Genomic DNA, 57671 nt, shown 5'->3' on the forward strand with positions numbered 1-57671 from the left:
CCCGGCCCAGATCTCCTCCTCGAACGGGCTCAGCACCGGCGGAGCCGGCGCCTGCTCGCCCCGGACCACCGGGGCGTCCAGTCGGTGCGCCACCACCTCGGCGCCCCAGCGCCGCGCCAGCTCGGCGGCCGAGCCGGTGTGGTCCTCGTGGTGGTGGGTCAGCACGATCCTCCGCAGCGCCGCCGGGTCGGACCCGGCCCGGCGGACGGCCGCCTCGACGTCGTCGGCCGACCCGGCGATGCCGGTGTCGACCAGGGTCAGGGCCTCCCCGCCCCCGTCCCCTTCCTCGTCCCGCCAGAGGTAGGCGGTGCCGAAGTCCAGTGTGATCATGTACAACTCGGGCCGTACCCGTATCAGCTCCATGTCGGCGATCCTGTGCGGCCGCGCCGCCGTCCGCGCGCGTGTTCACCGTGAGCGTGGGGCCGTTCGCCCACGGCGGAGCCGCCCGGGGCCCGCCGCCACCGGCCGGGGCGGCTGTCAACCGTACGGGCACCCGATTCCGGGCCGTCCCGGCTTGTGCGAATTGATAGGAACTCGCCCACCGAGACCGTCTGGTTCCCAGGTGGGAGCCGTTGATATACCTCGCATGCAAGAGTCCGGGAGCGGTGTGCGGCCGCCCCGGCCAGCTGCGAAGGAACTGGTGGTGACGCTCATATGAAGCTCCTCCGTGTCGGACCTCCGGGCGCCGAGCGTCCGGTCGTGCTGGGCCAGGACGGCACCGCGTACGACCTCTCCGGGCGCGCCCGGGACATCGACGGCGCCTTCCTCGCCGGGCTCGACCCGGCCGCCCTGGCCCGCGACGTGGCCGCCGGCCTGCTGCCGGAGGCCGACCTCGCCGGGCAGCGCGTGGGCGCGCCGGTCGCCCGGCCGGGCAAGGTGGTCGGCATCGGGCTCAACTACCGCGACCACGCCGCCGAGGCCGGGGCGCCGATCCCGGACGAGCCGGTGATCTTCCTCAAGCCCAGCTACACGGTGGTCGGCCCGTACGACGAGGTGCTGGTGCCGCGCGGCGGCGAGAAGACCGACTACGAGGCCGAGCTGGCGATCGTGATCGGCCGCACCGGCCGCTACCTGGCGGACCACGCGGCGGCGGCCGGGGTCATCGCCGGGTACACCATCGCCAACGACGTCACCGAGCGCGCCTTCCAGTTCGAGCGCGGCGGCCAGTGGGACAAGGGCAAGTCGGCGGAGACCTTCACCCCGCTCGGGCCGTGGCTGGTCACCGCCGACGAGGTGGCGGACCCGCAGGCGCTGCCGCTGCGCCTCTGGGTCAACGGGGGGCTGCGGCAGGACGGCTCCACCTCGCAGATGGTCTTCCCGGTGCTGGAGATCGTCCGGTACGCCAGCCAGTTCATGGTGCTGGAGCCGGGCGACGTGATCGTCACCGGTACCCCGGCCGGCGTCACCCTGGGACACCCGGGGACGCCGTTCCTGATCCCGGGCGACATCGTCGAGATCGAGATCGACGGGCTCGGCCGGCAGCGGCAGGTGTTCGGCAAGGCGTAGCGCCCGCCGTCGGTGACCCTTGCCCCGGGCACGGGGGTCGGGGTTGCCGTGAGGCCGGTGCCGGTGCGCCCTCACGGCCGGCGCGTGAGCAGCTCCCGCAGCCGTGCGACGCGGGTGTCGTCCGGACCCTCCAGCGCCAGCAGCCCGGCCAGCACGTCCGCCGTCTGCCGGTCGCCCAGCGCCGTTGCCGCCGCCATCGCCACGAACTGGTCCACCAGCCAGTCCCGCAGCTCGGCCACCGGCACCGTCCGGCCCTCGTCCAGCCAGGTCAGCGAGGCGCCCTCGACCACGGCGATCCACGAGCGGACCAGCAGCGTCAGCCGCGGCCCGGCGTCCCGGACGCCCAGGTGGCGCAGCGTCCGCTTCAGCGCCGCCCGCCGGACCTCGTCCACGATCGCCGAGGTGCCCGCCGTCTCCACCACGGAACCGCCGCGCAGCAGCGCCGAGTAGCCCGCGTCGTGCTCGGCCACGAAGGCGAAGTAGCTGTCCAGCACGGCCGCCAGCTGCGCGGTCGGGGTGCCGGTCAGCTGCACCGTGAACCGGCTGGTCAGCTCCTCGGCCGCGGTGCGCAGCGCGGCCTCGTACAGCTGCTGCTTGCCGCCCGCGAAGTAGCGGTACACCAGCGGCCGTGACGCCCCGGCGGCCTCCGCCACGTCGTCCAGGCCCACCTCTTCGGGCGGCCGGGAGGCGAACAGCTCCAGTGCCACCGCGATCAGCTGTTCCCGGCGCTGCTGCACCGGCAGCCGCCGGTACCCGCTGCGCCGCGTGCGTGCCTCGGGGGTGGACGGGACTGGGGCTGAGCTGGCTTCCATGGCGGTCAGCGTAATGGGCGTCAGGTCGTTCTGCTCCTGGCCTGCACGGCACTTCTCGAACGGCCGTGCGTGCCCGTGCCCGCCCGGTCCGCAGGTGCGGCCCCGCCGCGCCGGTGCGGGCGCGCGGAACGGGGGTGCCTCGCCCAGGATGGAGGGGTTGCCACCGCCACCGAGGAAGGGCCGCCGGATGACGCGGACACCGGAGCCGACGGGCCTGGCGCACCGACTGCCACGGGCGGCGTCGGCGTGGGTCCGCTCGGCCCCCGGGACGTACGTGTGGCTGCTCGTGCTGGCGGTCACCAGCTTCGTGGTGGCGCGGATGGACCCGGCCAACCTGGACTGGTTCCTGGCCGCCCGCTCGACCAACGTCGACAACCTGCGCTCGGACCCGGTGCACGTGCTGCTGGCCAGCGCGCTCTGGACGGAGTCGGCGAGCTTTCCCCTCTACTTCGTGCTGTTCAACCTCTTCCACGCCAACGCCGAACGCTGGCTCGGCACCCTGCGCTGGCTCACCGTCGCCGTCACCGCCCACGTGGTGGTCACCTTCGTCAGCGAGGGCGTGGTCGCCTGGGGCATCGCGGAGGGCCGGCTGCACGACGACCTCGCCGGCACCGTGGACGTCGGCGTCTCGTACGCGCTGGCGGGCGTCGTCGCCGTGCTCACCTACCACTTCGCCGGCCGCTGGAGCCTGCTGTACGGCGGCGGGGTGCTGGTCTTCTACCTGCTGCCGCTGATCACCTCGCACACGTTTACGGACCTCGGACACTTCTGCGCAGTGCTGGTCGGCCTCTGCTTCTTCCGCTTCGCGCGCGGACGGCCCACCTGGGACCCGGGTCTGCTGTTCCGGGGGTGGCGGGAGCGGCGGGCCGGCGGCTGAACTGGCAGGCGCATGCCAGGGGATAGGGGCTTGCAATCGGCCCCTGCCACGCAATGATGTCCAGATGGTTGAAGAACTGATCAACTCCGACGGCACCACCCCGCGCCGTATCGCCGACGCCTACGTGCAGGCCCTCGCCCAGCTGGACCCGCTGACCGCGGTGTACCTGGGGCTCAACCCCGAGGACGACCGCCTCCCCGACCTGTCCCCGGCCGGAGCCGACGCGCTCGCCGCACTGGCCCGGCACACCCTCGCCGTGCTCGCCGAGGCGGAGGCGGCCGGCGCCGCCGAGGACGAGGCCGAGCGCCGGTGCGCCCGCCTGCTGCGCGAGCGGCTCACCGCCGAACTCGCCGTCCACGACGCGGGCGAGGGCTTCCGGGCGGTGCGCAACCTCGGTTCGCCGGTGCACAACCTGCGTGACGTCTTCACCCTGATGCCCACCGAGACCGAGCAGCAGTGGGAGGTTCTCGGCCGCCGCCTGGCCCGGGTGCCCGCGGCACTCGCGCAGTACCGCGAGACGCTCGGCGAGGGCGTCGAGCGGGGCCTGCTCTCCGGCCCCCGCCAGGTCGCCACCGTGGTCGGACAGCTGGGGGAGTGGCTGGAGGGCGAGGAGCCCGGCGGCTGGTTCGGCGGGCTCGCCCGGAAGGCCCCCGAGTCGCTGCGCCCGGGCCTGACCGAGCACGCCCTCGCCGCCAACGACGCGCTCGGCCGGCTGCGCGAGTGGCTGTCCGACGTCTACGGGCCGGCCGCCGCCGACGCGCCCGACACCGCCGGGCGCGAGCGGTACGGCCGCTGGGTCAGCTACTGGACCGGCGCCGACCTGGACCTGGACGAGGCGTACGCCTGGGCCTGGCAGGAGTTCCACGACCTGCTCGCCCAGATGCAGGCGGAGGCCGAGAAGGTGCTGCCCGGCGCCACCCCGATGGAGGCGATGAAGTGGCTGGAGACCGACGGTCCCGCCATCCGGGGCGCCGAGGCCACCCGTGAGTACCTCCAGGGCCTGATGGACCAGGCGATCAACGACCTCCAGGGCACCCACTTCGACCTGGCCGAGCCGGTCACCCGGGTCGAGTCGATGATCGCCCCGCCCGGCAGCGCGGCCGCGCCGTACTACACCGCGCCCTCGCTGGACTTCACCCGCCCCGGGCGGACCTGGCTGCCGACCCTCGGCCGGGAGGGCTTCCCGGTGTGGGACCTCGTCTCCACCTGGTACCACGAGGGCGTCCCCGGCCACCACCTCCAGCTCGCGCAGTGGAACTACGTCGCCGACCGGCTCTCCACCTACCAGGTCAGCATCGGCGGGGTCAGCGCCAACCTGGAGGGCTGGGCGCTGTACGCCGAGCGCCTGATGGACGAGCTGGGCTACCTCACCGACCCCGGCCACCGGCTCGGCTACCTCAACGCCCAGATGATGCGCGCGCTGCGGGTGATCGTCGACATCGGCATGCACGTCGGCCTGGACTTCCCCGCGGACTCCCCGTACCGGCCGGGCGAGCCGGTGCTGCCGGACGCCGCCCGGGAGTTCTTCGGCCTGTACTGCGGGCTCTCGGCGGAGTTCCTGGACAGCGAGCTGGTCCGCTACCTGGGCATGCCCGGCCAGGCAATCGGCTACAAGCTGGGCGAGCGCGCCTGGCTGCGCGGCCGGGCGGCGGCGCGGGCGGCGCACGAGGCGCGCGGCGAGGAGTTCGACCTCAAGGCGTGGCACATGGCGGCGCTGTCGCAGGGCTCGCTCGGCCTGGACGACCTGGTCGCGGAGCTGGCCGCGCTGTAGCGCCCGGCGTCGTGCGGCTGCGGGCCCCGGGGTGTCGTGGACACCCGGGGCCCGCGCGCGTGTCCCGGGCCTCGTCCCCCGGTCCCGGGACCCTGGTTCTTTGGTCCCGAATTGCCATATTCAGCGAGGTTTTTCCTTGCCAATCGGCGCCCCGGGAGTTTGGCTTGAAGGCGACTGCGTGACCTCTCCGACCCTCTGCGGAAGGCTCAACAGTGTCTGCTCAAACTGCCACCGGGCATGCGGCTCACGGGGCGGCGGACAGCCGCCGCTGGTGGGCCCTGGCGGTCATCGCCGTCGCCCAGCTGATGATCGTCCTCGACATCACCATCGTGAACATCGCACTGCCGTCGGCCCAGAAGGACCTCGGCATCTCCGACGCCAACCGCCAGTGGGTGATCACCGCCTACACGCTGGCCTTCGGCGGCCTGCTGCTCCTGGGCGGCCGGCTGGGCGACCTCTTCGGCCGCAAGCGCGTCTTCACCGTCGGCCTGCTCGGCTTCGCCCTCGCCTCCGCGATCGGCGGCGGCGCGTCCGGGCCGACCATGCTGTTCGCGGCCCGTGCCCTCCAGGGCGCCTTCGGCGCACTGCTCGCCCCGTCCGCGCTCGGCCTGCTCTCCACCACCTTCAGCGATCCACGGGAACGCAGCACGGCGTTCGGTATCTTCGGCGCCATCGCCGGCGGCGGCGCCGCGATCGGGCTGCTCCTCGGCGGTCTGCTGACCGAGTACCTGAACTGGCGCTGGTGCCTCTTCGTCAACACCCCGATCGCGATCGCCACGGCCTTCGCCGCCTACTACGTCCTCACCCGTGACCACATCGCCAAGGGCCGCCGGGTCAGACTCGACCTGCCAGGCGCGCTGCTCGGCTGCGGCGGCCTGCTCGCCATCGTGTTCGGCATGTCCGAGGCGGTCAGCCGCGGCTGGGTCGACTGGCTGGTGCTCGGCTCGCTGGCGCTCGGCGCGGCCCTGCTGGCGGTGTTCGTGCTGGTCGAGAAGCGGACCGAGCACGCCCTGCTGCCGCTGCACATCGTCGGCGAACGGAACCGCGGCGGCGCCGCGCTCTCGGTCGGCCTGGCGATGGTCGGCATGTTCGGCCTCTTCCTGTTCCTGACCTACTACCTGCAGGAGATCAAACACTTCTCGCCCGTGATGTCCGGCGTCTCCTTCCTGCCGATGACCGCCGCGATCGTCATCAGCTCGACCGGCTTCGCGGCCCGGCTGATGACCAGGATCCCCTCGCGCAACCTGATCGGCCCCGGCCTGCTGCTGGCCGCGGCCGGCATGGCCTGGCTCACCCAGATGAAGGTGGACAGCCCGTGGGCCGGCATGGTGCTGCCGGCCGAGCTGCTGCTCGGCTTCGGCATGGGCCTGGTCTTCATGCCGTCGATGAGCCTGGCCACCCTCGGCGTCGCCCCCAACGAGGCCGGCGCGGCCTCGGCCACCATCAACTCGGCCCAGCAGGTCGGCGGTTCGTTCGGTACGGCGCTGCTGAACACCATCGCGGCCAGCGCCACCGCGAGCTTCCTGGTCGCCCGGGCCGGCTCCGGTCCCGAGGTCCAGGCCCAGGGCGCGGTGCACGGGTACGTGGTCGCCACCTGGGTGGCGATGGGCATCCTGCTGCTGGCGGCGCTGATCGCGTTCCTGATGATCAACCACCGGCCTGCGCCCGGTGAGGCCACCGGTGCGAGCGGCGGCTCCGCCGCCGGGGCCGGGGCGGCCGACGAGGAGGCGGGGGCGCGCGTGAAGGCGGCGGGGGCGCCGACGCCGGGCGAGCGGCAACGAGCCTCCTGATCTTTGCTGCAAGCCCTTGCAGCAGACCTCCGGCGCCTGCTTGACTCCTGGAACCCCCAGGGATCAAGGAGGCGCCGCCGTGTCGCAGTCCGCAGCAGCAGGGCCCGGGTTCGACCTGCTCGTCGTCGGCGGGGCCGGCGTCGACACGATCGTCCGCGTCGACCGGCTGGAGGTGCCCGACGGCGACTCGCAGCATGTCGGCCCGGTCCTCGACTACGTCGCCCACACCGGCAACGGCGTCGCCCTCGGTGCCCACCACCTGGGCCTGCGCACCGCCTTCATCGACTACCTCGGCGAGGACCCGCAGGCCGAGCTGATCCTCGCCGAGTACGCCCGCCAGCGCCTTCCGTTCGCGCACCTGGTCTCGCCGCACGGCACCGCGCGCTCGGTCAACCTGGTCGACGCCGCCGGCCGCCGCTTCTCCTTCCACGACAGCCGCCACCCGGCCGACCTGCGGCTGCCGCCGGCGTTCTACCTGCCCTACCTGGAGAACAGCCGGCACGTCCATCTCTCCATCACCGGCCACAACCGCGACATGTACGCGGACGTCCACCGGCTCGGCCGCACCAGCTCCACCGACCTGCACGACTGGGACGGCGTCAACCCGCACCACCGCGACTACGCCCTCAATTCCGACCTGGTCTTCCTCTCGGTGGCCGGCTGTCGGGGCCGGCACACCGAGGTGATGCGCGCCGTCCTCGCCGAGGGACGGGCGGTCGCGGTGGCCGCCACCGCCGGTGCCGACGGCTGCTACCTGCTCACCCGGGACGAGCCGCTGCTGCACCTGCCGGCCGTCGACCCCGGCCGCCCGGTCGTCGACACCAACGGTGCGGGGGACGCGTTCGTGACCGGCTTCCTGCACGCCTGGCTCCGCGGCCGCCCGCTGCCGGAGTGCGCCCGGGCCGGGTCGGTGGCCGGGGCGTTCGCCTGCACCACCGTCGGGACGCACACCGCGTTCATCACCGAGGACGGGCTCGCCGAGGGCCTGGCGCGCGCCCTGGCCGGCTGACTGACCGCCGGTTCCCGCCGGCGGTTTTTCTCATCGGCCTCCCAGGCGGGCGTAACGACCCTCCCAGCTCCCTCCGCCATAGTCGGACCGTACGTGCCACCGACACCCAGGGCAGGAGCAGACCAGGTATGGGACAGCACCGCCGCCGCACGCCCCGACGCCGCCTTCTGGCCCCCACCCTCCTCGCCGCGCTCTCGGCGCTCACCATCGCCACGGTGGTGGCGGGAACGCACGGCTGGACCTCGGAGGCGACGGCGGCGGGTGGCCCCTCGGCGGTGGTGGTCTCCCCGGCGAGCCCGAGTCCGAGCCCGCCCCTGAGTCCTGGCCCGACCCTGAGTCCGACCCCGGCGGCCATCGACCCGGCCACCCCCACGGCCACGGACCCGGCCACCGACCCGGCCGCCGGGCCGGAGACCCCGTCGCCGACCGGGACGCCCTCGCCCCGGGAGGCCCGGGCGGCGACCTCCTCCGCCACCCCGACGGTCACCCTCGGCACCACCGCCGAGGCCCCGGCCACCCCCGAATCCGCCACCGTGGGCGCCCTGTTCAGCGGCGACGTCGCGGCGGGCGACCACTTCTGCACCGCCAGCGTCCTGCACAGCCCGACCGGCAACCTGCTGCTCACCGCCGCCCACTGCCTGGAGAGCACCGACGGCGTCGTCTTCGCCCCCGGCTACCGCGACGGCACCGCCCCGTACGGGACCTGGCGGGTCACCGCCATCCACACCACCACCGGCTGGTCCCGCAGCGGCGACCAGGACGAGGACTTCGCCATCCTGGAGACCGCGGCCGCCGACGGCCGCCGGATCGAGGACGTGGTCGGCGCCAACACGCTCGGTACGGACGAGCCCTTCGGCGCCACCGTCCGCCTCTACGGCTACCCCAGCGGTGGCGACGCCCCGCTGCTCTGCACCAACGCCACCGGCCGCCAGAGCACCTACCAGCGCGTCGTCGACTGCCCCGACTACCCGGGCGGCACCAGCGGCGGCCCCTGGATCAGCACCGCCACCGGCCACGTCATAGGTGCCATCGGCGGCTACCAGCAGGGCGGCGACACCAACGACACGTCCTACAGCGAGTACTTCGACCACACCATCGCGGCCCTCTACGCCGCCGCGGTCGCCGCGGCCTCCTGAGCCGCACCGGCTCCGGCCGGCGGCCCGGCCGCCGGCCTTCCCCGGCAGGGTCCTCGGGACCGGACCGGTCGGCTGATCCGGCCGACCACGGCCGACCCGCGGCGGGCGATCCTGCGGGCGACGTGGCGAGCAGCCCAACTGTGCGGCCCTGGAAGGGTCCTGAGCCGTCCCGGAACATGACGAAGGCCCAGGTTGGCGGCAACTCGCCGCTGACCTGGGCCTCTTCAGCACTTCTTGCGAAGTGCCCCCGGCAGGATTCGAACCTGCGCACCCGCCTCCGGAGGGCGGTGCTCTATCCCCTGAGCTACGGGGGCCTGCTTGGTGTTGTCGTCGCGTTCGCTTCGACGTGGAGAACATTACCAGGCCCGGGGCGTGGTCCGTGCACGGGTTTTGGGAGCGGTGTCCGGAGCGGGGGAGCGGAAGTGCGCAAAGGCCGGACGGGGCGGCGGGGCCGCCGATACCCTCGGTGAGGTGTCGGGAGTGTCCGGGCGGGTCCTCGTGGTGGACGACAGCGAGGTGATCCGCCAGCTGATCAGGGTCAACCTTGAGCTGGAGGGCTTCGAGGTGGTGACCGCAGCCGACGGCGCCGAGTGCCTGGAGGTGGTCCGCCGGGTGAAGCCGGACGTGGTGACGCTGGACGTGGTGATGCCGCGGCTGGACGGTCTGCGGACGGCGGCCCGGCTGCGGGCGGCCCCGGGGACGAGCGGGCTGCCGATCGCGATCGTGAGCGCCTGCACACCGGCCGACCTGGACCTCGGCGAGGCGGTCGGGGTGGACGGGTACCTCGGCAAGCCCTTCGACCCGGCCGACCTGGTCGCACTGGTGTGGCGGCTGATGGCGCAGGGCGGCGGCGCGGAGAGCGGCGGTGCGGAGAGCGGCGGTGCGGAGAGCGGCGGTGCGGAGAGCGGCAGCGCGGGCGGATTTCGCCCTCAGCGAACAGACGGGATCGACCGGGGCTGAGCACGGCGGCAGGGCGTCTCAACCGGTAAACCGAGTGGCGGGCGGGTGCCCCGTCTCGCCTACGCTTGGCGTCGTGACCCCCGCAGAGCTTTCCCAGGCAGTCCAGGCCGCAGTGAGCGCCGCCGTCGAGGCGGGCGAGCTGACCGTCGCCGTGCCCGAGCACGTGACGATCGAGCGGCCCAAGAACAGGGACCACGGCGACTACGCGACGAACGTGGCCCTCCAGCTCGCGAAGCCGGCCGGCAAGCCGCCGCGAGCCGTGGCCGACCTGGTGGCCGCCCGTCTGCGCGAGCTGCCCGGGGTCGCCAAGGTCGACATCGCCGGGCCGGGCTTCCTGAACATCACCCTGGACACCGCCACCCAGGGCGCGCTGGCGCGCACCATCGTCGAGGCGGGCGCCGAGTACGGGCGCAACGAGGCGCTCAAGGGCCTGAAGATCAACCTGGAGTTCGTCTCCGCCAACCCGACCGGCCCGATCCACATCGGCGGCGTCCGCTGGGCCGCCGTCGGCGACTCGCTGGCGCGCGTGCTGCGGGCCTCCGGCGCCGACGTCACCACCGAGTACTACCTCAACGACGCGGGCGTGCAGATCTCCAAGTTCGCCGGCTCGCTGAAGGCCGCCGCCAACGGGCAGCCGGTCCCCGCCGACGGCTACGTCGGCGAGTACATCGTCGACATCGCCAAGGCGATCGTGGACGGCGTCCCGGGCGTGCTCGACCTGCCCGAGGACGAGCAGCTCCAGGTCTTCCGCGCCGAGGGCCTCAAGCTCATGGTGGCCGAGATCCAGCGCTCGATGGAGGAGTTCGGCACCCACTTCGACGTCTGGTTCTCGGAGAAGTCGCTGCACGACTCCGGCGCCGTCGAGAAGGCCATCGACCGGCTGCGCGAGCAGGGCCACGTCTTCGACCGGGACGGCGCCATCTGGCTGCGCACCACCGACTTCGGCGACGACAAGGACCGCGTCCTGATCAAGGCCGACGGCGAGACGACGTACTTCGCCGCCGACGCCGCGTACTACCTCTCGAAGCGGGACCGCGGCTCCGAGGTCTCGGTCTACATGCTGGGCGCGGACCACCACGGCTACGTCAACCGCCTGAAGGCCATCGCGGCCTGCGCGGGCGACGACATGGACCGCAACATCGAGGTCAAGATCGGCCAGTTCGTGAAGATGCTTCGCGACGGCGAAGAGGTCCGCATGTCCAAGCGGGCCGGCAACATCATCACGATCGACGACGTCGTCGACTGGATCGGCGTGGACGCCGCCCGCTACACGCTGGCGCGTTCCTCCACCGACTCCACCATCACGCTCGACATCAACGTGCTGACCAGCCAGACCAACGAGAACCCGGTCTTCTACGTCCAGTACGCGCACGCCCGGATGAGCTCCGTCCAGCGCAAGGCCGCCGGTCTCGGCATCACCAAGGCCCAGGACTTCAAACCGGAGCTGCTCGCCACCGAGTGGGAGTCCGACCTGCTCGGCCAGCTCGGCGAGTTCCCGCGGGTGCTGGCCAAGGCCGGCGAGCTGCGGGAGCCGCACCACGTCGCGCGGTACCTGGAGGAGGTCGCCCGCGACTACCACCGGTTCTACGACAACTGCCAGATCCTGCCGAAGGGCGACGAGGAGGTCACCGACCTCACGCACGCCCGTCTCTGGCTCGCCGACGCGACGCGCACGGTGATCGCCAACGGCCTCACGCTCCTGGGCGTGACGGCGCCCGAGCGGATGTAGCACCACCCCCAAGCGCACAGCGGGGGCGGCGGACGGTCAACGGGGACCGTCGCCGCCCCTCGCCATAGGTCTAGGAAGTACGAGAAGACATGAGTCGCTCCGCACACCCCGCAGGCCCCCGCCACGGCGACGTGCTGCCCGAGGGCCACTACCAGGCCCCGCCGGCCGACCTGAACGCGCTCGACCCGAAGGTGTGGTCCGAGACCGTCACCCGCGGCGCCGACGGCGTCGTCACCGTCGGCGGCATCGACGTCAACCGTCTCGCCGCTGAGTTCGGCACCCCGGCCTACGTCATGGACGAGGCCGACTTCCGCTCCCGGGCCCGTGCCTGGCGGGACGCCTTCGGCACCGAGGCGGACGTGTACTACGCGGGCAAGGCGTTCCTCTCCAAGGCGGTCGTGCGCTGGCTGCACGAGGAGGGCCTGAACGTCGACGTGTGCAGCGGCGGCGAGCTGCACGTCGCGCTGGCCGCCGGGATGCCCGCCGAGCGGATCGCGCTGCACGGCAACAACAAGTCCGTCCACGAGCTGGAGCAGGCCGTGAAGGCGGGCGTCGGGCACATCGTGGTCGACTCCTACGAGGAGATCGAGCGCCTCGCCGCGATCGCCGGCCGGCAGGGCGTCCGCCAGCCGGTGCTGATCCGGATCACCGTCGGCGTCGAGGCGCACACCCACGAGTTCATCGCCACCGCGCACGAGGACCAGAAGTTCGGCCTCTCGCTGAGCGGCGGCGCGGCGGCCGAGGCCGTGCGCCGGGTGCTCGCCCACGACGGGACCCTCGAGCTGCGCGGCATCCACTCGCACATCGGCTCGCAGATCTTCGACACGGCTGGCTTCGAGGTGGCCGCCCGCCGGGTGGTCGGCCTGCTGGCGGAGATCCGGGACGAGCACGGCGTCGAGCTGCCCGAGATCGACCTCGGCGGCGGCCTCGGCATCGCCTACACCAGCGACGACGACCCGCGCGAGCCGTCCGAGATCGCCGCCGCGCTGGCCGACATCGTCCGCCGCGAGTGCGCCGCCGCGAACCTCGGCGCCCCCCGGCTGAGCGTCGAGCCCGGCCGCGCGATCGTCGGCCCGACCGCCTTCACGCTGTACGAGGTCGGCACCGTCAAGCCGCTGGAGGGCCTGCGCACCTACGTCAGCGTGGACGGCGGCATGTCCGACAACATCCGGACGGCGCTCTACGACGCCGAGTACTCGGTGGCCCTGGTGTCGCGCGCCAGCGACGCCGAGCCGATGCTGGTCCGCGTGGTGGGCAAGCACTGCGAGTCCGGCGACATCGTGGTGCGGGACGCCTTCCTGCCCGCCGACCTGGCCCCCGGCGACCTGATCGCGGTGCCGGCCACCGGCGCCTACTGCCGCTCGATGGCCAGCAACTACAACCACGCCCTCAAGCCCCCCGTGCTGGCCGTCGGGGACGGCGCGGCCCGGGTGATCGTCCGGCGCGAGACGGAGGAGGATCTCCTGCGTCTCGATATCGGATGACGAAATTCTCGTCTCAGATCATGGAACGACCGTAGATCCGTACGGAAAGTCCCGGAGACTGGTACGGACCGAAGTTTCGGCGGACCCCCGAAATCCCGCCGGAATACCGAAGCAGGACGAATGCAGAGCGGAGTCGGATGATGCGTACGCGGCCGCTGAAGGTGGCGTTGCTGGGCTGTGGTGTGGTGGGCTCCGAGGTGGCGCGCATCATGACGACGGACGCCGCCGACCTCGCCGCGCGCATCGGCGCGCCGGTCGAGCTCGCCGGCATCGCGGTCCGCCGGGCGGGCCGGACCCGCCCGGGAGTGCCCGATCACCTGGTCACCACCGATGCCGAGGCCCTGGTCAACCGGGGCGACATCGACGTGGTGATCGAGGTCGTGGGCGGCATCGAGCCGTCCAAACACCTCCTCCTGTCGGCGTTCAAGCAGGGCGCCTCGGTGGTCAGCGCCAACAAGGCGCTGCTCGCCCAGGACGGCACCGAGCTGCACGCCGCGGCCGCCGAGGCCGGCGTGGACCTCTACTACGAGGCCGCGGTGGCCGGAGCGATCCCGCTGCTGCGCCCGCTGCGAGAGTCCCTCGCGGGGGACAAGGTCAACCGGGTGCTGGGCATCGTGAACGGCACCACCAACTTCATCCTCGACAAGATGGACACCACCGGCGCCGGCTATTCGGAGGCGCTGGAGGAGGCCACCGCGCTCGGCTACGCCGAGGCGGACCCGACGGCCGACGTCGAGGGCTTCGACGCCGCCGCCAAGGCCGCGATCCTGGCCGGGATCGCCTTCCACACCAAGGTGACCGCGGCGGACGTCTACCGCGAGGGCATCACCGAGGTGACCGCCGCCGACATCGCCTCCGCGAAGGAGATGGGCTGCGTCGTCAAGCTGCTCGCGATCTGCGAGCGGGCGGCCGACGGCGAGTCCGTCACCGCGCGGGTGCACCCGGCGATGATCCCGCTGTCGCACCCGCTGGCGTCCGTCCGCGAGGCGTACAACGCGGTGTTCGTCGAGGCCGAGGCGGCCGGGCGCCTGATGTTCTACGGCCCGGGCGCGGGCGGCTCGCCGACCGCCTCGGCGGTGCTCGGCGACCTGGTCGCGGTCTGCCGCAACAAGCTGGCCGGCGCCACCGGCCCCGGTGACTCCGTGTACACGCAGCTGCCGGCCAAGCCGATGGACGAGGTCGTCACCCGGTACCACGTCAGCCTGGACGTGGACGACCGCGCGGGCGTGCTCGCGCAGGTGGCGTCCGTCTTCGCCGAGCACGGGGTCTCCATCGACACTGTGCGCCAGCAGGGCCGCGACGGCGACGCCTCGCTCGTCGTGGTCACCCACCGTGCCACCGACGCCGCCCTGTCGGCGACGGTCGACAAGCTCCGCGCGCTCGACAGCGTGCGGGACGTGGCCAGCATCATGCGGGTTGAAGGGGAGTAGGAACAGCCATGAACGCCGTGATCGCCAGAGGCGCGCACACCCACCAGTGGCGCGGCCTGATCGAGGAGTACCGCGACCGCCTGCCGGTCACCGACTCCACTCCCGTGGTCACCCTGCTGGAGGGCGGCACGCCGCTCGTCCCCGCCCGGGTGCTCTCCGAGCGCACCGGCTGCGAGGTCTACCTCAAGGTCGAGGGCGCCAACCCGACCGGGTCCTTCAAGGACCGCGGCATGACGATGGCCATCTCCAAGGCGAAGGAGGACGGCGCCCAGGCCGTCATCTGCGCCTCCACCGGCAACACCTCGGCCTCCGCCGCCGCCTACGCGGTGCGCGCCGGGATGGTGTCGGCGGTGCTGGTCCCGCAGGGCAAGATCGCGCTCGGCAAGATGGGCCAGGCGCTGGTCCACGGCGCCAAGATCCTTCAGGTGGACGGGAACTTCGACGACTGCCTCACCCTTGCGCGTGAACTGTCCGAGAAGTACCCGGTGGCGCTGGTCAACTCGGTGAACCCGGTCCGGATCGAGGGCCAGAAGACCGCGGCCTTCGAGATCGTGGACATGCTCGGCGACGCACCCGACATCCACGTCCTCCCGGTCGGCAACGCGGGCAACATCACCGCGTACTGGAAGGGTTACCGCGAATACGCCACCGACGGGCTGGCCTCCCGCACCCCGCGGATGTGGGGCTTCCAGGCCGCCGGCTCGGCCCCGATCGTGGACGGTGCGCCGGTGCTCAAGCCGCAGACCATCGCCACCGCGATCCGGATCGGCAACCCGGCCTCCTGGGACTTCGCGCTCGCCGCGCGGGACGAATCGGGCGGTCTCATCGACAAGGTGACGGATCGTCAGATTCTGTCCGCCTACCGGCTGTTGGCCGCTCAGGAGGGCGTCTTCGTGGAGCCCGCCTCGGCCGCCTCGGTGGCCGGCCTGCTGGCCAAGGCGGAGGCCGGCCTGGTCGACCCGGGCCAGCGGATCGTCTGCACCGTGACCGGCAACGGCCTCAAGGACCCGGACTGGGCCGTGGCCGGCGCCCCGCAGCCCCAGGTGGTCCCGATCGACGCGGAGGCCGCCGCCCGCCGCCTCGGCCTGCTGGACTGAGCCGGGTCACCCCGTGAACGGTGTCCGGGCCGACCCTTTCGGGGGTCGGCCCGCCGCCGTTCTCGGCTGACACTTTTGTGTCAATTCCAGCGTGCATTCCGGTGCCATTCCGGCATGCATTCCGGCCAGAAACGGCAACACACCAGATCGAAGGCCCACGGGGTGTACCACTGTGGAACCTCTCTTCGATACTCTGGGTTCGGCCGTGTGGCACATGCCCCGGGTCCGGCCCGTCTGCGGGTCGCGCCGACGACTGTGACCGCCCGCCCCGGCCGGGGCCCGCGGCCCATCCCCACCCTCGCACCGACGCGCTTCGCGCCGCCCGATTTCCCCAGGAGAGTCCACCGCATGGCCGGTCCTGCGTTCCGTGCCGCCGCCGTCCGGGTCCGGGTTCCCGCGACCAGCGCCAACCTCGGCCCCGGTTTCGACGCCTTCGGACTCGCCCTGGGTCTGTACGACGACGTGGTCGTCCGGGTCGCCGACTCCGGGCTCTCCGTCGACATCGCCGGCGAGGGTGCCGACACCCTGGCCCGTGACGAGCGCCACCTGGTGGTCCGCTCGATGCGCGCCGCCTTCGACCGCCTCGGCGGCCAGCCGCGCGGCCTCGAAGTGGTGTGCGCCAACCGGATACCGCACGGCCGTGGCCTGGGTTCCTCGTCCGCCGCGATCTGCGCCGGCATCGTGGCCGCCCGCGCCGTCACCATCGGCGGCCCGTCCGCGCTGGACGACGAGGCGCTGCTGGCCCTCGCCTCCGAGCTGGAGGGCCACCCCGACAACGTCGCGGCCTGCCTGCGGGGCAACTTCACGGTGGCCTGGACCGACGAGGAGTCCGCCAGGGCCGTGACCCTGGAGCCGTCCGCGCAGGTCGTCCCGGTGGTGTTCATCCCGTCCACCGAGGTGCTCACCGAGACCGCCCGCGGCCTGCTGCCCAAGACCGTCCCGCTGGCCGACGCCGCCGTCAACGCGGGCCGCGCCGCGCTGATGGTGGAGGCCCTGACCCGGCGGCCCGAGCTGCTGCTCGCCGCCACCGAGGACCGGCTGCACCAGGACTACCGGGCCTCCGCGATGCCGGACAGTGCCGCGCTGGTGGGGGCGTTGCGCGCGGAGGGCGTCCCGGCGGTGATCTCCGGGGCCGGTCCGACCGTGCTGGCGCTCACCGACGAGGCGGGTGCCGACAAGGTGCTGGCCTTCGCCGGCGACCACGGCCACGGCGGCCCGGTGTTCGCCGCGCACCGGCTGGAGCTCGACCGGGCCGGGGCCACGGTGCTCCCGCTCGACGTCTGAGCACCACGTCGGAGCACGTCCGACGGCCCGGACCGGCGCCGACCGGAGCCGGGTTGTCCGGACACGATTGGCAAGCGCAAGGCTGGGGAATGTCTGAGGGGGTCGGTAGTGTTAACCTCATTGCTGCACCAGGTGCCCTCCGGGGCTCGGTGCGCCGCGTCCCGATCCCAGCACTCCGCTCACGCGGAGTCCCGGCGATGCACGGGGCGACGATTCTCCGGGAGCCCACCGCAGCGCGTACGCAGCCTGCCTGCGCAACTTGCGGTCGCATCCCGAAGCCGTGACGGCACCTGACTCCCACCCGCAGCCTCCAACCCGAGGCCAGGACGGGCGGAGCGCGGGCCACCGTCACGCGACGGGGGCCCGGGATTCACAGGCAGCGCGGGGTCGGCACGCGACCGTCCCATCGCGCCACTCAGCACCACCGTGCTTCATGCACCGCACCTCGCAGCTCTCCTCCGACTGGCTACCGCCATCCGGGGGATCACCGCCTCGGACCGACGCAGTCGAGCGTTGGTCAGGACAGCACAACCGGTCGCCGAGCCAGACAGGCCGACGTCCGCTCCAGGGAAGGACCCTTAGTGAGCGACACCACCGATCTGATGGGCGCGCGCCCGGACGCCGAGGCGTCGGACGCAGCCGCCGCCCCCGCCGCCCCGGCCCGGCGCCGTCGCACCGCCGCCGCGGGCCTTGACGGGCTCGTCCTGGCCGAGCTCCAGAAGCTCGCCTCGACGCTGGGGATCAGCGGCACGGGACGCCTGCGCAAGAGCCAGCTGATCGAGGCCATCAAGGAGAAGAGCGGCGGGGACCCGCTGCTCGCCGCCGGTGCCACCACGGCCGCCCCGGCGACCAAGCGTGCCGCCGCCAAGACGGCCGCCGCCGAGCCGGCCGAGAAGCCCGCCCGCCGCACCAAGGCCGCGCAGGCCGAGGCCCCGGCCGCCGCCGAGGCCCAGATCGAGATCCCGGTCCAGGCCGCCGCCGAGACCGCCGCGCCGGCCCGTGCCGAGCGCACCCGCCGCCGTGCCACCTCGGCCGCCGGCGCCCCGACCGCCGAGGCCGCCGCCGAGGCGCCCGCCGCGGTCGTCACCGAGGCCAAGCAGGCCGAGGCCCGCCCGGCCGAGACCCGCGCCTTCGAGGGCCGGGAGGAGGGTCGCACCGAGACCCGCCGCGACCGCCGGGACCGCCGCGACCGCCGCGAGGGCGGCGAGCGCGAGGGCCGCCAGGAGGCCGGCGAGGCCCAGGCCGGCCAGGACGCCGACAGCCGCGAGTCGCGCCGCGACCGCCGCAACCGCCGGGACCGTGCCGACCGCACCGACCGTGCCGACCGCCAGGGCGGCCAGCAGCAGGCCGGCCAGGGCGACGGCCAGCAGAACCGCCAGGGCGGCCAGCAGGTCCAGCCGCAGGCGCAGCAGGGCGGTTACGACGACGACGAGTTCGGCGACGGCCGTCGCGGCCGTCGCGGCCGCTACCGCGACCGCCGGGGCCGTGGCCGTCGCGAGGGCTTCGAGGCGGGCGTCGCCGAGCCGCAGGTCGGCGAGGACGACGTGCTGATCCCGGTCGCGGGCATCCTCGACATCCTCGACAACTACGCGTTCGTGCGCACCTCCGGCTACCTGCCGGGCCAGAACGACGTCTACGTCTCGCTCGCCCAGGTCCGCAAGAACGGCCTGCGCAAGGGTGACGCCATCACCGGTGCGGTGCGCCAGCCGCGCGACGGCGAGCGCCGCGAGAAGTTCAACGCCATGGTGCGGCTGGACTCGGTCAACGGCATGGACCCGGAGAGCGGCCGCGGCCGCCCCGAGTTCAACAAGCTGACCCCGCTCTACCCGCAGGAGCGGCTCCGCCTGGAGACCGACCCGGGCGTGCTGACCACCCGGATCATCGACCTGGTGTCGCCGATCGGCAAGGGCCAGCGCGGTCTGATCGTCGCGCCGCCGAAGACCGGCAAGACGATGGTGCTGCAGGCGGTCGCCAACGCGATCACCCACAACAACCCCGAGTGCCACCTGATGGTCGTCCTGGTCGACGAGCGTCCGGAGGAGGTCACCGACATGCAGCGGTCGGTGAAGGGCGAGGTCATCTCCTCGACCTTCGACCGCCCGGCCGAGGACCACACCACGGTCGCGGAGCTGGCCATCGAGCGCGCCAAGCGCCTGGTGGAGCTGGGCCACGACGTGGTGATCCTGCTGGACTCGATCACCCGCCTTGGCCGTGCCTACAACCTGGCGGCGCCGGCCTCCGGCCGCATCCTGTCCGGTGGTGTCGACTCGACCGCGCTGTACCCGCCGAAGAAGTTCTTCGGTGCCGCGCGCAACATCGAGAACGGCGGCTCGCTGACCATCCTGGCCACCGCGCTGGTCGAGACCGGCTCGCGGATGGACGAGGTGATCTTCGAGGAGTTCAAGGGCACCGGCAACATGGAGCTCAAGCTCGACCGGAAGCTCTCGGACAAGCGCATCTTCCCGGCCGTCGACGTCGACGCCTCCAGCACCCGCAAGGAGGAGATCCTGCTGGGCAGCGAGGAGTTGGCCATCGTCTGGAAGCTCCGCCGGGTGCTGCACGCGCTCGACTCGCAGCAGGCGATCGAGCTGCTGCTGGACAAGATGAAGCAGACCAAGTCCAACGCCGAGTTCCTGATGCAGATCGCCAAGACGACCCCCGGGTCCGGCGACTGACCGTCCACGGTTGATCCACCGGCACGGAACCCCGGTTCGCGCGAGCGGACCGGGGTTCCGTGCGTTGTTCCAGAGTTGGGACACATTGACCCCTTTGGATCATGTTGTCCGATTTACTCTGGACCGTATGGCTGAGCACAAGCGGGTCCTGAGCCGCCGCCGCAAGGTCCTGCGGGTGGCCGCGTGCGCGTTCGCCGCGCTCGTCGTCCTCGGTGCCGGGGCGGCCGGCTACGCGTACTTCAAGCTCAACGGCAACATCAAGAGCGTCGACATCGACGCCCGGCTGGGCACCGCCCGCCCGCCGTCCGCCACCGACGGCTCGTTCAACGTCCTGGTGCTCGGCTCGGACTCGCGGGCCGGCGGGAACGGCGACCTGGCCGGCGGCGACACCGGCGACACCGCCCGCTCGGACACCGCCATGGTGGTGCACGTCAGCCAGGACCACTCGCGGGCCGAGGTGGTCTCGATACCCCGGGACACCCTGGTCGCCCGGCCCGACTGCACCGACCGGAACGGCAAGGCCGCCCCGGGGGCCAGGCGCGCGATGTACAACAGCGCGTACGAGACCGGTGGCGCCGCGTGCGCGGTCAAGACCACGGAGCAGCTCACCGGGCTGCGGATGGACCACTACGTCGAGATCGACTTCGCCGGCTTCGCCCGGGTCGTGGACGCGATGGGCGGGGCCACCGTGACCACCACGGTCCCCATCCACGACCAGGACAGCGGGCTGGACCTGGCGGCCGGCGAGCACCACCTCGACGGCAGGCAGGCGCTGGCCTTCGTCCGCACCCGGCACGGCGTCGGCGACGGCAGCGACCTCGGCCGGATCGAGCTGCAGAAGCAGATGGTGAGGTCGCTGCTCCAGCAGGCCGGCGGGATCGGGTTCTTCTCCGACCCGGTCAAGCTCTGGTCGATCGGCGACACGCTGACCCGCTCCATCACCACCGACTCGGCGCTGGCCTCGGTGAACTCCCTTGTGGGGCTGGCCCAGGAGCTCAAGGGGATCGGCCCGGACCAGCTGTCCATGGTCACCCTGCCGGTGGTGGCGGCCCCCGGCGACCCCAACCGGGTGGTCGCGCAGCAGCCGCAGGCGGACCAGCTCTGGGCGGCCCTGAAGGACGACCAGGCGCTCCCGCAGGCCGTGGTGGCGGCCCAGCCCGGGAACCCCGCCCAGGCGACCCCCACGGCCCCCGCGAAGGCCCCGGCGACCGGTCGGGCGGGTACCGCCGGACCCTCGGCGCGGGCGACCGCGCCCCGCTGAGTCCGGGCCCGGAATATCCCGGAACGCCACCCGGTTTGGGAAGAAGCGGCCGGTCCTGGCAGACTGGTCCGTCGGTCCCGGTTCACGTGCGGCACTCCAGTCGCCGACCCGGTGCCCTCCCGAACACTAGGAGAACCCCTTGAAGCCCAACGTTCACCCCGAGTACGTGGTCACCCGTGTGACCTGCACCTGCGGCAACGAGTTCACCACCCGCTCGACCGAGACCAGTGGCGAGATCCGCGCCGAGGTCTGCTCGCAGTGCCACCCGTTCTACACCGGCAAGCAGAAGATCCTCGACACCGGTGGCCGCGTGGCCCGCTTCGAGGCCCGCTTCGGCAAGCAGCACAGCGCGAAGGCCTAGCGCTCCCTCGGCGCCGGTTCCCGGCGCCCCCGTACTCGTTCCGGGGGCGTTGGGGACCGGCGCCGTTCGCGTCCCACGGCGCACGAGCGCCCCGCGACCCCCACCACCGCAACCCACGGGAAGAAGGCCACCCATGTTCGAGGCAGTCGAAGAGCTCCTCGTCGAGCACGCCGACCTCGAGACGAGGCTGGCCGACCCGTCCGTCCACGCCGACCAGGCCAACGCGCGCAAGCTGGCCAAGCGGTACGCCGAGCTGACCCCGATCACCCGGGTCTACCGGGCCTGGAAGCAGGCCGGCGAGGACATCGAGGCCGCCCGCGAACTCGCCGCCGAGGAGCCGGAGTTCCTCGCCGAGGTGAAGGACTCCGAGGCCCGCCGCGAGGAGCTGACGGAGGAGCTGCGGCTGCTGCTCGTCCCGCGCGACCCGAGCGACGAGAAGGACGTCATCCTGGAGATCAAGGCGGGCGAGGGCGGCGAGGAGTCCGCGCTGTTCGCCGGTGACCTGCTCCGGATGTACCTGCGCTTCGCCGAGCGGATCGGCTGGAAGACCGAGATCATCGACTCCAACGAGTCCGACCTCGGCGGGTACAAGGACGTGTCGGTGGCCGTGAAGACCAAGGGCAGCACCGAGCCCGGCCAGGGCGTCTGGGCGCGGCTCAAGTACGAGGGCGGCGTGCACCGCGTGCAGCGCGTCCCCGCCACCGAGTCGCAGGGCCGCATCCACACCTCCGCGGCGGGCGTGCTGGTCACCCCCGAGGCGGAGGAGGTCGAGGTCGAGATCGTCGCCAACGACCTGCGGATCGACGTCTACCGCTCGTCCGGCCCCGGCGGCCAGTCGGTCAACACCACCGACTCCGCGGTCCGGATCACCCACCTGCCGACCGGTATCGTGGCGTCCTGCCAGAACGAGAAGAGCCAGCTCCAGAACAAGGAGCAGGCGATGCGCATCCTGCGTTCGCGGCTGCTGGCCGCCGCGCAGGAGGAGGCCGAGCGGGAGGCCTCGGACGCGCGCCGCAGCCAGGTCCGCACCGTGGACCGCTCCGAGCGGATCCGCACGTACAACTACCCCGAGAACCGCATCTCGGACCACCGCACGGGCTTCAAGTCGTACAACCTGGACCAGGTCCTGGACGGCGACCTGAACGCGGTGATCCAGTCCTGCGTGGACGCCGACGCGGCCGCCAAGCTCGCGGCGGCCCAGCAGAACTGAGACCGGCGTCCGGGCCCCGGACGCACCAGAGAAGCCGCAGCGCAGAAACAAGAGGTCGTACGTGAACCTGCTGCTCGCCGAGGTGGCCCAGGCCACCCAGCGGTTGGCCGCGGCCGGTGTGCCGTCGCCGCGCTTCGACGCGGAGGAGCTCGCCGCACACGTCCACAACGTCAAGCGCAGCCAGCTGCACACGGTCAAGGACGCGGACTTCGACGCCCGCTACTGGGAGGCCGTCTCCCGCCGCGAGGCGCGCGAGCCGCTCCAGCACATCACCGGCCGGGCGTTCTTCCGCTACCTGGAGCTGGAGGTCGGCCCCGGGGTCTTCGTGCCCCGCCCGGAGACCGAGACGGTCGTCGAGTGGGCCATAGACGCCGTCCGTGACATGGACGTCGCCGAGCCGCTGGTGGTCGACCTCTGCTCCGGCTCCGGCGCCATCGCGCTGGCCCTCGCCCAGGAGCTGCCGCGCTCCACCGTGCACGCCTTCGAGCTGGACGAGGGGGCGCTGCAGTACACCCGGCGCAACATCGAGGCCAGCTCCGACCGCGCCCGGGTCACCCTGCACGCCGGTGACGCCACCAAGGCCTTCGCCGACGACCGCTCCTGGGACGGCCGCTTCGACCTGGTGATCTCCAACCCGCCGTACATCCCGCTCACCGAGTGGGAGTACGTGGCGCCGGAGGCCCGCGACCACGACCCGCAGATGTCGCTGTTCTCCGGCGAGGACGGGCTGGACACCATCCGCGGCATCGAGCGGGTCGCCGCCCGCCTGCTGCGCCCGGGCGGCGCCGTGGTGATCGAGCACGCCGACACCCAGGGCGGCCAGGTGCCGTGGATCTTCAACGAGGAAGGCGGCTGGACGGACGCCGCCGACCACCGCGACCTGAACAACCGGCCGCGCTTCACGACGGCCCGAAGGGCGTCGTTGTGACCATCCAGCACGGCACGACGGCCCGGAAGGCCTCGTCGTGACCATCCAGCGCAGCACCACGACCCGCAGGGCGTCGCTGTGAACGCGCCCGCCCACGTGTTGAGCCATCTCGGAAGGGGACCGCACCGATGAGCCGCCGCTACGACTGTGCCGATGCCGGGGACCGCGCCACCGGCCTGCGCGAGGCCGCCTCGGCCATCCGCCGGGGTGAACTCGTCGTGCTGCCCACCGACACCCTCTACGGGGTCGGCGCGGACGCCTTCTCGCCGGAGGCCGTCGCCGCACTGCTGGCCGCCAAGGGCCGCGGCCGCAACATGCCCTCGCCGGTCCTGGTCGGCTCGCCGACCACCCTGCACGGCCTGGTCACCGACTTCTCCGAGCAGGCCTGGGAGCTCGTCGACGCCTTCTGGCCCGGCGGCCTCACCCTGGTCGCCCGGCACCAGCCCTCGCTGCGCTGGGACCTCGGCGAGACCCGCGGCACCGTCGCCGTCCGGATGCCGCTGCACCCGGTCGCGATCGAGCTGCTGAACACCACCGGCCCGCTCGCCGTCTCCAGCGCCAACAAGACCGGCGGCCCGTCGCCGTCCACCTGCGACGAGGCCGAGCAGCAGCTCGGCGACGCCATCTCGGTCTACCTGGACGGCGGCACGGCCGACCACGCCACCGCCTCCTCCATCGTCGACGTCACGGGCAAGGTCCCGGTCCTGCTGCGGGCCGGCGCGATCAGCGCCGAGCAGCTGAGGGAGGTCGTCCCCGACCTGGAGGCCGGCAGTTGACGGCCGCCTCCCTCCATGCCGGGCCCGGCATATCGCCGTACCTGAGCGTGGGTCCCAGGCCGCTGGACCACTTCCGGATCCTGTTCGTCTGCACGGGGAACATCTGCCGCTCGCCGATCGCCGAGCGGCTCACCCGGCGTGAGCTGGACACCCGGCTCAGCCCCCGGGTGGCCGGGCGCATCCTCGTGGAGAGCGCCGGCACCTGGGGCCACGTAGGCGCGCCGATGGAGGAGCACGCCGCCACGGTGCTGGACGAGTACGGCGCCGACAGCGGCGGCTTCGCCGGCCGCGAGCTGCTGGACGAGCACGTGGTCGAGGCCGACCTGGTGCTCACCGCCACCCTGGACCACCGTGCCCAGGTGATCTCGATGGGCCACGAGGCCGGGCTGCGCACCTTCACCCTGAAGGAGTTCACCCGCCTGGTCCGGACGATAGACCCGGGCACCCTGCCCGACCCGCGCCGCGGCGCGGACGTCACCGAGCGTGCCCGCGCCCTGGTCAGGGCCGCCGCCGCGCTGCGCGGCTGGCTGCTCGCCTCCAGCCCGGAGTCGGACGAGGTGCACGACCCGTACGGCGCGCCGATCGGCATGTTCCGCAACTGCGGCGAGGAGATATTCCACGCGGTGGACCCGGTGGTCACCGCGCTCACCGGCGTGCCCGCGCGCAACTGAACGCGGCGCGCCCTCCTGCCGCCGGGCCCGACCGCGGCACCATTCGCCGGTCCCCGCGAACGCGGCACCGGCGCGCGCTCCGGACGCAGGGCCTGACGGCGCATCCGGACACCCTTCCGGCCGCGGCGGACGCCCGCCCGGGTGCACCGCCCCCGCGTCGGCAGGACGGCCGCGATCCCCCGACCTACGCTGGAGGGATCCACCCGACGCGCCCCGGGAGCCCCGCCATGACCGTCGCCGATGCCGTGACCGGATCCTCCGAGACGACGGGGCGCCGGTGGGCGTCCGAGGCGTTGCGACGGGCCGACCCGCAGCTGGCCGACCTGCTCGCCGCCGAGGCCGAGCGGCGGGCCGAGAGCGTCCAGCTGCTGGCGGGGGAGAACCTCACCAGCCCCGCCGTACTGGCCGCCCTCACCGGCCCGCTGATCGACAAGTACGCCGAGGGCTACCCCGGCCGGCGTCACCACACCGGCTGCGCGCTGGCGGACGCCGCCGAGCTGCTGGCGGTCGACCGGGCCCGCGAGCTCTTCGCCGCCCCGCACGCCAACGTCCAGCCGCGGTCGGCCACTTCGGCGATGCTGGCGACGTACGCGGCGCTGCTGCGGCCGGGCGACGTGGTGCTGGCGATGTCGCTGGAGCACGGCGGCCACCTGAGCTGCGGCTCGCGTGCCAACTTCTCCGGACGCTGGTTCGACTTCGTCGGCTACGGGGTGCGCCGCGAGGACGGACTGATCGACCTCGACCAGGTCCGCGAGCTCGCGCGCGAGCACCGCCCGAAGGCCATCGTGGCCGGCTCCATCTCCTACCCCCGGCACCCGGACTGGGCCGCCTTCCGGGAGATCGCCGACGAGGTGGACGCCTACCTGATCGCCTCCGCGGCGCAGACCACCGGCCTGGTCGCGGCGGGCGTCGCGCCCTCGCCGGTGCCGTACGCGGACGTCACCGTGGCCGCCACCCACAAGCTGCTCCGCGGCCCGCGCGGCGGCCTGCTGCTCTGCACCACCGGGCTGGCCGAGCGGATCGACCGGGCGGTCTTCCCGTTCAGCCAGGGCGGCGCGGCGATGAACGAGGTGGCCGGCAAGGCCGTCGCACTGGCCGAGGCGGCCACCCCCGGGTACCGCGCGTACGCCCACCGCACCGTCGCGGGAGCGCGCGTCCTGGCCGCGGGGCTCGCACAGGCCGGTATGCGCCCACTGACGGGCGGCACCGACACCCACCTGGTCACCGCCGACGTCGGCCCGCTGGGGGTCAGCGGCGCCGAGGCCGAGCGCCGCTGCGCCGTCGCCGGACTGATGCTCGGCAAGTGCGCCCTGCCGTACGACCCCGCGCCGCCCTCCGAGGCCTCCGGGATCCGGCTCGGCACCGGGACGGTCACCTCGCAGGGCATGGGCGAGGCCGAGCTGACCGAGATCGCCGGGCTGATCGGCCGCCTGCTCGCGGAGGGCACGGACGTACGGATCGGCCGGCGGGTCCGGGAGCTCGCACGGGCCTTCGCCGACCGCGGGTAGGCGGGGAGCCGGGGTCACTCCCCGGTAGGGCGAACCGCGATGCACGTCCCGGGCGTCCGACTCAATAAGGTGTGTGCCGTGGCGACGCACCTCGATACCCGGACAGGCACGGGAGTACCTTCGGTACCGACCCGTCGGACAGTGACGCAGGAGGCCAGTGGTGCGTGAGTATCTGCTGGTGCTGTTCTGCACCGCGGCCGTCACCTACCTGCTGACCGGCCCGGTCCGGAAGTTCGCCATCGCGGCCGGCGCGATGCCGCCGGTCCGCGCCCGTGACGTGCACCGCGAGCCCACGCCGCGACTCGGCGGCATCGCCATGTTCGGCGGCCTCTGCGCGGGCATCCTGGTCGCCTCGCAGCTGGACAACCTCTCCAAGGTCTTCTCGCAGGGCACCGACATCCGCGCGCTGCTCTCCGGCGCCGGGATCATGTGGCTGCTCGGCGTGCTCGACGACAAGTGGGGCGTCGACGCCCTGGTCAAGCTGGGCGGTCAGATGATCGCCGCCGGTGTGATGGTCTGGCAGGGGGTCACCGTGATCACCCTGCCGGTGCCCGGTGTCGGCGCGGTCGCCGTCAGCCCCACCCAGGGCATGGTCATCTCGGTCACCATGGTCGTCGTCATGGTCAACGCGGTGAACTTCATCGACGGCCTGGACGGCCTGGCCGGCGGCATGGTCTGCATCGCCGCGATGGCGTTCTTCCTGTACTCCTACCGGCTCTGGTACGGCTACAACATCATGGACGCGGCCCCCGCCGTGCTGTTCAGCGTGCTGCTGATCGGCATGTGCCTGGGCTTCCTGGCGCACAACCTGCACCCGGCCCGGATCTTCATGGGCGACTCCGGCTCGATGATGCTCGGCCTGATGCTGGCCGTCGCCGCGATCTCCATCACCGGCCGCGTCGACCCGGACCTCATCACCAGCGAGACCGGTTCGCAGACCGCCACGGTGCACGCCCTCGTCCCGATCTACATCCCACTGCTGCTGCCGCTGACCGTCATCGCCCTGCCGCTGGCCGACCTGCTGCTCGCCGTGGTCCGCCGCACCTGGGCCGGCCAGTCGCCGTTCGCCGCCGACAAGCGGCACCTGCACCACCGGCTGCTCCAGGTCGGCCACTCGCACAGCCGCGCCGTACTGATCATGTACTTCTGGGCCGCGCTGATCGCCTTCGGCACCGTCGCCTTCTCGGTCACCAACACCGGCCGCACCGTCGTGCTGACGCTGGCCGGGCTCTGCCTGGTCGGCCTGGTGGTGCTGCTCACCCCGCGGTTCCGCCCGCGGGCCCCGCGCGCGGTGCAGGCCTTCGTCCCGCCGCGCTACCGGCGCCGCGGCGCCGCCCGGAGCGCCGCGCAGGCCGTCGGGGAGGATGCGGTGGCACCCGCGCCGACCTCGGCGCCGATGGCTGAACTGTCCGCGAAGGACAAGGAACTCCTGGGTGAACTGCCGAAGGGATCGCCCGCGGTCGGCGGCAACCGGAACGGCAGCAACCGCAGCCGGTAGGCGAATTGACGTATCGTCAAGGTGGTTCACCCGTACGGCGGCACCGTTGGGCCGTTGGTGTGACAGGTACCACACATTCATGGTAAAGCTCTCATCAAATAGTTTGTGATACCGTTCACGAGTACCGAGAACACGCCGAAAGACCTGACAGGTGGAGGACTTCCGTCCCTGGTCGGTCTCCCTCGACAGGCCCGCCGCGGAGCGGCAAGGCCTGCGGCGATCCTCGGTCCGGTGCCAACCACCACGTTCTGTGCCCGTCCCCCTGCCACATCGACATGCCGCCGGAGCTGCCGACATGCCGTCCAACGACGCCCGGATCCTCCGAGGCGCCGCGATTCCCACTGCGGTCGCCGGGATCATCGCCATGGTGATCTCCTTTGCCGTCGCGGGTGGCAAGGGACTGCTCGGCGCCCTCTTCGGAACGCTGCTGGTGATGGCCTTCTTCAGCTTCGGCCAGGTCGCACTCGACCGGCTGACCAGGTCGAACCCGCACATCATGATGGCTGCGGCGCTCCTGGTCTACACCACTCAGATCCTGCTGGTCGGCATCGTCCTCGCCGTCTTCAAGAACACCGAGCTCTTCAACCGGCAGGCCTTCGCCTTCACGCTGCTGGGCTGCGCACTGATCTGGACGGGCTTCCAGGTGCGCGGTGCGCTCAAGGCCAAGACCTTCTACGTCGACACCGACGCCTCCGAAAGCAAGGGCGACAAGCCTTCCGACTCGGGGCGTCAACAGTGACGAGGCCCGACTGTCCCCCCAACGAGGGGGGCGGTGTTTATGCCGCACTGACGGGCTGCTATCGTCCGTCGCAACAACGGAGTACGGGAAGAGGCCAGGTCTGTCCGGAAGACGGACGGATCGCCCCCCGGACCCGCGCAGTCTTCGATGGTCCCGCTGTGGCGCAGATAGCCGCCGCGCGGGGTCCGCGAGAAACCCATCAAGTTCCAGTGCCGCTCCGTGGCCGCAGGCCACGCCGACACACCGAGGTTGCCGTAACCATGCGTCACGACGAAGGAGTCCGTGGTGAGTGCTGATCAGCTCACGTCCCTCGCCTCAGGCAGTTGCCACTTCGGGGACGCTGGCTGCGGCTTCCCGGCCCCGGGCCTGAACGAGTTCGACTTCAAGCCGATCTTCTCGATCGGCAGCTTCTACTTCAACAAGCCGATGCTGCTGTCGATGGTCGTCGCGCTGCTGGTGGTCGTCTTCTTCTGGGTCAGCTTCGCCAAGCCGCGCCTCGTTCCCGGCAAGCTGCAGCTGGTCGCCGAGATCGGCTACGACTTCGTCAAGCGGTCCATCGTGCTGGAGACGATCGGCAAGAAGGGCGAGAAGTACGTCCCGATGCTCGTCTCGATGTTCTTCTTCATCTGGCTGATGAACATCATGTCGATCATCCCGTTCGCCCAGTTCCCGGTGACGGCCGCGATCGCGTTCCCGGCCGGCCTGGCCGGTGTCGTGTGGGTCACCTACATGACGCTGACCTTCAAGAAGCACGGCTTCGTCGGCGGCCTCAAGAACCTCTGCTGGCCCTCGGGCATCCCCGGCTGGGTCATGTTCATCCTGGTGCCGATCGAGTTCTTCTCGAACATCTTCGTGCGCCCCTTCACGCTCGCGGTCCGAGCCTTCGCGAACATGTTCGCCGGCCACCTGCTGATCGTGATGTTCTCCATCGCCTCCTGGTACCTGCTCAGCCCGACCCTGGGCGCGCTGTACGGCTCGGCCTCGTTCATCGTCGCCGTCGCGCTGACCGCCTTCGAGCTGCTGGTCCAGTTCCTGCAGGCCTACATCTTCGTGATGCTGGCCAGCAGCTACATCGCCGGTGCCCTCGAAGAGGCGCACTGAGCCAGGGGCCCCGGCCCTCCCCGAACCAACCTCCCGGATCGCCCGGTGGCCAATCACCACCGGTTCACCACCCTGCAAAGGACAACTGCAATGAGCTTCCTCGCTGAGGGCACTGTCTACGGTTCCGTCGCGTCCATCGGCTACGGCCTCGCCGCGATCGGCCCCGGCATCGGCGTCGGTCTCATCTTCGGTAACGGTGTCCAGGCCATGGCCCGTCAGCCCGAGGCCGCCGGCCTCATCCGTTCCAACATGTTCATCGGCTTCGCGCTGACCGAGGCGCTCGCCCTCATCGGCATCGTCATGCCGTTCGTCTTCGGCAACAAGTAATCCTGCCGCAGACCCATTCGAGGAAGGTCCAGATATGAGCATCGCGGCTTCGCTCGCGGCCGAGGAGAAGATGAATCCTCTCCTCCCCGCATGGCCCGAGATCATCATCGGCCTGCTCTGCTTCTTCATCGTCTTCGGTCTCCTCGGCAAGAAGCTCCTCCCCAGCATCGAGAAGGTGCTGTCGGAGCGCCGGGACGCCATCGAGGGCGGCATGGAGCGTGCCGAGGCCGCTCAGGCCGAGGCCCAGGCCCTGCTTGACCAGTACCGCGCCGAGCTCGCCGAGGCGCGTCACGAGGCTGCCCGCATCGTCGAGCAGGCTCGCGAGCAGGGCGCTGCCCAGCTCACCGAGATGCGCGAGGAGGGCCAGCGTCAGCGCGAGGCCATCGTCGCCGCCGGCCACGCGCAGATCGAGGCCGACAAGAAGCAGGCGACTGCCGCCCTGCGCCAGGACGTGGGTTCGCTCGCTTCGCAGCTGGCCTCCCGCATCGTGGGTGAGTCCCTCGAGGACCACGCGCGGCAGAGCGGCGTCATCGACCGCTTCCTGGACGAGCTGGAGGCCAAGGCCGCCGTTGCTCAGGGTGCGGCCAAGTGATCGGCGCCAGCCGTGAGGCCCTCGCCGCCGGGCGGCAGAACCTCGAAGGCCTGACCGACTCCACCTCGGTGGACGCGGCCAAGCTCGCCGAGGAGCTCACCGCCGTCACGGTCCTCCTGGACCGTGAGGTGTCGCTGCGCCGCGTCCTGACCGACCCGTCCCGGTCGGGCCAGGACAAGGCTCAGCTGGTCTCCTCGCTGCTGACCGGCCAGGTCTCCGGCGAGACCCTCGACCTGGTCTCCGGCCTGGTCCGCTCCCGCTGGTCGGGTGCGCGTGACCTGGTCGACGCCGTCGAGGAGCTGGCCGCGTACGCCGAGGTCATCGCCGCCGACAAGGCCGGTGTCCTGGACGACGTCGAGGACGAGCTGTTCCGGTTCGGCCGGGTGGTGAGCGGCTCCAACGAGCTGCGCGCCGCGCTGACCGAGCCGAAGGCCGGCGCCGTCGCCAAGGCTGCGCTGATCAAGAAGCTGCTCGGCGGCCGTGCCAACGCCGGCACCGTCCGGCTGGTCACCGCCCTGGTGAACGCTCCGCGTGGCCGTAGCCTTGAGCAGGGCCTGGAGTCCTACTCGAAGCTCGCCGCGGCGCGGCGCGGTCGCGTGGTGGCCCTGGTCACCACCGCGGTGCCGCTGTCGGACGGCCAGAAGGACCGCCTCTCGGGCGCCCTGGGCCGGCTGTACGGCCGCCAGGTGCACCTGAACATCGATGTCGACCCCGAGGTCGTCGGCGGTGTCCGGGTCCAGATCGGTGACGAGATCATCGACGGCACCGTGTCGAGCCGCCTCGAAGGCGCTCGCCAGTCGCTCGAAGGCTGAGCACCGAAGCACATCCGACCCTCGGTCGGGAACCGGCTCCCAATAGGAGCCGGCAAATCGTACGGCCGGTTCGAGAGACCCGGCCGAGAGTCGAATACTTGCGGCCCTCAATGGCGGGCCGAGGATCGCAAACTAGGAGAGCAGGGAAGCCTGATGGCGGAGCTTACGATCCGTCCGGAGGAGATCCGGGACGCGCTGGCCGACTTTGTCCAGTCGTACCAGCCGGACGCCGCCTCGCGTGAAGAGGTCGGCACGGTCACTGACGCGGCGGACGGTATCGCGCATGTCGAGGGTCTGCCCTCGGTCATGGCGAACGAGCTGCTGAAGTTCGAGGACGGCACGCTCGGCCTCGCGCTGAACCTCGACACCCGCGAGATCGGTGTCGTCGTCCTCGGTGAGTTCGGCGGCATCGAGGAGGGCCAGACGGTGCGCCGCACCGGCGAGGTCCTCTCCGTGCCGGTCGGCGACGGCTACCTCGGCCGCGTCGTGGACCCGCTGGGCAACCCGATCGACGGTCTGGGCGACATCGCCTCCACCGGCCGCCGTGCCCTGGAGCTGCAGGCCCCCGGCGTCATGGCCCGCAAGTCGGTCAAGCAGCCGCTGCAGACCGGCATCAAGGCCATCGACGCGATGACCCCGATCGGCCGTGGCCAGCGTCAGCTGATCATCGGCGACCGCCAGACCGGCAAGACCGCGGTGGCCGTCGACACGATCATCAACCAGCGCGACAACTGGCGCTCGGGCGACCCGGAGAAGCAGGTCCGCTGCATCTACGTCGCCGTGGGCCAGAAGGGCTCCACCATCGCGTCCGTCCGTGGCGCCCTGGAGGAGGCCGGCGCGCTGGAGTACACCACCATCGTGGCCGCTCCCGCCTCCGACCCGGCCGGCTTCAAGTACCTCGCCCCGTACACCGGCTCGGCCATCGGCCAGGAGTGGATGTACGACGGCAAGCACGTCCTGATCATCTTCGACGACCTGTCGAAGCAGGCCGAGGCCTACCGCTCCGTCTCCCTGCTGCTGCGCCGCCCGCCGGGCCGCGAGGCCTACCCGGGTGACGTCTTCTACCTGCACTCCCGCCTGCTGGAGCGCTGCGCGAAGCTGAACGACGCCCTCGGCGGCGGCTCGATGACCGGTCTGCCGATCATCGAGACCAAGGCCAACGACGTCTCGGCGTACATCCCGACCAACGTCATCTCCATCACCGACGGCCAGTGCTTCCTGGAGTCCGACCTGTTCAACGCCGGCATCCGCCCGGCCGTGAACGTCGGTATCTCGGTCTCCCGCGTCGGTGGCTCCGCCCAGATCAAGGCCATGCGCTCGGTCGCCGGCCGTCTGCGCCTGGACCTCGCCCAGTACCGTGAGCTGGAGGCGTTCGCCGCCTTCGGTTCCGACCTGGACGCGGCCTCCAAGGCCCAGCTGGAGCGCGGTGCGCGCATGGTCGAGCTGCTGAAGCAGGGCCAGTACCAGCCGTTCCCGGTCGAGGAGCAGGTCGTCTCCATCTGGGCCGGCACCACCGGCAAGCTGGACGACGTCCCGGTGGCGGACATCCGTCGCTTCGAGCGTGAGTTCCTGGACCACGTGCGCCTGCAGCACAAGGACCTGCTGGCCGGCATCGTCGAGACCGGTCTGCTCGCCGACGGCACCGTCGACGCGCTGACCACCGCGATCGACGCCTTCAAGCAGGGCTTCACCACCGCCGACGGCAAGCTGCTCGGCGAGCAGGCCTGAGTCCGGTAGCGAGGGAAAGGACGTAACGACCCATGGGAGCACAGCTTCGGGTCTACAAGCGCCGGATCCGCTCTGTCACCGCGACGAAGAAGATCACCAAGGCGATGGAGATGATCTCCGCGTCGCGCATCGTCAAGGCGCAGCGCGCGGTGGCCGCCTCCACTCCGTACGCCGATGAGCTCACCCGGGCGGTGACGGCGGTGGCCACCCGGTCCAACGCCAAGCACCCGCTCACCACCGAGAACCCGAACGCCACCCGGGCCGCCGTTCTGCTGATCACGGCGGACCGCGGTCTGGCGGGCGGCTACTCGACCAACGCCATCAAGCAGGCGCTCTCGCTCAGTGCGAAGCTCCGCGAAGAGGGCAAGGAAGTGGTGACGTACATCGTCGGCCGCAAGGGCGTCTCGTACTACGGCTTCCGTGACCTCGCGGTCGCCGGCTCGTGGACGGGGTTCTCCGACAAGCCGACGTACGGCGACGCGAAGGCCGTGTCGGCCGACCTGATCGAGGCCTTCACGGCCGAGACGGGCGGCGTGGACGAGCTCCACCTGGTCTCGACCAAGTTCGAGTCGATGCTGACGCAGACGGCGGTCGACGCCAGGCTGCTGCCGCTGAAGCTCGACGAGGTCGAACTCAGCGACGAGTCGAAGGCCAAGAACGAGATCTTCCCGCTGTACGACTTCGAGCCGTCGGCGGAGGGCGTCCTCGACGCGCTGCTGCCGCGGTACGTCGAGAGCCGGATCTACAACGCGCTGCTGCAGTCGGCCGCCTCGGAGCACGCCGCTCGCCGGCGTGCGATGAAGAGCGCGACGGACAATGCCGGCGAGCTCATCAAGTCGCTCACGCGGCTTGCCAACTCGGCCCGTCAGGCCGAGATCACCCAGGAAATCAGCGAGATCGTCGGCGGCGCCAACGCCCTCGCCGACGCTAGCCGCGGGAGCGAATGAGAATGACCACCACTGTTGAGCCGACCACGGCGACGGGCCGCGTCGCGCGGGTCATCGGCCCGGTCGTCGACGTGGAGTTCCCCGTCGACGCGATTCCGGACATGTACAACGCCCTGCACGTCGAGGTGGACAACCCCGACGGCACGGGCAAGAAGACCCTGACCCTCGAGGTCGCCCAGCACCTCGGCGACGGCATGGTCCGCGGCATCTCGATGCAGCCGACCGACGGCCTGGTCCGTGGCGCGCAGGTCTCCGACACCGGTGCGGCCATCTCCGTGCCGGTCGGCCAGATCACCAAGGGCAAGGTCTTCAACGCCCTCGGTGACGTGCTGAACGTCGACAAGGACGAGTTCGAGTCCCAGGTCGAGGTCCGCTGGCCGATCCACCGCAAGGCCCCGGAGTTCAAGGACCTCGAGTCCAAGACCGAGATGTTCGAGACGGGCATCAAGGTCATCGACCTCCTCACCCCGTACGTCACCGGTGGCAAGATCGGTCTGTTCGGTGGTGCCGGTGTCGGCAAGACCGTTCTGATCCAGGAGATGATCTACCGCGTCGCCGAGAACTTCGGTGGTGTGTCGGTGTTCGCCGGCGTCGGCGAGCGCACCCGTGAGGGCAACGACCTCATCGACGAGATGGTCGACTCGGGCGTTCTGGACAAGACCGCGCTGGTCTTCGGCCAGATGGACGAGCCGCCGGGCACCCGTCTGCGCGTCGCGCTCTCCGCGCTGACCATGGCGGAGTACTTCCGTGACGTCGAGAAGCAGGACGTGCTCCTCTTCATCGACAACATCTTCCGGTTCACCCAGGCCGGTTCCGAGGTGTCGACCCTGCTCGGCCGCATGCCCTCCGCGGTGGGTTACCAGCCGAACCTGGCCGACGAGATGGGCCTCCTGCAGGAGCGCATCACCTCGACCCGTGGTCACTCGATCACCTCGATGCAGGCGATCTACGTCCCCGCGGACGACCTGACCGACCCGGCCCCGGCCACCACCTTCGCCCACCTGGACGCGACGACCGTTCTGTCGCGCCCGATCTCGGAGAAGGGCATCTACCCGGCCGTCGACCCGCTGGACTCCACGTCCCGCATCCTCGACCCGCGGTACATCGCGCAGACCCACTACGACACGGCCATCCGTATCAAGGGGATCCTGCAGAAGTACAAGGACCTCCAGGACATCATCGCGATCCTCGGTATCGACGAGCTGTCCGAGGAGGACAAGGTCACGGTCCACCGTGCCCGTCGCATCGAGCGCTTCCTCTCGCAGAACACCTACGTGGCGAAGCAGTTCACCGGTGTCGAGGGTTCGACCGTGCCGCTGTCCGAGACCATCGAGGCCTTCAACTCGATCGCGGACGGCAAGTACGACTCCGTTCCGGAGCAGGCCTTCTTCATGTGCGGTGGCATCGAGGACCTCGAGAAGAACGCCGCCGAGCTCGCGAAGAAGTAGTCGCGGCCGGTAGCAGCTGAGTGACCGTGAGGGGTGGGCCCCAGCCCTGGGACCCACCCCTCGCGTCGCATCGGCTGTGATTCCGGTCAAATCCGTGCCGCCGGTTTCATGCCGGGGGCGCGGGCCCGTTATTCTTACCGAAACTCCCGAGTAATCGGGGGTTGCATGAGCCTAGGAGCCCACGTTGGCTGAGCTGCACGTCGAGCTGGTCGCAGCCGACCGCAAGGTGTGGTCCGGTGCGGCCACCATCGTCGTCGCCCGTACGGCCTCCGGTGACACCGGCATCATGCCGGGCCACACCCCGGTGCTGAGCGTGCTGGAGACCGGTCCGGTCACCATCCGCACGGTGGACGGCGGCACCGTGATCGCCGCGGTGCACGGCGGCTTCATCTCCTTCGCCGACAACAAGCTGTCTCTGCTCGCGGAGATCGCCGAGCTGGCGGACGAGATCGACGTCGCGCGTGCCGAGCGTGCACTGGAGAAGGCGCAGTCGGACCTGGACGAGCACGCCGAGCGACGCGCCGAGGTGCGTCTGTTCGCGGCGCGCGGTCTCAAGGCCCACGCCTGAGTGCGCCAGACCCTGTAGCGGGGTCGACCGACGGTCCCGGGGACGCGCGAGCGTGACCCCGGGACTGTCGTATCAGTTGGTAGGTCAATGCGGTCGCTTGATACGACCGATACGGGGAACGCGGGTAGCGAGGAGGTAGGTGAGCATGGTCCTCGCCCTTGTGGTGTGTGCGGCGGTCGTGGCCGCTGGTGTGATCGGCCTGGTCGCGTTCGCGGTACGGCGCCGTGTGATCCAGCGGGTCGGCGGCACGTTCGACTGCAGCTACCGGCTCAAAATGCCCGCCGACGCCTCGACGCAGCCCGACCTCGACGAGAACGGCAAACCCACCTCGGCCCCGGTCCCCCAGACCGACGGCAAGGGGTGGGTTTTTGGTATCGGCCGCTACAGCGGTGACTCGATCGAGTGGTTCCGGGTCTTCTCGTACGCCCCGCGCCCGCGCCGGGTGCTGCCCCGCCGGGAGATCGAGGTGCTCGGCCGGCGCTACCCCGAGGGGCAGGAGGAGCTGGCGCTGCTCTCCGGCTCGGTCGTCCTGAGGTGCCTGCACAACGGCGCCCCGCTGGAGCTGGCGATGAGCGAGGACGCGCTGACCGGCTTCCTCGCCTGGCTGGAGGCGGCGCCCCCCGGTCAGAGGGTCAACGTCGCGTAGCGACGAGACCCTCGGCCGGGGGTACCCCCGGCCAAGGCCGGGGGAGGGTTAACGTCGCCTAACCGCTTGGCTACGCTGGGCCCCATGGTCAATCTGACGCGTATCTACACCCGTACCGGCGACGACGGCACCACCGCGCTCGGTGACATGAGCCGTACGACCAAGACCGATCCGCGCCTGGTCGCGTACGCCGACACCAACGAGGCGAACGCCGCGATCGGCGTGGCGATCGCCGTCGGCGGGCTGGCGGAGGACGTCGCCGCGGTGCTCACCCGGGTGCAGAACGACCTCTTCGACGTCGGCGCCGACCTGGCCACCCCGGTGGTGGAGGACCCGAAGTACCCGCCGCTGCGGGTGCTGCAGTCCTACATCGACAGGCTGGAGGAGGACTGCGACCACTTCCTGGAGTCGCTGGAGAAGCTGCGCAGCTTCATCCTCCCCGGCGGCACCGCCGGCGCCGCCCACCTGCACCTGGCCTGCACGGTGGTGCGCCGGGCCGAGCGGGCCACCTGGGCCGCCATCGAGGAGCACGGGGAGAGCGTCAACCCGCTGACCGCCAAGTACCTGAACCGGCTCTCCGACCTGCTGTTCATCCTGGCCCGGACGGCCAACAAGGAGCGGGGCGACGTGCTCTGGGTGCCGGGCGAGAACCGCTGACCCCGGCGGGGGCCTACTGCCGCGGGATCGTCCAGCCGACCACGCGGCCGTCCTCGACGATCGCGCCGGCCGGCGCCTCCTTCGGCCAGAGCGAGTAGCAGGCCGCCACGATCACGTTGATCGCTGCCGTGATGCCCAGCCGCGCGTACCAGCCGGTGAAGTCGGAGAAGTGCGCGGCGCCGGCGGAGAGCGGCACCAGGGCGGTGATCAGACCCAGCGTGATGGCGGCCGAGACCACCGTCCGCCCGCAGATCCGCCACTCGTGCCGGGTCCGCTCGGGGCCGTACTGGGGGGACCGCACCGGCTTGGGCCCGCCGGCGAAGCGGTACTGGAAGTGCCGGTCGGCCCAGCGGACCAGCGACGGCCCGTAGCCGATCGAGAAGCCCGCGTAGCCCGCGGCCAGCGCGTGCGTCCAGCTCGCGGTGGCGCCGCCGCGCAGGTCGAGCACGGTGAGGGCGAACAGGGTGAGGTCGACGACCGGCAGCCCGACCAGCAGCACGGTGCTCACCCGGCGCCACCGCAGCAGGTACCGGGTGGCCAGGCCGAGCCCGAGGAGGATCCAGAAGGCGGCCTCGGCGGCGAGGACGAGGGTGACGATCATGGTGGGCTCCGCGGCTCTCGGTGACCCCTCCAGCGTTCCCGACGAGCGCGCGGGCGTCGTCGTCGCCGGAGCCGAACCGGGCCTGCACCTTTCGATGTACGGGGGATCCTCCCCGCACCGGAGCCGCCGGCCCCGCCGGGGATGATCTGATGGGGCCGTGCGCAGACCCACACTCACCCCGCGGCAGGAGGACCGGGCGATCGCGCTCTTCGGGCTGCTCGGGGGGCTGCTGCTGATCGCCCTGAAGGTGTACGACGGTTCGGGTCACATCCCCCGCTGGATGGCCCTCCCGCCGCTGCTGGTGATGGCCTCGCTGGAGCTGGTCCGCCGGAACAGGCCGGTTCTCATCGCCACGGTCGGCGGGATCGCCTTCGCGGTCAGCATCTTCAGCGGGGCGCTCCTGGCGACCACCCTGATGTACACCGACCTGCTGTACGCCGCGGTGCTCTACGGCAGTCCGAGGATGTCGCGGGTGCTGCACCTGACCGGCGCCGGCTCGGTGCTGGTGCTCTCGACCCTGGTGCTGGTCTTCAGCGACGCCCCGACGGCGGTGGCCGTCGTGGTGCTGACCACGCTGGTCTACCTGGCGCCGGTGTGGACCGGGGACATCGTGCGCAAGCACCGTCAGGAGGCGGAGACCCAGCGGCTGCGGGCCGAACAGACCGCGCTGCTCTCCGAGCTGGACCGGCGCGAGGCGGTCGTCGCCGAACGGGCCAGGATGGCGCGGGAGTTGCACGACGTGGTGGCCAACCACCTGTCGGCGATCGCGATCCACGCCACCGGCGCCCAGTCGGTGGCCCGCCGCCAGCGGCGGTCGGAGGACGACCCGCTGGTGGAGGTGCTGGCGGTGATCCGGGAGAACAGCGTCCAGGGGCTGGCCGAAATGCGCCGGATGATCGGCCTGTTGCGGGACAGCGGCGGGGGAGAGGCCGACGAGTCGTACGCCGCGCCCGACCTGGGCGCGGTCGACGCGCTGCTCGCCCAGGCGCGCGCGGCCGGGCAGGACGTCGGGCTGGACTTCGAGTTCACCGAGAGCGGCGACCGCGGGGAGCTGCCGGTGCCGGTCGGCCTGGCGGCGTACCGGATCGTCCAGGAGTCGCTGACCAACGCGCTCAAGCACGCCGGCCCGGGCCGCGTCCGGGTGCTGCTGGAGTACTGCCCCCAGGAGGTGCGGATCGCGGTGGAGAGCCCGTACCGCACCGGGGCCGGCCAGGCCCTGCCGGGGGCCCGGGCGGGCATGGTGGGCATGCGGGAGCGGGCCGCGCTGCTGGGCGGCGACTTCACGGCCGGGCCGGAGGGGGAGTTCTGGGCCGTGCGCGCGGTGCTGCCGCGGGCCCTGGTGACCGAGGCGGGAGAGGGACGGGCATGACGATCAGGGTGCTGGTGGCGGAGGACCAGGCGGCGGTCAGGGCCGCGCTGGTGATGATCCTGCGGGCGGAGCCGGACCTGGAGGTGGTCGGGCAGGCCGCGGACGGCGAGGAGGCGGTGCGGCTGGCCCTGGAGCTGCGGCCCGACGTCGTCCTGATGGACGTCCAGATGCCCCGGCTGGACGGCGTCTCGGCGACCCGCCAGGTGGTGGCCGCCGGGGCCGCCCAGGTGCTCGTGCTGACCACCTTCGACCTGGACGAGTACGTCTACGGTGCGCTGCGGGCCGGCGCGGCCGGGTTCCTGCTGAAGGACCTGGAGGCGGACACCCTGGTCGAGGGCATCCGCACGGTGGCGCGCGGGGACGGCATGCTGGCGCCCTCGGTGACCAGGCGGCTGATCGGCTCCTTCGCGCGCCCGGAGCGGACCGTCGGGCCGGACGTCCGGACGGCGGTGGCCGGGCTCACCCCGCGCGAGCGGGAGGTGCTGGCCTGCCTCGGGGCCGGGCTCTCCAACGGCGAGATCGCCGGGCGGCTGGAGATGGCGGAGGCGACCACCAAGACCCACGTCAGCCGGATCCTCGCCAAGCTGCGGCTGCGCAGCCGGGTGCAGGCGGCGATCCTGGCCCAGGACCTCGGCATCACCCTCTGACCACCCGGTCCGCCCGGCCGGTTCGGTCGCAGATCACACTCTCGGATGGCACCACGGGCGCGTGAAGGGCATTAGAGTCCGGCGCAGAGCGACGCGGCTCAAGCGGGTGACCCCTGCCCTGAGCCGCCTTCAGGGCCCGCCCGCCGGGCGGCGACGGCATCCGGGAGACCAAGCCATGAGCAACGCGTCCAGCCAGCAGATCGCCGTGATCGGCGCCGGCCTGATGGGGGCCGGCATCGCCCAGGTCTCCGCCCAGGCGGGGCACCCGGTGGTGCTGCGGGACGTCACCGAGGAGGCGCTGCAGCGCGGGCTCGCGGGCATCCGCGCCTCGTACGAGAAGTTCGTCTCCAAGGGCCGGCTGACCGCCGAGGACGCCGAGGCGGCGCTCGGCCGGATCACCACCACCACCGACCTGGGCGCGGTCGCCGAGGCCGACATCGTGGTCGAGGCGGTCTTCGAGCAGCTGGACGTCAAGGAGGGCGTCTTCCGCGAGCTCGACAAGATCGCCAAGGACGGCGCGGTGCTGGCCTCCAACACCTCCGCCATCCCGATCACCCGGATCGCGGCCGCCACCGGCCGCCCCGAGTCGGTCGTCGGCGTGCACTTCTTCTCGCCGGTGCCGCTGATGAAGCTGGTCGAGCTGGTCCGCGGCTACAAGACCAGCGACGAGACCCTGGCCACCGCCCGCGCCTTCGCCGAGGGCGTCGGAAAGGACGTCGTCGTGGTCAACCGCGACGTGGCCGGCTTCGTCACCACCCGCCTGATCACCGCGCTGGTCGTCGAGGCCGCCAAGCTCTACGAGTCGGGCGTCGCCACCGCCGAGGACATCGACACCGCCTGCCGGCTCGGTTTCGGCCACCCGATGGGCCCGCTGGAGACCGCCGACCTGACCGGCGTCGACATCCTGCTGCACGCCGCCCGGAACATCTACGACGAGACCCAGGACGAGAAGTTCGCCGCGCCGGAGATCATGGCGCGCATGGTGACCGCCGGTGACCTGGGCCGCAAGAGCGGCCGGGGCTTCTACCCGTACCCGGGCAAGTGACCCACGAAGGCGTGTGACCAGGCGGGCCGTGCGATCGGAGCATCGTACGGCCCGCCGCGCCGGGGGCGGGTGAGTTTCCTCACGCCGGGTGCCGCAGACGGGTGATTTGGGCGGTAATCGAGCGTAGGTATGGAGAGTTCCTGCGTATATTCCCTCGGACGAGTGAAGTTGCTTCAGATCTGGCCGGAACCAGCAACCTGCGGACCTGGTTCACCGTCAGATGAGGGGGAGCCCGGCCCACGCTGACGTTGCTGCGGCCGGGCCCGGGCGCGGGGCTTCAGGCCCGCCCGGATGGACACCCGCTCCCGGGCCCGGCGCGGCCGGGGCGGGACGAACCCGCACCAGTGACCCGCCAGGCGGAGGAGGAGACCATGCGCATCACGGGCGACCACGCGGCGCTGGCCATCGAAGGCCGCCTCGACGTGCGCACCGCCGCCGACGCGCGGGTCCGGCTGCACCAGGCCGTCGACGGCGGGCGGGGCGACCTCGTCCTCGACCTCGCCCGGCTGGAGTTCTGGGACGCCACCGGCCTCGGCGTGATCATGGGAACGCACCGGCGGGCCGGCCGGATCGGCCGCCGGCTGGTGCTGCGCTCCGTTCCCGCCCAGCTCCAGCGGCTGCTGGTGGCCACCCGGCTGCACCGCATCCTCGCCGTCGAGGGCGTCGTCGCCGAGCCCCGCGGAGCCACCCTGCCCGTCCTCGGGCCCGCGCTCTGACCCACCGTTCCCCGTCGTGGGGTGGGTCCGCGCTGCGCGCGCGGAGGCGGATGTGCAAGAGTCTGCCGTCAGAAACACGGCCGTCGGGCCCGGTTCCGGCTCGTCCGGACCATGGCCGGGGGGATCCCAGCCCGGGCGCGGCCGTGCGAAGTCGTCGGCAGAGCAGGGGCGGAGCAGATCGTGGGACAGCCATCCGGGGAGTTCCGGCAGGAGGCCGTTCGCACCCGGGGTGGTGAACTGGTCTCCGGCGGCCTGTTGGTGACCGTCGGCACCCCTGACGGCTCCGAGGTGCGCCCCTGTCCCGAGGAGTGGCGGCCCCGACCCCGCCGGATCGAGCGCACCGAACCCGCGCGCGGGCCCGTCGGCGGCCCGGGTCGCGCGGTCGGCCCGCTCGCCCTCGGCGCCGGGCCCGCGGACCTCCCGCTGCTCGACCGCGAGGCCGACATCGCCCAACTGCTCGGCCTGCTCGCCGAGGGCCGCTCGATACGTCTGGTCGGCCAGGCCGGCTCCGGGCGCAGCGCCCTGCTGTCGGCCGTCGCCGAAGCGGCCGGCGACCTCGCCCCCGGCGGCGTCGTCCAGCTCTGCGGCCACCGCCGCACCGCGGCCGACCTCCTCCAGGACCTCTTCGCCGCCACCCACCAGGCTCCCGGCTTCCGCCCCGACCCCGGGCAGCTCGCCGAGCACCTCGGCCGGGTCGGCGCGATCGTGGTGATCGACGAGGTCGAGCCGGCCGGCCCCGAGCTGGAGGACCTGCTCGCCGCCGCCCCCGACTGCGCCTTCCTGATCTCCGTCGCCCCCGACAGCCCGCCGCTGCCCGCCGACTCCCGGCTCCGGGACCACCTCGTCGCCGGCCTCTCCCGCCCCGCCTCGCTCGCCCTCGCGGCCCGGCTGGCCGGCCGCCCGCTCGACGCCGCCGAGAAGGCCTGGGCCGTCGACCTCTGGTTCGAGTCCGAGGGGCTGCCGCTGCGCTTCGTCCAGGCCGCCGCGCTGCTGCGGCAGCGGGACGTTGCGGTGGACGCGCTGGTGGCCGCCGAGGAGGACCGCCTCGGCGTCTTCGGCGCCGTCGAGGAGCCCTCGCACGACCCCGACCCGGCGGTCCGCGAGGCCGAGCTGCGCGGGACCGTGCCGCTGCCGTCCGTCGCCGAGAGCGCCTCGCCCGCCGTCCGGCTCGCCGAGGGCCTGAGCGAGCCCGCCCAGGCCGTGCTGCGGCTCGCCGTGGCGCTCGGCGGCGAGTGCCCGACCGCCCCGCACCTGCCGGCGCTGATCGACGTCGGCCAGGGCGAGAGCGCCCTGCACGAACTCGCCGACGCCGGGCTCGCGGTGTCCATCGGCGGTCACCACCGGCTCACCGCGGGCGCGCTCGACCTGCTGGCCCCGCAGTGGCCGGCCCGCGGCAGCATCGACGGCGCCGCCCAGCACTTCGCCTGGTGGGTCGGGCACAGCTCGGTCTCCACCGAGCAGATCGCGGCCGAGGCCGAGGTGGTGCTCGGCGTGCTGCTGGCCGACCGGACCGCCGGCCGGCACGCCTCCGTCGTCCGGCTGGCCAGGGCCGCCGCCCCGGCGCTGGCCCTGGCGCTGCGCTGGGGGGCCTGGGAGCGTGCCCTGCTGCTCGGCCTGGAGGCCGCACGGCAGACCGGCTCGCGGGCCGACGAGGCCTGGTTCCACCACGAGTTGGGCGTGTACGCGATCTGCGTCCAGCAGTCCGGCCGGGCGATCGCCGAACTGGAGTCCGCGCTGACCCTGCGGGCCGCGCTCGGCGAACCGCGCGGGGCGGCCGGCGCCCGCCGGATGCTCGACCTGCTGCGCGCCGACGGCCGGCAGCTGCCCGCCGCGGCAGCCGGTCCGGCGCCCGTGCGCCGGCCCGTCATCCGGGCGATCGCCCAGGTGCCGTGGCGGTTCCGGACCACCCCCGGCACGGGACCCAACCGCCGCACGGTCGTCGCCGCCTCGGCGGCGGTGCTCGCGCTCGGCGTGCTCGGCACGGCGGTCGCGATGAGCGTCGCCGGCCCGGACGAGCACCGGAGCACCGACCCGCACAGCAGGTCCGACGACGGCACCGGTGTGCCCGCGGGCCTGCCGACGCCCCGGCCGAGCGTCAGCCCGTCGGCGACGGCCACGGGCGGCACTGAGAGCCCGGACGGCTCCCCGGAGGCGGCCGGGACCGCCCCGGAGCCCTCGTCGAGCAGCAGCGGGGCGTCGCACTCGCCGTCCGCGTCGAAGAAGCCGAGCAAGTCGCCGAGCGCCGGTGAGTCCGCCTCGCAGCCGCCGTCCCCGAACCAGTCGCAGCCCCCGGCGGGCGGCGCGGGTGGTGGCGCGGGCGGCGGTGCGGGCGGCGGTGCGGGCGGTAACCCGCCGCCGGCCGGTTCGGGTGGCGGCTCCGGGTCGGGATCCGGGTCGGGCTCGGGTGGTTCCAACGGGGGCGCGGCGGCCGGCGGATCCTCCGGGGGCACCACGCCGACCCCCTCGCCGTCCACGACGGCCACCCACTCCTCGCCTCCCGGCACGCCCTCGCCGACCCCGACGCCGACGGGCTCGGCGACCACGACGCCGCCCGTGCCTTAGGGCGCAGACGGCGTGGTCACCGCTCCCCGGAGGCCCGGGGAGCGGTGCGGGTCAGAACAGCTTCAGCTTGTCGTCGTCGATGCCGCGCAGCTCGTCGTAGTCGAGCACCACGCAGCCGATGCCCCGGTCGGTGGCCAGGACGCGGGCCTGGGGCTTGATCTCCTGCGCGGCGAAGACGCCCTTCACCGGGGCGAGCAGCGGGTCCCGGTTGAGCAGTTCCAGGTAGCGGGTGAGCTGCTCGACGCCGTCGATCTCGCCGCGGCGCTTGATCTCGACGGCGACCGTCGCGCCGTCGGAGTCGCGGCAGAGGATGTCGACCGGGCCGATCGCGGTCGGGTACTCGCGGCGGATCAGGGACCAGCCGGCGCCGAGCACCTCCATCCGGTCCGCCAGCAGCTCCTGGAGGTGTGCCTCGACACCGTCCTTGATCAGGCCGGGGTCGACGCCGAGCTCGTGGGAGGAGTCGTGCTGCACCTCCTCCAGTGTGATGATGAGCTTCTCGCCGGCCTTGTTCACCACCGTCCAGACCCCCTCGTCCTCCTTGAGGACGCACGGCGGGGACATCCAGTTGAGGGGCTTGTAGGCGCGGTCGTCGGCGTGGATGCTGACGCTGCCGTCGGCCTTGACCAGGATGAGCCTGGTGGCGGAGGGCAGATGGGCGGAGAGCCGACCGGCATAGTCGACTGAGCAGCGGGCAATTACGAGACGCACGGTCGACCACGCTAGCCCACCGGGGCCAGTTGATGCGATTCCGCGACGACCGGGTGAAGAATCCGCGAACCCCGCGAACATGGAGGTTCGGCGATCCGGCGAACGCCTGTCGGCCCCCTGGCGCCCACACCCCAAGGCCGCTACGGTGTGTGACGGCGTGCTCGCAGGAGCGCTGTCAACGGGGACGGAGACTTCAGATGAACGATCCAACGTGATCCGGCCAATCTGGTGCACCGGGGCGTATTTCCGGAGTAATCCGAAGGAATCACCGGCCGGGCCCTCCGTTGACTGCCACGCTGTTCTGAGCGGCCGGCGCCCCCGACACGTCCCTCGACACGTCCTCGGCGCCGACGCCTTCGCACGGTGCCGGAAACAGTCGTCCGACGGCGTTCCGGACATCACGCGCGATTCGCCCACCCTCACCCTCAGCTTGGACTACGCATCACCACCCGGGCGCCGCGCGGGTGGACCGCGAGAGGAGAATCCATGTCGCTCGACGTCTCACCGGCCCTGCTGGAGAAGGCCGAGCGGGGCGAGGTCGACGAGCGGGAATTCGTCGACTGCGTCCGCGTCTCCCTGCCGTACGCCTGGGAGCTGATCAGTTCGCTGGTCGCCCAGGCGAAGGTCGACGGCACCGACTTCGCAGACAACCACGTACCGCCGCCCAGCGAGCAGGCCCGCGGCCAGCTCCTCCGGGCCCTCGCCAGCGACGCCATCCGGGGTGCGCTGCAGCGCCACTTCGGTGTCCGGCTGGCCTTCCAGAACTGCCACCGGGTGGCGGTGTTCCTGCCGTCGGGCCCCAACGAGGCGCGGTTCGAGCGCTTCACGTCCGTCCGGGAGCAGCTGCTCAACCAGTCCGAGGAACTCCGGGACTGCTGACCCGTCGTCGGACAGCGTCTCCCCGGCGCCGGCACGCCACCGGGCCGCCCGCCCCCGCCGAGGGGGAGGGGCGGCCCGGGCCGTCCGCCGGCCGGAGGGGGTCTCAGCCCAGCTGCGGCAGTACCTCGGAGCCGAGCCGGGCGATGTTGTGCAGGGTGGCCTCGCGGTCGCCGCTGCCCTCGGCGAGGAGGGCGAAGCGGCGGATTCCGGTCCGCTCGGCGGTGGCCAGCAGCCGGTCCGCGCACTGCTTCGGCGTGCCCACCGCGTGCAGGTCGCAGAGGAGTTCGGTGTACTGGTGCGGGTCGCGCATCTTGCGCTCCCGGCCGTCCACCGTGCGGTGCGCGCCGAGCCCGTACTCGAACCAGCCGGGCATCGCCCGCAGCAGGGTGGCCCGGGCCTCCGCGGTGCGGTCGTCCACCTGTGCCACGCCGGCCGCGACGTGCTGGCGGGTCACCCGGCGCAGCTGCTCCTCGCCGCGCCCCGCGGCCAGCCAGGCCGCCCGGTAGAGCTCCAGCATCCGGAGCTTGTCGTCGTCGCCGGAGTGCATGCCGAGCAGCATCGGCAGCCCGCGTTCGGCGGCCAGCCGCACCCCGCCGGGCGAGGTGCAGGCGACCACGACCGGCGGGCCGGCCACCGGCCGCCCCGCGGGGTTGAGTTCGTCACCTGCCCCGTCGGCGTCCTTGCGCTGACGGGGGAAGCGCAGCAGCCCGGACTGGTCGCCGAGGCCGAGCCAGGTGCCGAGTTCGGGCGTGCGCGCGGGCTCGCTCGCGCGTGGCACCACGGCCACCTCCGGGAAGCTGAACTGCGGGCCGTCCGCGCCGACCCGGGAGCCGCGCAGCCACCGCAGCAGCAGGTCGAGCCGCTCGGGGAAGCCCTGCTCGAAGGCGTCCACGCCGCTGCCGAACACCTCCAGGTCGATCCAGGGCCCGCCGCGGCCGACCCCGAGCGTGAACCGCCCGCCCGAGGTGAGGTGCAGCAGCGCGGCCTGCTCGCCGAGGGCCACCGGGTGGGCGGTGGAGAGCACGCTGACCGCCGTGCCGACGCCGATCCGGCGGGTGCGGCCGAGCAGCATCGCGGCGAGGGTGGCGGCGTTCGGACAGACGCCGTACGGGACGAAGTGGTGTTCGGCCAGCCAGACGCTGTCCAGGCCCGCCCGCTCGGCCTCCACGGCGGCCCGGACGGTACGGTCCAGGGCCTCGGCGTGGGTCTGCCCGGGGAACTGCGCCGAGAGCAGGAAGGCGCCGACCCGCACCGGCGCGGTCTCCGCGGGCAGCGAGCCGGACGGCGTCGCGGCGGGCAGCGGAGTGCCCGCGGCGGCGGTCACGGGGCCGGCGGCGGCCAGTGCCCGGGCGGGCTCCGGGGTCCGGATCCCGGCGGGCCGGCGGGTCTCGGCTCGGGCGCTGGTCTTGGTCATCCTTGGGCCTCCTCGGGTGCGCGCAGGGTTTGCGGGCCCCGCCTGTCCCCCATGTGAGTAACCGATGTCATGTGCCAATGGCACGCCGAACCACGAATTTCGCGGAAGATCGGGTGGATATCACGGGAAACCCCGAAGCGCCGGACAGTGGCGTGATAGGGGAGCTGGGGATGAGTCGCACGGCCTACGCTGGAGGCCCGATCCCCCGTAGAGAGGTAGCCCGACGTGTCGCCCCGCCGCAACCGGATCAAGAGCGCCGCCGACCGCGAGCAGGCCGAGCCGGCCGCCGCCCCGCTCGGCGGCTCGCTGCGCCGCACCGAGAGCTACCAGGGTGACGAATGGGTCGTGCAGACGGTGGCCGGCACGGCCGGGCGGTTCTACCGGTGCCCGGGCTGCGACCAGGAGATCCCGCCGGGCGTCGGACACGTGGTGGCCTGGCCGATGCACGGCGCCGGCGTGGACGACCGGCGTCACTGGCATCGCGCCTGCTGGGGCGCCAGGGAGCGCCGCGCCTCCAACCTCCAGCGCGGCCGCGGCGCCCCCCGGTACTGAGGGGCGCCGCGGACGCGCGGCGCGGGTCAGGCGTCGCGGTTCTTCAGGACCATCGCCCCGCCGACCAGGGCGGCCAGGGTCCAGGTCAGGCAGATGCCGAAGCCGGCCCAGGGGCCGTACGGCTGGCCGTGCTGCTCGTACACCAGGAGCATCCGCGAGCCCGCGTAGTCCGGGAAGTAGTGCGCCAGCGTCTTGACCTTCGGCACCGCGGAGAGGATCGGCGAGAGCAGGAAGAAGAACGGCACCAGCACGCCGAGCGCCAGCGTCTGGTTGTGCAGCATCGCGGTGACGCCGGCCGAGAAGAGGCAGAGCATCGTCAGGTAGAGCGCGGCGCCGAACACCGCACGCAGCACGTGCGGTTCGGAGATGCCGGTGGAGTGGTCGCCGAGCAGGGACTGGCCGACGAAGAACGTGACGAACGCGGTGACCAGGGACACCGCGAAGGCCAGTGCGCCGAGCACCACCGCCTTTCCGGTCAGCAGCGTGCCGCGTTGGGGGACGGCCGCCAGGGAGACCCTGATCATCCCGCTGCTGTACTCGTTGCCGACGGCGAGCACGCCGAAGACGATGATGGCCAGTTCGCCCAGCATGATGCCGGAGAACGCCGTCCCGGTGGCGTCGAACGGGGTGTCCTCGTTGCCGCGGAACTCGTTGAAGTTGTTGTTGGTGAGCAGGGAGAGCAGGGCTCCGACACCGAGGGTGACGACGAAGGCCAGGGCGAGCGTCCAGACCGTCGAGCGGACGCTGCGGATCTTCGTCCACTCGGAGCGCAGGACCGCCGGGAAGGACGCCATCTCAGTTCTCCTCCGTGCCGCTGGCCGCCGGCTGCCGAGCCGAGCCGCCCTGCCAGGTGGCGCCCCAGGCACCGGGTGCGCCGGCCGCGTCGCGGCCCTCGCCGGCCCCGGCGTGGTACTCCACCGAGTCGGCCGTCATCTGCATGAACGCCTCTTCCAGCGAGGCCTGTTGGGGGCTCAGCTCGTGCAGCACCACGCCGTGGGCGGCGGCCAGTTCCCCGAGCTCGGCGAGGTCGCCGTCGACCACCTCGTACGAGCCGTCCGGGCCGGGTTCGTGCCGGACCCCGGAGCGGGCCAGCACGTCCAGCAGCCGCTCGGGGTGCGGGGTGCGCAGCCGGACGGCGGAGCGCGAGTTGTGCCGGATGAACTCGGCCATCGGCATGTCGGCGAGCAGCCGGCCCTTGCCGATGACGACCAGATGGTCGGCGGTGACGGCCATCTCGCTCATCAGGTGGGAGGAGACGAAGACGGTACGGCCCTCGGCGGCGAGGCGCTTCATCAGGTTGCGGATCCAGAGGATGCCCTCCGGGTCGAGCCCGTTGACCGGCTCGTCGAACATGACGATCTCGGGGTCGCCGAGCAGGGCGGAGGCGATGCCGAGCCGCTGGCCCATGCCGAGCGAGAAGCCGCGGGCGCGCTTGCGGGCGACCGCGGTGAGGCCGACCAGGGCGAGGGCCTCGTCCACCCGGGAGGTGGGGATCCGGTTGCTCTGGGCGAGCCAGAGCAGGTGGTCGCGGGCGCTGCGGCCGGGGTGGACGGCCTTGGCCTCCAGCAGCGCGCCGATGTACTTGAGCGGCTCGCTGAGCTGCCCGTACCTCTTCCCGTCGATGGTGACGCGCCCGGCGGTGGGCCGGTCCAGGTCGAGGATCATGCGCATGGTGGTGGACTTGCCCGCGCCGTTGGGGCCGAGGAAGCCGGTGACCACGCCCTGCGGCACCTGGAAGCTCAGCCGGTCGACGGCGAGGGTCTTGCCGTAACGTTTCGTCAGGTCGTGCAACTCGATCATTCGCGCTCCCTTACTCTCCGTCAGGCTATGACAAAGCGGACAGGGTGGCCCGCTGAGTGGGCCCGCCGGGCGCACCGGAATACGGTGGGCCCATGACCCAGCCCCCCTCCGCAGTGTCGGTCCGCGAGAGCGGTACCGGAACACCCCTCGTGCTGTTGCACTCCTTCCCGCTCGACGCCTCGATGTGGTCCGCGCAACTGGACGCCCTGCCCGGGCCCACCGGCCACGGGGCCCGGGTGCTCGCCCCCGACCAGCGCGGCTTCGGCGGTACCGAGCTGGGCACCGACGAGCCCTCGCTGGACGCGCTCGCCGACGACGTCGCCCTGCTGCTGGACGCGGCCGGGATCGGGCGGGCGGTGCTCGTCGGCCTCTCGATGGGCGGCTACGTGGCGCTGGCGTTCGCCCGCCGCCACCCGGACCGGCTGGCCGGACTGCTGCTGGCCAACACCAAGGCCACCGCCGACACCGACGCGGCCCGGGCCAACCGGGAGCGGATCGCCGCCGCGGTGCTGGCCCGCGACAGCGTCCAGCTGCTGCTGGACGAGAAGGTGGCGGCCGGCCAGCTCGGGCCGGACTCCGGGCACCTGGTCGACCGGGTGCAGGGGATGATCGCCGCGGCGTCACCCGCGGCGGTGGCCTGGGCGCAGCGGGCGATGGCGGCCCGGCCGGAGACCCTGGACGTACTGGCCGGGCTGCGGGTGCCGACCGCGGTGGTGGCGGGGGCGCAGGACGGTCTGATCCCGCTCACGGAGGCCGAGCTGATGGTGCGGGCGAGCCCGGACGCCGAGCTGACCGTGCTCCCGGGCGTGGGCCACCTGAGCGCGCTGGAGGCACCGGAGGAGTTCAACGCCGCCGTCGGCCGGCTGCTGGAGCGGGTGGCCGGATGAGCGAGCGGAAGGCGGACCAGGGCAGTTGGGACTTCTCGGCGCTGGAGGTCACCGGCCGGATGCCCGTCACCAACCGCGGTGAGGGCCTGGTCGAGCTGACGCTGGAGCCGCTGGGCGAGGACTACTGGCTGAAGCCGGGGGAGACGTTCATCGTCACCTCGTACGGGGACTACGGCTCCGGGCACCCCTTCGAGGTGCAGTACTGGCCGGACTCGGTCTCGGTCTGGTGCACCTCGTGGTTCGGCACCGTCTCGGACGACGACGGCAACCAGCTGAGCTGTGGCCACCAGCGGCCGGACGGGGCCTACCCGCGCTGAACGCGCGAGGGCCTGCCGGCCGGCCGGAGGACCCGGGGCCCGTCCGGAGGCCGCCGGAGGGGGAGACCGGACCGGCCTTCCCCTCCGGGGTGGTTCAGCGGCCGAAGGAGACGGTGCCGGCCGGGCGCAGGAGCGGGCCGCCGGCCTGCGGTCTCCCGGGCCGGCCGCGACGGCGTCGAGGTCCGGCCGCCGGGTGCCGGCGGGACAGCACGACGGGCCCCCACCCCGGAGGGTGAGGGCCCGTCGTGCGCGGCGTCAGCGCGACTGCTGGGCGGGCACGCCCATGGTGTCGTCGTTCGGCAGCGACGCGGCGGCCACGGCCGCGCCGGTCAGCGTCGCCAGCATCTCGCGGACGTTGGTCAGCTGGGCGTTGATGCTGTCGCGGCGGTTGGTGAGCGCCGCCAGCTCGCGCTCGGATTCGCTGCGGATCCGGTCGGCCTTGGCGTTGGCGTCCGCCACGATGTCCTCGGACTGGCGCTGGGCCGTCTCGACGGTCTGGCGGGCCCGGCGCTCGGCGTCGGTGCGCAGCTTCTCGGCCTCCAGGCGCAGCTGCTCGGCCCGGTGCTCGATCTCGGCCAGGCGCTTCTCGGCCTTGGCCTGACGGGCGGCCAGGTCGCGCTCGGACTGCTCGCGGCGCTTGGCCAGGTTGGTCTCGAACTCCAGCGCGGCCTGGGCGGCCTTGGTGCGGGTCTCCTCGAAGAGGACGTCCGCCTCCTCACGCTTGTTCTGCGCGTCCTTGTTGGCCTCGGCGCGCAGCTGGGCGCTGTCGCTCTTGGCCTTGTCGACGATCCGCAGGCCCTCGTCCTCGGCCTTGGCCTTGCGGTCCTTGGCGTAGTTCTCGGCCTCGGTGCGGACCTGCTGGGCGGCGGCCTCGGCGAGCTCGCGGTGCTGCTCGGCGGCGCGGTGCGCCTCGTCGCGCAGGTCCTTGGCCTCCTCCTCGGCGAGCCGCAGGATCTTCTCGACGCGGGCGCCGAGACCGGCGTAGGAGGGCTCCGCCTCGGTGACCGCCGCCTGAGCGGTCTGGGTCTCCAGGTGGAGCTCCTCGATGCGCTTCTCCAGCGCGCTGATCCGGGTCAAGGCACTGTCACGGTCGGCCACCAGCTTGGTGATCCGCTCGTCGACCTGGGCGCGCTCGTACCCACGGCGCACCAGGTCGAAGCCGTGAGGGGAGTGACTGTCGCTCATGGGGTTCTGGGCTTCCTGTCGTCAAACCGCTGAGGTGGTTGAGGGAATCCTGACACGGTACCGGAGTGTCTACGGCGAAACGCCGTTGTCTCGCGGACAATGTCCGCTCAATCGGGTGGTGCGCTCTTGGAGCGATTGCCACCCGACCGGGGAGCGCCAACTCCGGCACCGGCCTTGGCACCCCCGTCCTTCTTGGTGTTGCTTCCCCCGTTGGCCTGTGCGACCGGTGATGGTGCCTCGAACGCCTCCAGCGCGGACAGCACGTCCTGCACCCTGGAGATCTCGGTGTTGATGTCCTTGCGGCGGCGCACCAGTTCGTCCAGCTCGCGCCGGCCCTCGTCGGTGACCCGCTTCGCCTCGGCCCGGGCCTCGGTGAGCAGCCGCTCGGACTCCGCCTTGGCCAGCTCGACCTGCTCGTTCGCCGACTCGTCGGCGGTCCGCAGCCGCTTCTCCGCCTCGGCCGACGCCGATTCGAGCCGCTCCTCCGCCTCGTCCTGCGCGGACTTCAGCTTCGCCTCGGCCTTGACGATCAGGGCCTCGGCGCGGTCGGTCGAGTCGGCGAGCTTGGTCTCGGCCTCCTTCAGCAGGCCCTCCGCCTTGCGGACGGCCGAGATCCGGACCTTGCTGGCCTCGGCGGACGCCTCCGAGGACAGCTCGTTGGCGCGCTCCTCGGCGGCCGCGACCAGCGCCGCCGCCCGCTCCTCGGCCTCGGTGACGGCGGCGATCGCCTGCTCCTCGGCCTCGGTCAGCTGCTCCTGGGCGGCCGTCACCAGCGCGTCCACCCGCTCGCCGGCCGACTTCATGGCCTGCGCGTTCTCCTTGCGGGCGCGCTCGTGCAGGGCCTCGACCTCGGCGTCGGTGCGCTCGCGCAGCTCCTCGGCGCGCTCGCGGATCGCGGTGGCGTCCCGGCGGGCCTCGGAGAGCAGCGCGTCGGCGTCGGCCCGGCCCTTCTCGACCTCGGCCTGGCCGGCGGCCTCGCCGGCGGCGACCAGCCGGTCGGCCTCCTTGCGGGCGGCCGCGACCATCGCGTCGGCCTGCTCCTCGGCGGCGGCGGTGGTGGCCAGTGCGGTGGTCTGGGCGTCCTCGCCGAGCGCCTCGGCGTCCGCGAAGGCCTTCTCCAGCACGGACTTGGCCTGATCGCGGGTGGCCTTGTCGAACTGCTCGGCGGCCTCGCGGGTGTCGGCGTCGTACGCGTCGGCGCGGGCGTGGGTGGCCGCGTCGTACTCGTCCGCGAGGCCACGGGTGGCCAGCGCGTACTCCTCGGCCTCGGCCCGCAGCGAGGCGGCGAACTCCTCGGCCTCGGCGATCGCGGCGGCGGCCTGTGCCTCGGCGGCGGCCACCGTCCGGGCGGCCTGCGCCTCGGCGTCGGCGCGCTGCTGCTCGGCGGCCTCCTGGGCGGCCCGCAGCTCGGCCTCGGCGTCGGCGCGCAGCCGCTCGTCGTAGGCCTGCGCCTCGGCCCGCAGGCGGCCCAGCTCGGCCTCGGCGGCCTCGCGGTCGGCGGCCAGCTCCAGCTCGGTCTGCTCGCGCAGGGCGGCGGTCTCGGCGTCGGTGCGGGCCCGCAGGTCGGCGGTCTCCCGCTCGGCCACGGCCCGCTGCTCGGCGGTCTCGAAGTCGGCGAGGGCGCGCTGCTCGGAGGTCTCCCGGTCGGCGGTCTCGTGCAGTTCGGCGACGGCGAGGTCGGTCCGCTCGCGCAGCTCGGCGGTCTCCCGCTCGGCCAGCTCCCGCAGTTCGGCGCTCTCGCGGGCGGCGGTGTCGCGCAGTTCGGCGGCGGCCTGGCCGGCCTCCCGGCGCAGTTCGGCGGCTTCGGCCTCGGCGGTGGCCCGCAGCTCGGCGATCTGCTGCGAGGCGGCCTCGTGCATGCCGGCCACCGACTGGCGCACCTCGGCGGCCTCGTCCTCGGCGGCGGAGACCAGCCTGGCGCCCTCGGCCCCGGCGGCGGCGACCAGCTCCTCGCCCTCGGCACGGGCCTGCTCCAGCGCCTCCTGCGCCTCGGCGCGGATGGAGTCGGCGGTGGCGCGGGCCTCGGACAGCTCCCGGCCGGCCTCGGCCCGGACGGTCTCGGCCTGCTCGGAAGCCAGCGCGAGATCGGCGTCGGCCCGCTCGCGCAGCGCCTTGGCGGCCTCCTCGGCCTCGGCCCGGCGCTTCTCGGCGGCGGCCCGGGCGCCCTCCAGCACCTCCTCGGCCTCGGCTCGCAGGCGGGAGGTCTCGGCGGTCGTCTGCTCGGTGAGTTCGGCGGCGGCCTGCTCGGCCTCGCTGCGGACGCGGTCGGCGTGTGCGTCGGCGGCCTCCCGCAGGGCGGTCGTCTCGGCGGCGGTGCGCTCGGTGAGCTCGGCGGCGGCCTGCTCGGCCTGCTCGCGGGCGGTCCGGGCGGCCGACAGCTGTTCGGCGGTCTCCTCGCGCTCGCGGCGCAGCCCGGCGGCGGCCTCCTCGTGCTCGCGTCGGCTCTCCTCGCGCAGCGCGTCGGCGGCGGCCTCGGCCTCGGCCCGGGAGCGGGCCACCTCGGCGTCGGTCTCGGTGCGCAGCCGCTCGGCGTCGGCCACCGCGGCGTCCCGGACGGCGGAGGCCTCGGCCTGCGCGTCGGCCCGCAGCGCCTCCGCGGCGGAGGTCGCCTCGGCCCGCACCCGCTGGTCGAACTCGGTTGCTTCGCGGCGCAGTTCGGCCGTCTCGCGCTCGGCTGCGGCACGGTTCTCGGCGGCCGCGGCCTTGGCGGCGGCGAGCGCGTCCTGGCCCTGCTGCTCGGCGGCGGCGACGGTCTTCCCGGCCTCGGCGCGGGCCCGGGCCAGGGTCTGCTCGGCGCGTCCCTGGGTCTCGACGGCCTGTTCCTTGGCCTGCTCGCGCATCCGTTCGATCTCGGCGGCCGCGCCCGCGCGCAGCTCGTCGGCGTCGGACTTGGCCTTGGTGAGCAGCTCCTCGGCGTTCTTCGCCGACTCCTCGATCTGGACGACGGCCTGGCGGCGGGCCTCGCCGCGGACCCGGTCGGCCTCGGCGGCGGCCTGGGCGCGCAGCTCCTCGGCCTCGGCACGCAGCAGGGCGGCCTCGTCCTGCATCTCGCGGATCCGCTCGCGGACGGCCGCGGCGTCGTCCAGGGCGGCGTTCTGGGCCTGCTCGACGGCGGCCTGGGCCTGCTCGCGCAGCCGCTGCGCCTCGGCGGCGGCCTCGGTGCGGATCCGCTCGGCCTCGGTGGCGGCGCCCGACCGGGCGGTCTCGGCGTCCTGGTTGGCCCTGGCGAGCACCTCCTCGGCCGTCTTGGCGGCCTTGGCGAGGTGGACGGTGGCGTCCTTGGCACCGGCCGCGCGGCCGGCCTCCTCGGCCTCGCTGCGCAGCTGCCGGGCGGCGGCCTCGGCCTGCGCCCGCAGTTCCGCGATGTCGCGTTCGGCCTGCGCCCGCATCTCGGCGATGGCGGCCTCGGCCTCGCCGCGCAGTTCGCCGGCCACCGACTCGGCGGTGGCGCGCAGCCGCTCGCTCTCCTCGGCGGCGGCCGCCTTGGCGGCCTCCGCCTCGGCCTGCTTGGTGGCGGCCTGGGCCTTGATGGCCTCGGCCTCCTTAGTGGCCTGGGCGACCATCCGGGCCACCTCGGCCCGGGCGGTCTGCGAGCGCTGCTCGCTGGCGGCCTCGCCGTCGGCGACCTTGCGTTCGGCGGCGGCCTCGGCGTCGGCCTGGAGCTGCTCGGCGGCGGCCTCGGCCTGGGCGCGCAGCTCGGCGGCCTCCCGACGGGTGCGCTCCGCCTCGGCGATCGCCTGGGCGCGCAGCCGCTCTATCTCGGCCTGGGCGTGGGCGAGCGCCTCCTGGGCGCGCTGCTGTTCGGCGGCGGCCTGTTCCTTGAGCCGGCCGATCTCGGCCTGTGCGGCGGCGAGCTGGTGCTCGGCGGCGACGTGGGCGGCGGCCAGCTGCTGCTGGGCCTCGCCGCGGGCGGCGTCCACGTCGGCGGCGGCCTGGGCACCGGCCTGCTGGGCCTGCTCGGAGGCGGCGCGCAGCAGCCGTTCGGCGTCGCTCTGGGCGCGCTGGATGGCGGCCTCGGCGGCGGCCTGGGCCTCGCCGCGGGCGGCGTCGACGTCGGCCGCGGTCTGCGCGCGGGCCTGGTCGGACAGGGCGGTGGCCTCGGCGCGGGCGGCGGCCATCAGCCGGTCGGCCTCGGCGCGGGCCTCCTGGAGCAGGCGCTGGGCCTCCTGCTCGGTGCCGGCCCGGGTCTGCTCGGCCCAGTTGACGTTCTCGTTGACGTGCTGTTCGGCGCTGCGCCGCAGCTCGGTGAGCTCGTCCTCCAGCTGGCGCCGGCGGGCGGCGAGCTCGGCCTCCAGCCGGGCGGTCCGCTCGGCGGCCTCGGCCATCAGGCGCTGGGTGGCCGCCTGGGAGTCGCGCAGGTGCCGCTCGGCGTCCGCGCGCAGCTGCTGGGCCTGCATCTCCGCGGTGCGGAGCATCTGCTCGGCCTGCCCGGACACCGCGTCGAAGGCGCGCGGCTGGGCGAGCATGCGGCGGGACTCGTGCAGCTTGGCCCGGAGCACCTCCACCTGGTAGGCGAGGTCTTCGGCATGCTCGGCCGCCTTGTCCCGCTCCTTCCGAGTCCGATCCATGTCGGCCTCGAACTGGGAGAGGTGATCGTCAGCCTCGTAGCCCCGCACTCCGCGGTCCCATCCATCTCCTGGTTGCGTCCTCGACCCGGCCGTTCCCGGGCACCCGCTGTCCGGGGCCCCGGTCCGACTGGTCCTTGCATCCGCAGCCGGTGGACGACCCCTTGGTCAGCAGGGGGCGTCCGCCGCGGTCGTCGAAGCCCTGGCCGGGAGCGCGGTGGTTCCGCGTTCCCCCGTCCGGGTGGACTTCTGGGCGAACTCTTGCCTGTGGAGAATGGTGACAGATCCGATGCGACTGTTCAGCCGTGCCCGCGTAATGGACTCCCCTGACGGGCCGACCACCGGAGGGCGGACGGGCCTGTCGTCGGCCGTGCTCGTCGTCCCCGTCCCCCGGAGTCTTCGCGCACCTGGGCATTGTAGTGGGAGCGCCCTGCGGGGGAATGGCCGCGTGGGGGTTTTCCGGGCAGAGGGCGACATTACTGACGAGTCACCAGTGGGTGCCGCCCGTCGGCGGCACCCGCCGGGAGGTTTCAGTGGGCCGTGTGATCGCCCGGTTCGGCCGAGGTGACCAGCTCGGTCAGCACGCCGCCGCAGTCCTTCGGGTGCAGGAAGGTGATCCGCGAGCCCATCGAGCCGATCCGCGGCTGGTCGTAGAGGACGCGGACGCCCTTGGCGCGGATGTCCTCGGAGTCGCCGTCCACGTCGGCGGTGCCGAAGGCGATGTGGTGGACGCCCTCGCCGTTCTTCTCCAGCCACTTGGCGACGGTCGAGTCGGGCCGGGTGGGCTCCAGCAGCTGGAGGTAGGAGGCGCCGCCGTCGCCGGTGTCGTTGATCTTGAGCATGGCCTCGCGCACCCCCTGCTCCTCGTTCACCTCGCTGTGGAACACCTCGAAGCCGTAGGTGGCGCGGTAGAACTCGACCGTCTTGTCGAGGTCGCGGCAGGCGATGCCGATGTGGTCGATGCGGGTCAGCACGGTGGCCTCCGGGTCTGGGCGGGCAACGGGACGGCAACAGTGCAGCGCATGCGGCCGGAGCGCGCCAGCGATGGGGGTGCGAGCCTGCTCACACGGTGTGGACGCGGCC

At 72.7% G+C, this 57671-nt stretch carries 51 protein-coding genes and 1 tRNA gene (1 of these 52 cut by a window edge); 41 read left to right on the forward strand and 11 right to left on the reverse strand.

The annotated features are described in order from the left end of the window. On the reverse strand, window positions 1–363 hold the 5' portion of the coding sequence (locus J5Y04_RS08650) for an MBL fold metallo-hydrolase (protein WP_209411260.1). It extends 354 nt beyond the left edge of the window; the window shows 363 of its 717 coding nt (coding positions 1–363); the start codon lies at window positions 361–363; its stop codon lies off the left edge, out of view. A 291-nt stretch (window positions 364–654) separates the two neighbouring features. On the opposite strand from J5Y04_RS08650, the gene J5Y04_RS08655 reads away from it, so the two are divergent. After that, window positions 655–1506, forward strand: a complete 852-nt coding sequence (locus tag J5Y04_RS08655; RefSeq protein ID WP_148642934.1) for a fumarylacetoacetate hydrolase family protein — start codon at window positions 655–657, stop codon at window positions 1504–1506. A 71-nt stretch (window positions 1507–1577) separates the two neighbouring features. Here J5Y04_RS08655 and J5Y04_RS08660 read toward each other — a convergent pair whose 3' ends face one another. Next, complete coding sequence (locus J5Y04_RS08660) at window positions 1578–2318, reverse strand: TetR/AcrR family transcriptional regulator (RefSeq protein WP_209411261.1); 741 nt, start codon at window positions 2316–2318, stop codon at window positions 1578–1580. A 187-nt stretch (window positions 2319–2505) separates the two neighbouring features. Between J5Y04_RS08660 and J5Y04_RS08665 the strand changes: the two genes are divergently transcribed. The 5 genes from J5Y04_RS08665 to J5Y04_RS08685 all read left to right on the forward strand — a co-directional run bounded on the left by J5Y04_RS08665 (window position 2506) and on the right by J5Y04_RS08685 (window position 8901). Then, window positions 2506–3195, forward strand: a complete 690-nt coding sequence (locus tag J5Y04_RS08665; RefSeq protein ID WP_209411262.1) for a rhomboid-like protein — start codon at window positions 2506–2508, stop codon at window positions 3193–3195. 64 nt (window positions 3196–3259) lie between these two features. Beyond that, complete coding sequence (locus tag J5Y04_RS08670) at window positions 3260–4966, forward strand: DUF885 domain-containing protein (RefSeq protein ID WP_209411263.1); 1707 nt, start codon at window positions 3260–3262, stop codon at window positions 4964–4966. Window positions 4967–5178: 212 nt separating this feature from the next. Continuing rightward, entirely contained in the window at window positions 5179–6756 is a 1578-nt protein-coding gene (locus tag J5Y04_RS08675) for an MFS transporter (RefSeq protein ID WP_307853007.1), read from the forward strand. Between the two features lie 79 nt (window positions 6757–6835). Next, on the forward strand, window positions 6836–7765 hold the full coding sequence (locus J5Y04_RS08680; protein ID WP_209411264.1) for a carbohydrate kinase family protein: 930 nt from the start codon (window positions 6836–6838) through the stop codon (window positions 7763–7765). 128 nt (window positions 7766–7893) lie between these two features. Then, a complete protein-coding gene (locus tag J5Y04_RS08685) occupies window positions 7894–8901 on the forward strand; it encodes a serine protease (protein WP_209411265.1) in 1008 nt (335 codons plus the stop codon). 242 nt (window positions 8902–9143) lie between these two features. Here J5Y04_RS08685 and J5Y04_RS08690 read toward each other — a convergent pair. After that, window positions 9144–9215, reverse strand: a tRNA-Arg gene (locus J5Y04_RS08690). Window positions 9216–9372: 157 nt separating this feature from the next. Here J5Y04_RS08690 and J5Y04_RS08695 point away from each other — a divergent pair. The 26 genes from J5Y04_RS08695 to J5Y04_RS08820 all read left to right on the forward strand — a co-directional run bounded on the left by J5Y04_RS08695 (window position 9373) and on the right by J5Y04_RS08820 (window position 37338). After that, window positions 9373–9861 carry a response regulator gene (locus J5Y04_RS08695; protein ID WP_209411266.1) on the forward strand — a complete coding sequence of 163 codons (489 nt, stop codon included), beginning with the start codon at window positions 9373–9375 and terminating at the stop codon, window positions 9859–9861. Between the two features lie 73 nt (window positions 9862–9934). Beyond that, on the forward strand, window positions 9935–11590 hold the full coding sequence (gene argS, locus J5Y04_RS08700; RefSeq protein ID WP_209411267.1) for an arginine--tRNA ligase: 1656 nt from the start codon (window positions 9935–9937) through the stop codon (window positions 11588–11590). 89 nt (window positions 11591–11679) lie between these two features. After that, a complete protein-coding gene (gene lysA, locus J5Y04_RS08705) occupies window positions 11680–13074 on the forward strand; it encodes a diaminopimelate decarboxylase (RefSeq protein WP_209411268.1) in 1395 nt (464 codons plus the stop codon). A 137-nt stretch (window positions 13075–13211) separates the two neighbouring features. Further along, window positions 13212–14504, forward strand: a complete 1293-nt coding sequence (locus tag J5Y04_RS08710) for a homoserine dehydrogenase (protein WP_209411269.1) — start codon at window positions 13212–13214, stop codon at window positions 14502–14504. 8 nt (window positions 14505–14512) lie between these two features. Next, window positions 14513–15601, forward strand: a complete 1089-nt coding sequence (thrC, locus tag J5Y04_RS08715) for a threonine synthase (protein WP_209411270.1) — start codon at window positions 14513–14515, stop codon at window positions 15599–15601. A 348-nt stretch (window positions 15602–15949) separates the two neighbouring features. Further along, complete coding sequence (gene thrB / locus J5Y04_RS08720) at window positions 15950–16885, forward strand: homoserine kinase (RefSeq protein WP_209411271.1); 936 nt, start codon at window positions 15950–15952, stop codon at window positions 16883–16885. Between the two features lie 581 nt (window positions 16886–17466). Beyond that, window positions 17467–19560 carry a transcription termination factor Rho gene (gene rho, locus J5Y04_RS08725; RefSeq protein ID WP_209411274.1) on the forward strand — a complete coding sequence of 698 codons (2094 nt, stop codon included), beginning with the start codon at window positions 17467–17469 and terminating at the stop codon, window positions 19558–19560. A gap of 127 nt (window positions 19561–19687) precedes the next feature. Next, the gene (locus J5Y04_RS08730) at window positions 19688–20821 is read left to right on the forward strand and encodes an LCP family protein (RefSeq protein WP_209411275.1); all 1134 of its coding nucleotides are present in this window, start codon (window positions 19688–19690) and stop codon (window positions 20819–20821) included. 139 nt (window positions 20822–20960) lie between these two features. Next, complete coding sequence (gene rpmE, locus J5Y04_RS08735; RefSeq protein WP_148642921.1) at window positions 20961–21182, forward strand: 50S ribosomal protein L31; 222 nt, start codon at window positions 20961–20963, stop codon at window positions 21180–21182. A 133-nt stretch (window positions 21183–21315) separates the two neighbouring features. Further along, window positions 21316–22392, forward strand: coding sequence for a peptide chain release factor 1 (gene prfA / locus J5Y04_RS08740; protein WP_209411278.1), 1077 nt, complete (start codon window positions 21316–21318; stop codon window positions 22390–22392). A gap of 61 nt (window positions 22393–22453) precedes the next feature. Beyond that, window positions 22454–23320 carry a peptide chain release factor N(5)-glutamine methyltransferase gene (prmC, locus tag J5Y04_RS08745; protein WP_148642919.1) on the forward strand — a complete coding sequence of 289 codons (867 nt, stop codon included), beginning with the start codon at window positions 22454–22456 and terminating at the stop codon, window positions 23318–23320. 128 nt (window positions 23321–23448) lie between these two features. Further along, window positions 23449–24096: an L-threonylcarbamoyladenylate synthase gene (locus tag J5Y04_RS08750; RefSeq protein WP_148642918.1), complete on the forward strand. Its 648-nt coding sequence runs from the start codon at window positions 23449–23451 to the stop codon at window positions 24094–24096. A gap of 29 nt (window positions 24097–24125) precedes the next feature. Then, entirely contained in the window at window positions 24126–24767 is a 642-nt protein-coding gene (locus tag J5Y04_RS08755; RefSeq protein ID WP_307853028.1) for a protein-tyrosine-phosphatase, read from the forward strand. Window positions 24768–24994: 227 nt separating this feature from the next. After that, window positions 24995–26275, forward strand: a complete 1281-nt coding sequence (gene glyA / locus J5Y04_RS08760; RefSeq protein ID WP_209411281.1) for a serine hydroxymethyltransferase — start codon at window positions 24995–24997, stop codon at window positions 26273–26275. A 160-nt stretch (window positions 26276–26435) separates the two neighbouring features. Next, entirely contained in the window at window positions 26436–27773 is a 1338-nt protein-coding gene (locus J5Y04_RS08765; protein ID WP_209411284.1) for an MraY family glycosyltransferase, read from the forward strand. A gap of 295 nt (window positions 27774–28068) precedes the next feature. Then, window positions 28069–28512: a hypothetical protein gene (locus J5Y04_RS08770; protein WP_148642915.1), complete on the forward strand. Its 444-nt coding sequence runs from the start codon at window positions 28069–28071 to the stop codon at window positions 28510–28512. A gap of 285 nt (window positions 28513–28797) precedes the next feature. Continuing rightward, window positions 28798–29613 carry a F0F1 ATP synthase subunit A gene (gene atpB, locus J5Y04_RS08775; RefSeq protein ID WP_209411285.1) on the forward strand — a complete coding sequence of 272 codons (816 nt, stop codon included), beginning with the start codon at window positions 28798–28800 and terminating at the stop codon, window positions 29611–29613. A gap of 90 nt (window positions 29614–29703) precedes the next feature. Beyond that, window positions 29704–29940 carry an ATP synthase F0 subunit C gene (gene atpE, locus J5Y04_RS08780; protein WP_148642913.1) on the forward strand — a complete coding sequence of 79 codons (237 nt, stop codon included), beginning with the start codon at window positions 29704–29706 and terminating at the stop codon, window positions 29938–29940. Window positions 29941–29974: 34 nt separating this feature from the next. Next, window positions 29975–30532 carry a F0F1 ATP synthase subunit B gene (locus J5Y04_RS08785; RefSeq protein ID WP_209411287.1) on the forward strand — a complete coding sequence of 186 codons (558 nt, stop codon included), beginning with the start codon at window positions 29975–29977 and terminating at the stop codon, window positions 30530–30532. Further along, window positions 30529–31344: a F0F1 ATP synthase subunit delta gene (locus tag J5Y04_RS08790; RefSeq protein WP_148642911.1), complete on the forward strand. Its 816-nt coding sequence runs from the start codon at window positions 30529–30531 to the stop codon at window positions 31342–31344. The genes J5Y04_RS08785 and J5Y04_RS08790 overlap by 4 nt, the downstream gene beginning before the upstream one ends. A gap of 153 nt (window positions 31345–31497) precedes the next feature. After that, window positions 31498–33072, forward strand: coding sequence for a F0F1 ATP synthase subunit alpha (atpA, locus tag J5Y04_RS08795; RefSeq protein ID WP_209411289.1), 1575 nt, complete (start codon window positions 31498–31500; stop codon window positions 33070–33072). Between the two features lie 32 nt (window positions 33073–33104). Further along, the gene (locus J5Y04_RS08800) at window positions 33105–34019 is read left to right on the forward strand and encodes a F0F1 ATP synthase subunit gamma (RefSeq protein WP_209411290.1); all 915 of its coding nucleotides are present in this window, start codon (window positions 33105–33107) and stop codon (window positions 34017–34019) included. Between the two features lie 2 nt (window positions 34020–34021). Beyond that, window positions 34022–35467, forward strand: coding sequence for a F0F1 ATP synthase subunit beta (gene atpD, locus J5Y04_RS08805; RefSeq protein WP_209411291.1), 1446 nt, complete (start codon window positions 34022–34024; stop codon window positions 35465–35467). A 184-nt stretch (window positions 35468–35651) separates the two neighbouring features. Then, window positions 35652–36035, forward strand: coding sequence for a F0F1 ATP synthase subunit epsilon (locus tag J5Y04_RS08810; RefSeq protein WP_148642910.1), 384 nt, complete (start codon window positions 35652–35654; stop codon window positions 36033–36035). A 145-nt stretch (window positions 36036–36180) separates the two neighbouring features. Further along, a complete protein-coding gene (locus J5Y04_RS08815) occupies window positions 36181–36681 on the forward strand; it encodes a DUF2550 domain-containing protein (protein ID WP_148642909.1) in 501 nt (166 codons plus the stop codon). An 84-nt stretch (window positions 36682–36765) separates the two neighbouring features. Then, a complete protein-coding gene (locus tag J5Y04_RS08820; protein ID WP_148642908.1) occupies window positions 36766–37338 on the forward strand; it encodes a cob(I)yrinic acid a,c-diamide adenosyltransferase in 573 nt (190 codons plus the stop codon). 13 nt (window positions 37339–37351) lie between these two features. Here J5Y04_RS08820 and J5Y04_RS08825 read toward each other — a convergent pair whose 3' ends face one another. Beyond that, window positions 37352–37939: a hypothetical protein gene (locus tag J5Y04_RS08825; RefSeq protein WP_209411293.1), complete on the reverse strand. Its 588-nt coding sequence runs from the start codon at window positions 37937–37939 to the stop codon at window positions 37352–37354. A 157-nt stretch (window positions 37940–38096) separates the two neighbouring features. Between J5Y04_RS08825 and J5Y04_RS08830 the strand changes: the two genes are divergently transcribed. The 5 genes from J5Y04_RS08830 (at window position 38097) to J5Y04_RS08850 (ending at window position 44278) form a co-directional block, all read left to right on the forward strand. Further along, window positions 38097–39308: a sensor histidine kinase gene (locus J5Y04_RS08830; RefSeq protein WP_209411294.1), complete on the forward strand. Its 1212-nt coding sequence runs from the start codon at window positions 38097–38099 to the stop codon at window positions 39306–39308. Beyond that, window positions 39305–39955, forward strand: a complete 651-nt coding sequence (locus J5Y04_RS08835) for a response regulator transcription factor (protein WP_209411295.1) — start codon at window positions 39305–39307, stop codon at window positions 39953–39955. Before J5Y04_RS08830 ends, J5Y04_RS08835 begins: the two co-directional genes overlap by 4 nt. Before the next feature lie 175 nt (window positions 39956–40130). Then, window positions 40131–41000, forward strand: a complete 870-nt coding sequence (locus J5Y04_RS08840; protein WP_209411296.1) for a 3-hydroxyacyl-CoA dehydrogenase family protein — start codon at window positions 40131–40133, stop codon at window positions 40998–41000. Window positions 41001–41371: 371 nt separating this feature from the next. Then, window positions 41372–41716, forward strand: coding sequence for an STAS domain-containing protein (locus J5Y04_RS08845; protein WP_148642903.1), 345 nt, complete (start codon window positions 41372–41374; stop codon window positions 41714–41716). Window positions 41717–41896: 180 nt separating this feature from the next. Next, window positions 41897–44278 (forward strand): ATP-binding protein, encoded by a 2382-nt coding sequence (locus J5Y04_RS08850; protein WP_209411297.1) that lies wholly within the window; start codon window positions 41897–41899, stop codon window positions 44276–44278. A 51-nt stretch (window positions 44279–44329) separates the two neighbouring features. Here the strand turns inward: J5Y04_RS08850 and nucS are convergent, their stop codons facing one another. After that, window positions 44330–44989 (reverse strand): endonuclease NucS, encoded by a 660-nt coding sequence (gene nucS, locus J5Y04_RS08855; RefSeq protein WP_209411298.1) that lies wholly within the window; start codon window positions 44987–44989, stop codon window positions 44330–44332. 486 nt (window positions 44990–45475) lie between these two features. On the opposite strand from nucS, the gene J5Y04_RS08860 reads away from it, so the two are divergent. Then, window positions 45476–45868, forward strand: a complete 393-nt coding sequence (locus J5Y04_RS08860; protein WP_148642900.1) for an SCO5389 family protein — start codon at window positions 45476–45478, stop codon at window positions 45866–45868. A 103-nt stretch (window positions 45869–45971) separates the two neighbouring features. On the opposite strand, the gene J5Y04_RS08865 is transcribed toward J5Y04_RS08860, so the two are convergent. Continuing rightward, window positions 45972–47120, reverse strand: a complete 1149-nt coding sequence (locus J5Y04_RS08865) for an LLM class flavin-dependent oxidoreductase (protein ID WP_209411521.1) — start codon at window positions 47118–47120, stop codon at window positions 45972–45974. A 387-nt stretch (window positions 47121–47507) separates the two neighbouring features. Between J5Y04_RS08865 and J5Y04_RS08870 the strand changes: the two genes are divergently transcribed. Next, entirely contained in the window at window positions 47508–47834 is a 327-nt protein-coding gene (locus J5Y04_RS08870; protein WP_209411300.1) for an ATP/GTP-binding protein, read from the forward strand. A gap of 26 nt (window positions 47835–47860) precedes the next feature. Here J5Y04_RS08870 and J5Y04_RS08875 read toward each other — a convergent pair whose 3' ends face one another. Both J5Y04_RS08875 and J5Y04_RS08880 read right to left on the reverse strand, forming a co-directional pair. Continuing rightward, a complete protein-coding gene (locus J5Y04_RS08875; RefSeq protein ID WP_209411301.1) occupies window positions 47861–48628 on the reverse strand; it encodes an ABC transporter permease subunit in 768 nt (255 codons plus the stop codon). 1 nt (window position 48629) lies between these two features. After that, window positions 48630–49634, reverse strand: coding sequence for an ABC transporter ATP-binding protein (locus tag J5Y04_RS08880; RefSeq protein ID WP_209411303.1), 1005 nt, complete (start codon window positions 49632–49634; stop codon window positions 48630–48632). Between the two features lie 92 nt (window positions 49635–49726). On the opposite strand from J5Y04_RS08880, the gene J5Y04_RS08885 reads away from it, so the two are divergent. Both J5Y04_RS08885 and J5Y04_RS08890 read left to right on the forward strand, forming a co-directional pair. Then, window positions 49727–50521, forward strand: a complete 795-nt coding sequence (locus tag J5Y04_RS08885) for an alpha/beta fold hydrolase (RefSeq protein ID WP_209411305.1) — start codon at window positions 49727–49729, stop codon at window positions 50519–50521. Then, window positions 50518–50838, forward strand: coding sequence for a hypothetical protein (locus J5Y04_RS08890; protein WP_209411306.1), 321 nt, complete (start codon window positions 50518–50520; stop codon window positions 50836–50838). Before J5Y04_RS08885 ends, J5Y04_RS08890 begins: the two co-directional genes overlap by 4 nt. A 255-nt stretch (window positions 50839–51093) precedes the next feature. Here the strand turns inward: J5Y04_RS08890 and J5Y04_RS08895 are convergent, their stop codons facing one another. The 3 genes from J5Y04_RS08895 to mce all read right to left on the reverse strand — a co-directional run bounded on the left by J5Y04_RS08895 (window position 51094) and on the right by mce (window position 57562). Next, a complete protein-coding gene (locus J5Y04_RS08895; RefSeq protein ID WP_148642894.1) occupies window positions 51094–52023 on the reverse strand; it encodes a cellulose-binding protein in 930 nt (309 codons plus the stop codon). 107 nt (window positions 52024–52130) lie between these two features. Next, a complete protein-coding gene (locus tag J5Y04_RS08900; RefSeq protein WP_209411307.1) occupies window positions 52131–56591 on the reverse strand; it encodes a hypothetical protein in 4461 nt (1486 codons plus the stop codon). Window positions 56592–57118: 527 nt separating this feature from the next. Next, entirely contained in the window at window positions 57119–57562 is a 444-nt protein-coding gene (mce, locus tag J5Y04_RS08905) for a methylmalonyl-CoA epimerase (protein WP_148642892.1), read from the reverse strand. Between the last annotated feature and the right edge of the window lie 109 nt (window positions 57563–57671).

Source organism: Kitasatospora sp. RG8 (assembly GCF_017813315.1).
Classification (GTDB): Bacteria; Actinomycetota; Actinomycetes; order Streptomycetales; family Streptomycetaceae; genus Kitasatospora.

Coding starts and splice junctions, on each gene's coding strand:
- J5Y04_RS08655 (WP_148642934.1), top strand. CDS start 655: ATGAAGCTCCTCCGTGTCGGACCTCCGGGCGCCGAGCGTCCGGTCGTG.
- J5Y04_RS08660 (WP_209411261.1), bottom strand. CDS start 2,318: ATGGAAGCCAGCTCAGCCCCAGTCCCGTCCACCCCCGAGGCACGCACG.
- J5Y04_RS08665 (WP_209411262.1), top strand. CDS start 2,506: ATGACGCGGACACCGGAGCCGACGGGCCTGGCGCACCGACTGCCACGG.
- J5Y04_RS08670 (WP_209411263.1), top strand. CDS start 3,260: ATGGTTGAAGAACTGATCAACTCCGACGGCACCACCCCGCGCCGTATC.
- J5Y04_RS08685 (WP_209411265.1), top strand. CDS start 7,894: ATGGGACAGCACCGCCGCCGCACGCCCCGACGCCGCCTTCTGGCCCCC.
- lysA (WP_209411268.1), top strand. CDS start 11,680: ATGAGTCGCTCCGCACACCCCGCAGGCCCCCGCCACGGCGACGTGCTG.
- J5Y04_RS08710 (WP_209411269.1), top strand. CDS start 13,212: ATGATGCGTACGCGGCCGCTGAAGGTGGCGTTGCTGGGCTGTGGTGTG.
- thrC (WP_209411270.1), top strand. CDS start 14,513: ATGAACGCCGTGATCGCCAGAGGCGCGCACACCCACCAGTGGCGCGGC.
- thrB (WP_209411271.1), top strand. CDS start 15,950: ATGGCCGGTCCTGCGTTCCGTGCCGCCGCCGTCCGGGTCCGGGTTCCC.
- J5Y04_RS08730 (WP_209411275.1), top strand. CDS start 19,688: ATGGCTGAGCACAAGCGGGTCCTGAGCCGCCGCCGCAAGGTCCTGCGG.
- prfA (WP_209411278.1), top strand. CDS start 21,316: ATGTTCGAGGCAGTCGAAGAGCTCCTCGTCGAGCACGCCGACCTCGAG.
- J5Y04_RS08750 (WP_148642918.1), top strand. CDS start 23,449: ATGAGCCGCCGCTACGACTGTGCCGATGCCGGGGACCGCGCCACCGGC.
- glyA (WP_209411281.1), top strand. CDS start 24,995: ATGACCGTCGCCGATGCCGTGACCGGATCCTCCGAGACGACGGGGCGC.
- J5Y04_RS08770 (WP_148642915.1), top strand. CDS start 28,069: ATGCCGTCCAACGACGCCCGGATCCTCCGAGGCGCCGCGATTCCCACT.
- atpE (WP_148642913.1), top strand. CDS start 29,704: ATGAGCTTCCTCGCTGAGGGCACTGTCTACGGTTCCGTCGCGTCCATC.
- J5Y04_RS08785 (WP_209411287.1), top strand. CDS start 29,975: ATGAGCATCGCGGCTTCGCTCGCGGCCGAGGAGAAGATGAATCCTCTC.
- atpA (WP_209411289.1), top strand. CDS start 31,498: ATGGCGGAGCTTACGATCCGTCCGGAGGAGATCCGGGACGCGCTGGCC.
- J5Y04_RS08800 (WP_209411290.1), top strand. CDS start 33,105: ATGGGAGCACAGCTTCGGGTCTACAAGCGCCGGATCCGCTCTGTCACC.
- atpD (WP_209411291.1), top strand. CDS start 34,022: ATGACCACCACTGTTGAGCCGACCACGGCGACGGGCCGCGTCGCGCGG.
- J5Y04_RS08815 (WP_148642909.1), top strand. CDS start 36,181: ATGGTCCTCGCCCTTGTGGTGTGTGCGGCGGTCGTGGCCGCTGGTGTG.
- J5Y04_RS08820 (WP_148642908.1), top strand. CDS start 36,766: ATGGTCAATCTGACGCGTATCTACACCCGTACCGGCGACGACGGCACC.
- J5Y04_RS08825 (WP_209411293.1), bottom strand. CDS start 37,939: ATGATCGTCACCCTCGTCCTCGCCGCCGAGGCCGCCTTCTGGATCCTC.
- J5Y04_RS08835 (WP_209411295.1), top strand. CDS start 39,305: ATGACGATCAGGGTGCTGGTGGCGGAGGACCAGGCGGCGGTCAGGGCC.
- J5Y04_RS08840 (WP_209411296.1), top strand. CDS start 40,131: ATGAGCAACGCGTCCAGCCAGCAGATCGCCGTGATCGGCGCCGGCCTG.
- J5Y04_RS08845 (WP_148642903.1), top strand. CDS start 41,372: ATGCGCATCACGGGCGACCACGCGGCGCTGGCCATCGAAGGCCGCCTC.
- J5Y04_RS08860 (WP_148642900.1), top strand. CDS start 45,476: ATGTCGCTCGACGTCTCACCGGCCCTGCTGGAGAAGGCCGAGCGGGGC.
- J5Y04_RS08875 (WP_209411301.1), bottom strand. CDS start 48,628: ATGGCGTCCTTCCCGGCGGTCCTGCGCTCCGAGTGGACGAAGATCCGC.
- J5Y04_RS08880 (WP_209411303.1), bottom strand. CDS start 49,634: ATGATCGAGTTGCACGACCTGACGAAACGTTACGGCAAGACCCTCGCC.
- J5Y04_RS08885 (WP_209411305.1), top strand. CDS start 49,727: ATGACCCAGCCCCCCTCCGCAGTGTCGGTCCGCGAGAGCGGTACCGGA.
- J5Y04_RS08890 (WP_209411306.1), top strand. CDS start 50,518: ATGAGCGAGCGGAAGGCGGACCAGGGCAGTTGGGACTTCTCGGCGCTG.
- J5Y04_RS08895 (WP_148642894.1), bottom strand. CDS start 52,023: ATGAGCGACAGTCACTCCCCTCACGGCTTCGACCTGGTGCGCCGTGGG.
- J5Y04_RS08900 (WP_209411307.1), bottom strand. CDS start 56,591: ATGGATCGGACTCGGAAGGAGCGGGACAAGGCGGCCGAGCATGCCGAA.